The 57,671-nt window shown below is 53.9% G+C and carries 38 protein-coding genes and 1 pseudogene (2 of these 39 running past the window's edge); 29 read left to right on the forward strand and 10 right to left on the reverse strand.

Features of this window, described 5'->3' with window-relative positions; genetic code table 11:
* Nucleotides 1–1,020 carry the 5' portion of a lytic polysaccharide monooxygenase gene (locus IAE55_RS03770; RefSeq protein ID WP_200630973.1) on the reverse strand. The gene continues 333 nt to the left of window position 1, outside the view, so 1,020 of the gene's 1,353 nt are visible here — the first part of the coding sequence; the start codon lies at nt 1,018–1,020; its stop codon lies off the left edge, out of view.
* A 453-nt stretch (nt 1,021–1,473) separates the two neighbouring features.
* Here IAE55_RS03770 and IAE55_RS03775 point away from each other — a divergent pair, with 453 nt between their 5' ends.
* The 5 genes from IAE55_RS03775 (at nt 1,474) to IAE55_RS03795 (ending at nt 5,929) form a co-directional block, all read left to right on the forward strand.
* A complete protein-coding gene (locus IAE55_RS03775; RefSeq protein ID WP_145164280.1) occupies nt 1,474–2,097 on the forward strand; it encodes an FMN-dependent NADH-azoreductase in 624 nt (207 codons plus the stop codon).
* Between the two features lie 178 nt (nt 2,098–2,275).
* The gene (locus IAE55_RS03780) at nt 2,276–2,890 is read left to right on the forward strand and encodes a TetR/AcrR family transcriptional regulator (RefSeq protein ID WP_145164281.1); all 615 of its coding nucleotides are present in this window, start codon (nt 2,276–2,278) and stop codon (nt 2,888–2,890) included.
* 132 nt (nt 2,891–3,022) lie between these two features.
* Nucleotides 3,023–4,438: a DHA2 family efflux MFS transporter permease subunit gene (locus tag IAE55_RS03785; protein ID WP_145164483.1), complete on the forward strand. Its 1,416-nt coding sequence runs from the start codon at nt 3,023–3,025 to the stop codon at nt 4,436–4,438.
* 187 nt (nt 4,439–4,625) lie between these two features.
* Complete coding sequence (locus tag IAE55_RS03790; RefSeq protein ID WP_325168597.1) at nt 4,626–5,132, forward strand: helix-hairpin-helix domain-containing protein; 507 nt, start codon at nt 4,626–4,628, stop codon at nt 5,130–5,132.
* Between the two features lie 2 nt (nt 5,133–5,134).
* Nucleotides 5,135–5,929: a GNAT family N-acetyltransferase gene (locus tag IAE55_RS03795; protein ID WP_200630975.1), complete on the forward strand. Its 795-nt coding sequence runs from the start codon at nt 5,135–5,137 to the stop codon at nt 5,927–5,929.
* A gap of 30 nt (nt 5,930–5,959) precedes the next feature.
* On the opposite strand, the gene IAE55_RS03800 is transcribed toward IAE55_RS03795, so the two are convergent.
* Nucleotides 5,960–6,865 (reverse strand): helix-turn-helix transcriptional regulator, encoded by a 906-nt coding sequence (locus tag IAE55_RS03800; protein WP_200630976.1) that lies wholly within the window; start codon nt 6,863–6,865, stop codon nt 5,960–5,962.
* A 72-nt stretch (nt 6,866–6,937) separates the two neighbouring features.
* Between IAE55_RS03800 and IAE55_RS03805 the strand changes: the two are divergent.
* A pseudogene (locus IAE55_RS03805) lies at nt 6,938–7,036 on the forward strand (dihydrofolate reductase family protein); the annotation flags it as partial.
* A gap of 27 nt (nt 7,037–7,063) precedes the next feature.
* On the opposite strand, the gene IAE55_RS03810 reads toward IAE55_RS03805, so the two are convergent.
* The gene (locus IAE55_RS03810; RefSeq protein WP_145164289.1) at nt 7,064–8,308 is read right to left on the reverse strand and encodes a nitrate/nitrite transporter; all 1,245 of its coding nucleotides are present in this window, start codon (nt 8,306–8,308) and stop codon (nt 7,064–7,066) included.
* Nucleotides 8,309–8,718: 410 nt separating this feature from the next.
* Between IAE55_RS03810 and nirB the strand changes: the two genes are divergently transcribed.
* The 11 genes from nirB to IAE55_RS03865 all read left to right on the forward strand — a co-directional run bounded on the left by nirB (nt 8,719) and on the right by IAE55_RS03865 (nt 21,632).
* Nucleotides 8,719–10,845 carry a nitrite reductase large subunit NirB gene (gene nirB, locus IAE55_RS03815; protein ID WP_145164290.1) on the forward strand — a complete coding sequence of 709 codons (2,127 nt, stop codon included), beginning with the start codon at nt 8,719–8,721 and terminating at the stop codon, nt 10,843–10,845.
* Nucleotides 10,842–12,959 carry an assimilatory nitrate reductase catalytic subunit NasC gene (gene nasC, locus IAE55_RS03820; RefSeq protein ID WP_234489261.1) on the forward strand — a complete coding sequence of 706 codons (2,118 nt, stop codon included), beginning with the start codon at nt 10,842–10,844 and terminating at the stop codon, nt 12,957–12,959. The genes nirB and nasC overlap by 4 nt, the downstream gene beginning before the upstream one ends.
* A gap of 152 nt (nt 12,960–13,111) precedes the next feature.
* Nucleotides 13,112–13,966, forward strand: a complete 855-nt coding sequence (locus IAE55_RS03825) for an NAD-dependent epimerase/dehydratase family protein (RefSeq protein ID WP_200630977.1) — start codon at nt 13,112–13,114, stop codon at nt 13,964–13,966.
* A 165-nt stretch (nt 13,967–14,131) separates the two neighbouring features.
* Nucleotides 14,132–14,947: a MerR family transcriptional regulator gene (locus IAE55_RS03830; protein WP_145164294.1), complete on the forward strand. Its 816-nt coding sequence runs from the start codon at nt 14,132–14,134 to the stop codon at nt 14,945–14,947.
* Nucleotides 14,940–15,320 (forward strand): DMT family transporter, encoded by a 381-nt coding sequence (locus IAE55_RS03835; protein ID WP_145164296.1) that lies wholly within the window; start codon nt 14,940–14,942, stop codon nt 15,318–15,320. The genes IAE55_RS03830 and IAE55_RS03835 overlap by 8 nt, the downstream gene beginning before the upstream one ends.
* Nucleotides 15,320–15,634, forward strand: a complete 315-nt coding sequence (locus IAE55_RS03840; protein WP_145164298.1) for a DMT family transporter — start codon at nt 15,320–15,322, stop codon at nt 15,632–15,634. Before IAE55_RS03835 ends, IAE55_RS03840 begins: the two co-directional genes overlap by 1 nt.
* A 260-nt stretch (nt 15,635–15,894) precedes the next feature.
* Entirely contained in the window at nt 15,895–16,917 is a 1,023-nt protein-coding gene (locus tag IAE55_RS03845) for a LacI family DNA-binding transcriptional regulator (RefSeq protein WP_145164300.1), read from the forward strand.
* Between the two features lie 166 nt (nt 16,918–17,083).
* Nucleotides 17,084–18,505 (forward strand): extracellular solute-binding protein, encoded by a 1,422-nt coding sequence (locus IAE55_RS03850; RefSeq protein ID WP_145164302.1) that lies wholly within the window; start codon nt 17,084–17,086, stop codon nt 18,503–18,505.
* Nucleotides 18,506–18,550: 45 nt separating this feature from the next.
* Complete coding sequence (locus tag IAE55_RS03855; protein WP_105442891.1) at nt 18,551–19,429, forward strand: ABC transporter permease subunit; 879 nt, start codon at nt 18,551–18,553, stop codon at nt 19,427–19,429.
* On the forward strand, nt 19,430–20,305 hold the full coding sequence (locus IAE55_RS03860; RefSeq protein WP_234489262.1) for a carbohydrate ABC transporter permease: 876 nt from the start codon (nt 19,430–19,432) through the stop codon (nt 20,303–20,305).
* A 25-nt stretch (nt 20,306–20,330) separates the two neighbouring features.
* On the forward strand, nt 20,331–21,632 hold the full coding sequence (locus IAE55_RS03865; RefSeq protein ID WP_200630978.1) for a CehA/McbA family metallohydrolase: 1,302 nt from the start codon (nt 20,331–20,333) through the stop codon (nt 21,630–21,632).
* A gap of 101 nt (nt 21,633–21,733) precedes the next feature.
* Here the strand turns inward: IAE55_RS03865 and IAE55_RS03870 are convergent, their stop codons facing one another.
* Nucleotides 21,734–22,852, reverse strand: coding sequence for an Ada metal-binding domain-containing protein (locus IAE55_RS03870; RefSeq protein ID WP_234489263.1), 1,119 nt, complete (start codon nt 22,850–22,852; stop codon nt 21,734–21,736).
* A 197-nt stretch (nt 22,853–23,049) separates the two neighbouring features.
* On the opposite strand from IAE55_RS03870, the gene IAE55_RS03875 reads away from it, so the two are divergent.
* From IAE55_RS03875 to IAE55_RS03890, 4 genes are all read left to right on the forward strand, one after another.
* Nucleotides 23,050–23,661: a bifunctional transcriptional activator/DNA repair enzyme AdaA gene (locus IAE55_RS03875; RefSeq protein ID WP_145164492.1), complete on the forward strand. Its 612-nt coding sequence runs from the start codon at nt 23,050–23,052 to the stop codon at nt 23,659–23,661.
* A complete protein-coding gene (locus tag IAE55_RS03880; protein ID WP_313960399.1) occupies nt 23,627–24,199 on the forward strand; it encodes a methylated-DNA--[protein]-cysteine S-methyltransferase in 573 nt (190 codons plus the stop codon). The genes IAE55_RS03875 and IAE55_RS03880 overlap by 35 nt, the downstream gene beginning before the upstream one ends.
* Complete coding sequence (locus IAE55_RS03885) at nt 24,189–24,902, forward strand: 2OG-Fe(II) oxygenase (RefSeq protein WP_145164306.1); 714 nt, start codon at nt 24,189–24,191, stop codon at nt 24,900–24,902. Before IAE55_RS03880 ends, IAE55_RS03885 begins: the two co-directional genes overlap by 11 nt.
* A 273-nt stretch (nt 24,903–25,175) precedes the next feature.
* Nucleotides 25,176–26,006 (forward strand): sugar phosphate isomerase/epimerase family protein, encoded by an 831-nt coding sequence (locus tag IAE55_RS03890; protein ID WP_145164309.1) that lies wholly within the window; start codon nt 25,176–25,178, stop codon nt 26,004–26,006.
* 559 nt (nt 26,007–26,565) lie between these two features.
* Here IAE55_RS03890 and kduD read toward each other — a convergent pair.
* The 3 genes from kduD to kduI are packed head-to-tail and all read right to left on the reverse strand — an operon-like array spanning nt 26,566 to nt 28,979.
* Nucleotides 26,566–27,312, reverse strand: a complete 747-nt coding sequence (kduD, locus tag IAE55_RS03895) for a 2-dehydro-3-deoxy-D-gluconate 5-dehydrogenase KduD (protein ID WP_089547374.1) — start codon at nt 27,310–27,312, stop codon at nt 26,566–26,568.
* A 37-nt stretch (nt 27,313–27,349) separates the two neighbouring features.
* On the reverse strand, nt 27,350–28,114 hold the full coding sequence (locus tag IAE55_RS03900) for a DeoR/GlpR family DNA-binding transcription regulator (protein ID WP_145164311.1): 765 nt from the start codon (nt 28,112–28,114) through the stop codon (nt 27,350–27,352).
* 31 nt (nt 28,115–28,145) lie between these two features.
* Nucleotides 28,146–28,979, reverse strand: coding sequence for a 5-dehydro-4-deoxy-D-glucuronate isomerase (gene kduI, locus IAE55_RS03905; RefSeq protein WP_076165337.1), 834 nt, complete (start codon nt 28,977–28,979; stop codon nt 28,146–28,148).
* Between the two features lie 262 nt (nt 28,980–29,241).
* Between kduI and IAE55_RS03910 the strand changes: the two genes are divergently transcribed.
* Nucleotides 29,242–29,799: a GNAT family N-acetyltransferase gene (locus tag IAE55_RS03910; RefSeq protein ID WP_145164313.1), complete on the forward strand. Its 558-nt coding sequence runs from the start codon at nt 29,242–29,244 to the stop codon at nt 29,797–29,799.
* Nucleotides 29,796–30,452: a prolyl oligopeptidase family serine peptidase gene (locus IAE55_RS03915; RefSeq protein WP_200630979.1), complete on the forward strand. Its 657-nt coding sequence runs from the start codon at nt 29,796–29,798 to the stop codon at nt 30,450–30,452. The genes IAE55_RS03910 and IAE55_RS03915 overlap by 4 nt, the downstream gene beginning before the upstream one ends.
* 66 nt (nt 30,453–30,518) lie before the next feature.
* On the opposite strand, the gene IAE55_RS03920 is transcribed toward IAE55_RS03915, so the two are convergent.
* Nucleotides 30,519–32,246, reverse strand: coding sequence for a glycoside hydrolase family 2 protein (locus tag IAE55_RS03920; RefSeq protein ID WP_145164317.1), 1,728 nt, complete (start codon nt 32,244–32,246; stop codon nt 30,519–30,521).
* 346 nt (nt 32,247–32,592) lie between these two features.
* On the opposite strand from IAE55_RS03920, the gene IAE55_RS03925 reads away from it, so the two are divergent.
* Complete coding sequence (locus IAE55_RS03925) at nt 32,593–34,212, forward strand: catalase (protein ID WP_438822554.1); 1,620 nt, start codon at nt 32,593–32,595, stop codon at nt 34,210–34,212.
* 31 nt (nt 34,213–34,243) lie between these two features.
* Here the strand turns inward: IAE55_RS03925 and IAE55_RS03930 are convergent, their stop codons facing one another.
* Complete coding sequence (locus IAE55_RS03930; protein WP_200630980.1) at nt 34,244–34,651, reverse strand: winged helix-turn-helix transcriptional regulator; 408 nt, start codon at nt 34,649–34,651, stop codon at nt 34,244–34,246.
* A 161-nt stretch (nt 34,652–34,812) separates the two neighbouring features.
* Here IAE55_RS03930 and IAE55_RS03935 point away from each other — a divergent pair, with 161 nt between their 5' ends.
* The gene (locus IAE55_RS03935; RefSeq protein WP_234489264.1) at nt 34,813–35,943 is read left to right on the forward strand and encodes a Gfo/Idh/MocA family protein; all 1,131 of its coding nucleotides are present in this window, start codon (nt 34,813–34,815) and stop codon (nt 35,941–35,943) included.
* A 99-nt stretch (nt 35,944–36,042) separates the two neighbouring features.
* Here IAE55_RS03935 and loaP read toward each other — a convergent pair whose 3' ends face one another.
* A complete protein-coding gene (gene loaP / locus IAE55_RS03940; RefSeq protein ID WP_145164323.1) occupies nt 36,043–36,651 on the reverse strand; it encodes an antiterminator LoaP in 609 nt (202 codons plus the stop codon).
* Nucleotides 36,652–36,997: 346 nt separating this feature from the next.
* Between loaP and IAE55_RS03945 the strand changes: the two genes are divergently transcribed.
* The 4 genes from IAE55_RS03945 to IAE55_RS03960 all read left to right on the forward strand — a co-directional run.
* Complete coding sequence (locus tag IAE55_RS03945; protein WP_200630981.1) at nt 36,998–37,756, forward strand: 4'-phosphopantetheinyl transferase family protein; 759 nt, start codon at nt 36,998–37,000, stop codon at nt 37,754–37,756.
* Nucleotides 37,757–37,777: 21 nt separating this feature from the next.
* Nucleotides 37,778–40,177 (forward strand): ACP S-malonyltransferase, encoded by a 2,400-nt coding sequence (gene fabD, locus IAE55_RS03950; RefSeq protein ID WP_145164327.1) that lies wholly within the window; start codon nt 37,778–37,780, stop codon nt 40,175–40,177.
* Nucleotides 40,178–40,284: 107 nt separating this feature from the next.
* A complete protein-coding gene (locus IAE55_RS03955; RefSeq protein ID WP_200630982.1) occupies nt 40,285–50,118 on the forward strand; it encodes an SDR family NAD(P)-dependent oxidoreductase in 9,834 nt (3,277 codons plus the stop codon).
* Nucleotides 50,119–50,129: 11 nt separating this feature from the next.
* A protein-coding gene (locus IAE55_RS03960; RefSeq protein WP_200630983.1) for an SDR family NAD(P)-dependent oxidoreductase crosses the window boundary here: on the forward strand, nt 50,130–57,671 show its 5' portion. It continues 2,997 nt past the right edge of the window; the window shows 7,542 of its 10,539 coding nt (coding positions 1–7,542); its start codon is at nt 50,130–50,132; the stop codon falls past the right edge of the window.

The raw sequence follows: 57,671 nt of genomic DNA on the forward strand, positions 1-57,671 counted from the left end.
GCCAACGTTATCTGTCGAAGCCGCCCATTTCAATTTAACCGTTCCCGAAGTTGGTGTACCGTCAACCTGCAGACCGGTTGGAGCGGAAGGTGGCTGGGTGTCCGGTGGATTTGTGCCGGATGTGGTGAATGTTACGGCACTGCTGGCATCCGAAGTGTTACCCGCAGCGTCTACGGCCCGAACTGTAAACGTATAAGATGTATTGGGTATAAGTCCGGTGACCTGATAACTGAGGACAGAACCTCCCGTTGTTGCAACAAGCGTGCCTCCGTTGTAGACCTTGTAGCTTGTCACGCCGACATTATCGCTCGAAGCCCCCCAGGTCAGTGTTGCTCCTGTTGACGTAATGGCAGATGCCTTCAAGCTGGAAGGCGCCGAGGGTGCCGTGGTATCCGGAGTGCCGCCGCCGCCGAAGTCCACATCAATGACATTGTAGAAGGCGTTGGCGGTGTCCGCGATTTCCCAAACGGCGAGGATCACCTGATATCCGGTGCGGCTGGGGACATTACAGGTGCTGGTATAGGTTGCTCCAGGCTGCACACCGTTATAATTTTCCGAACAGAATGGCGTCAGGTCAAAAGAATCTCTTGTGAGCGGCGCATTAGGATTCCAGTTCTGCTTCGTGATGTAATATTTCCAGCTGGTCGTCGCGTGTCTCGCCGTCAGAGTCCAGCTAAAGGTATTTGTGCCTGGAGAGAGGTTAACCTTGCTCCAGCGGGCCTGAGATTGTTCATCCAGCGTTGGAAAAGCTCCGTTGGCGCTGGCGATTTTACCGTCTGCCGGGCCTGCGGCAGGAAAGCCCTTCGGAGCTTCCAAGCTTTGAGGCTCATAGACAATCGGGCCGCAATTGGTGTTGGCACCCGTTTTGCATAAGTAAGCGCGGCTGCCGGGGGACTGGACATAACCATGCGCGGAAGCACGCTCCACAATCATCAACGTGCATAGCAGCGTGATCAAAGCTAAACTGCCTGCGAACAGCCATTTAAGCACTCCATGCTGTCGTAACCGAATCGTAGTCATCCAAATTTCCTCCTCTAATCCGAATATGAAAACAACATGTGTCATTCTGGCTGAAGATACCGCTTGGCCGTCCCACCCCCTTATAAGAAAATACATTCAACTTGCTTGGCCAGGGCCGACCTTGTGATCGGTCAGCTTTCGGAATGTTGGTTATATAAACTCGGCAGGCGAGCTTATATCGGAACATGGATGTCGATTTTTAATCAAGAAAATACATAAAAAATCAATATTTAGTAATAATTAGTATCGTTTAACACAACGATAAACCAATTAAGCCTCCCCCTCAATAATAAAAAACAACGATTTAGGTAGTGTTTGAGTGAATCGTTTCCGTCCATTCATAAAAAAATGCGAAATGCGGAAACCTAATTAAGTCCGCAATGTATTCATCTCCGAACTCATGCGCTTAATTTTTTTTGAAACCTATATTGTAATGGGAGGCCGCACAACAACATGTCCAATGTGTTAATGATCAAAGCGAATGACCGTCCGTTAGAGCAATCGGTTACGGTTCAAATGTATGAAACGTTCGTCAAAGCGTACCGAGACACCCATCCGGATGACGTGGTTACCGAGCTGGATTTGTTCGCCTTGAACCTGCCGAATTATGGGAACACGGCACTTACCGCTCTCTTCAAACGCAGCCAGGGACAGGAATTGACGCCAGAGGAGACGAATATCGCCGATTTGGTTCGCGTTCATATCGATCAATTTCTCGCCTCCGATAAGGTGGTTATCGCGTTCCCGCTATGGAACTACGCTGCACCTGCTCCGCTGATTACGTATCTGTCCTATTTGGCCCAAGCCGGAACCATGTTCCGATACACGCCCGAAGGCCCCGTCGGTCTAGCCGGGGGGCGTAAAGTGGTTCTGCTGAATGCCCGGGGCGGCATTTACTCCACGGAAGACATGGCTCCTTTTGAAGGGGCGATCCGGTTCGTGAAATCCAACTTGATGCTGTGGGGAATTACGCCGGAGGAAATCATTATCGAGGGTCATAACCAGATGCCTGCCGAAGCCAAGGACATTATTCAAAAGGGACTGGATCAAACAGCAAAATACGCTGTAACGTTTTAAACGAGTATAAAGAAAGCATTTCGGCTGTACGGCAGTCGGAATGCTTTTTTGTATTTTCTTCGGCAAAGGTTAAGGCAACCCACATTTTTCATAAAAAAATGAGTTGACAGAAAGCGCATTTCATCGACTATAATATGTAGACCGTTCGTTATAATTTTGAAAGGAGGTCATAAGCGCGATGACGGAAAAGCCCAATTCCCGTGAATCCATCGTGGAAACAGCAACACGTCTTTTTGCCAAACAGGGCTATCACGGAACGGGATTAAACCAAATTATCAAGGAAAGCCATTGCCCAAAAGGCTCACTGTATTATTATTTCCCAGAGGGTAAGGAGGAGCTTGCCCAAGAATGCATTTTACGGATTAAAAGTGCGGTATCCGACAAGTGGGAAGAGGCTTTTAACCGGTTCGACGATCCGTCTCAGGCCATTCAGCATTGCATCGATGTGATTGCGGCCGATGCCAAAGCCACCAATTTCGAAGGGTTTATCCCGCTCAGCTTCTGGAATGCGGTAGAAACCTCCTGCATCAGCAACTCCCTGAGGGAGGCATGTCAAGGCGTGCTTCAGGAGTGGGAGAGAGTCCTGACCACACGGCTGCAGGATGCTGGGGTAGAGCTGTCCCGTTCACAGGAAGCAGCGACAGTCATCCTTTCATTGCTCGAAGGATCGCTGCTGATTGCCCAGACGAACAAGGATACAGGACCGATATTCCTTGCTTCCAAATACGTCGGCATATTGCTGGACCGCCTTTTGGCTAAAAATACATCGGATGAAGCGCATAAAGAAAAATAAGACCGATTTAATAGAGAGATTACAGATATTAGAGAAAATAGATAGAGACATAGAGAGAGATAAGAGAGACATTGGACATATGACAGGAGGATGGGATTTGTGGAAGCAGCCGTACAGCATACGCAAGCTCAAATGCAAACGGAGAAAAAGTTTAAAGTTTTACCGATCATGATTTCGCTGCTCATTGCCGGATTTATCGGCATGTTCAGTGAAACGGCGCTGAATATCGCGCTTAGTGATTTGATGCAGGTCATGCATATCACGCCTTCAACAGCACAATGGCTGACAACCGGATACCTGCTGACCTTGGGCATTCTTGTCCCGGTGTCTGGATTGCTGCTGCAGTGGTTTACCACAAGGCAGCTATTTATTACCGCGCTCAGCTTTTCGATTGTCGGGACCCTGATTGCGGCGCTTGCGCCATCGTTTGAGTTTCTGATGGTGGCCCGCGTCGTGCAGGCGATTGGTACCGGCATCATGCTGCCGCTGATGTTTAATACGATTTTGGTCATTTTTCCGCCGGAGAAGCGGGGAGGCGCGATGGGAATCATCGGGCTGGTCATCATGTTTGCGCCGGCGATCGGACCGACGATCGCGGGTCTGTTGATCGAAAACCTCAGCTGGCACTGGATTTTCTGGCTGTCGCTTCCGTTTTTGATTCTGGCTCTGGTGTTCGGCATTGCGTTTATGCAAAATGTATCCAGCATCACCAAGCCAAAGATTGACCTGTTGTCCATCGTGCTGTCCACGATCGGATTCGGGGGCATCGTATTCGGCTTCAGCAGCGCGGGCGAAGGCAGCGGGGGATGGACGAGCACCAAAGTGATTGTGTCGCTGGTCATCGGCGTGGTCGGCTTGCTGCTGTTCGGATGGCGCCAGTTGTCGATGAAGCAGCCGATGATTAACCTGCGCGCGTTTAAATACCCGATGTTTTCGGTTGGCGTGGTCTTGATCTTTATCAGCATGATGATCATTCTGTCGTCGATGCTCGTACTGCCACTGTTCCTTCAGGGCGGTTTTGGCAAATCGGCCTTCTATGCCGGGCTGCTCATGCTACCGGGGGGGATCATCAACGGAATCATGTCGCCAGTGATGGGACGTCTGTTCGACAAATACGGCCCGAAATGGCTCGTGTTCCCCGGATTTCTGGTGGCTGCCGCAGCGCTGTGGTTCTTCTCGGGCGTAACGGCCGTGTCAGCTGCGTTTCTCGTGATCGTGCTTCACACGTGCCTGATGATCGGCATTTCGATGATCATGATGCCGGCGCAGACGAACGGGCTGAATCAGCTGCCGCGTGAATACTACCCGGACGGCACAGCCATCATGAACACGCTGCAGCAGGTAGCCGGTGCCATCGGCACAGCGCTTGCTGTCAGCGTGATGTCGGCAGGCCAGGAGCATTTCGCCGAAGCGCACCCCGGCGGCAATCCGCTTGATGCGTTAACTGCGGGGGTTTCGAATGCGTTTATGTTCGGGGTGATTATCGCAGTCATCGGATTTGTGATTGCACTGTTCATTAAGCGTGTACCCGTAAATCATCAAAAATGACAATAGAGAACGAAGCCTGGTATCGGTTGATACCGGGCTTTGTTTATATTTGAGGTATTGCTAAGCTTTAGCGGGCTGTCGTCAGAAAAATTGTCGCCCCAAGCTTCCTGGTATATAATGGGATACCAGTGGAGGTCCAATCGACGTTCATTGACGGATCTGCCTGAATCGATAGTCCATTCATGAGGTGATACACTTGAAGCAAACACCGCCCAAGCTTCCGCTGACCCTGGAGGAACGTGCCCATTTAAGAGCCTTTAAAGTGAAACTGAACGATATTGCCACCCTCGATACCGTACAGTTATCGCAAATGCTGGAAATCACCCGCGAACGCGCCAATATGCTAAAAAGTCTGGCCATGTTTCAATCCGTGCCCTCGATTGGCCCGAAAGTGGCCGCAAGGGTGGTTGGCATGGGATACTACTCGCTGGATGAGATTAAAGACCTGGACGGAGCGGACTTCATAGACAAAATGGAGGTGCATCTCGGATACTGGGAGGATCCTTGCCTGGAGGATGCTCTTCGCTGTCTGGTGCATCATGCCAACCATCCGGGCAGTGAGCGGCAATGGCCTGATTTTACCGAAGAAAGGAAAAAGTACCGGGAGCAATTCGGTTATCCGGCAACAAGGCCTGCAGCAGCTTGGTACGAACACCGGGGGAGTGAGCAACACGGAGCAAGTAAGGGGGAATAAGTTTGATTCAGCAAAAGGTTCATCATAAAGTAAACGATATCGAGGAAATAGAGCTGGAACTGACCCGGTTTAATGCAGGACGGGCGCTTTCCTCGCAAGACAAGCGTCTGGAAGAAATTCGAATCGGCGGTGCCCTGCTGTTAATCGAAGCTACCGGTCCGGATTCGCTCTACTACAATCGGGTGAAAGGATTCGGAATCGCGGATCTGGAGCATTTGGACCAAATTGTCAGCGAATACGAGCAAAGAAATGCCCGTCCTTGTTTTGATATGGCACCAACCCGGCTGAACGAGCAGGTTGCGCTGGCATTGCACCGCAAGGGATTTCTGCCCACAGATCAGCTGACATTTTTGGAGGCCGAGCCGGTTGAGGCTGCAATAGTGCATTCGGGCATCACCATTGAGCCGGTGGACGAAGGCAATGTCGACGTTTTGCTGGAGGCCGTCAGTGAGCTAATGGGAGGCGTTCCAGCTGATATTTTGGCGAGAAAAAAACGGTACTTTACCCTCCCTGTTTTTCGGAATTACCTCGCCTATTCGGATGGCCAGTTGGCCGGGATCGGATCGATGTTCATCCATACGGGGAAAGGCTATTTGGCCAACGATTATACCTTGCCCGCGTTTAGGGGCAGGGGATGTCAGACCGCGCTGATCCGCCATCGGTTGTCAGAGGCGAAGCGGACAGGCCTGTCGATAGTGTACACGGATGTGGAGTTCGGCTCTCCAAGTCATAACCATATGCTGGTCCAAGGGTTTAGGCATGTGTATACCAATTCTTTTTGGGTCAGAGACCAATAAAAACACTCCCTGCGGGGAGTGTTTTTTTGCCTACTCCTTGTACTGGTTTATGCTGTCTTGCAGCAGCTGGAGCACCAAATCCCTCAGCCGTGGCGGCGATACAACCTGCACATCCGGGCCAAATCGGAGCAACCTCCGGGCCGTAAACGGGAACTCCTCAAGCGGAACCGGGCCGCTCCACTGTCCGTCCGCAGCCGTATGCAAAATCGGGTCGTCTTTGGCAAGCCGCATACCAAAAGGGGTAAACCGCAGCACCACCTCGGCTTTGTCCCGATCATCGGTTGACTGCATCCACTCCGCTAGGGACGGCACTTCCGGATCGATTTCACCGGTTTTCTCCACACGCTGGATCCGGTCCACGCGAAAAAGGAGCGTCTTCTCCGGATTTCGCGCGGGCATGTACCAATATCCATTCTCAAAATAAATGCCAAAGGGGTACACGTTGTGCTCCTTATCGCCTTTGGAAGACTTATACACGATCCGGATTTCCTGTTTGGCGATCGAAGCTTCTAAAATTTCCGTCGTCCAAGGTGCAGGCTCATGCAGCTGTATCATTCGGAAAGAAATATGGCTGCGCATCTGATCGATGTTCGTCTGTACGTCGGAAGGCAGGGACCCGTAATACTGCACGGCTAGGTGGGAGCGGATCGCGTCAAAAGGGAAATCGGGCACCTTCTCCAGCATTTCGAGCATCAGAAACAAACCGAGCGCCTCGGTTCGGGTCAGCTGCAGCGGCGGCAGAATTCGGTTCTCCAGCGCTCGGTATCCGCCATGAGCCCCTTGTTCGCTGTACAGCGGAAAACCGATTTGCTGCAGGTAATCCAGGTCGCGCTGGATGGTCCGGACCGAGACGTTAAAACGCTCGGCCAATTCGCGGGCCGTAAACTTCTTCCGTGAGTCGATGATCCGCATCATGGCTAATCTCCGCTCATTCATGATATCCTCCTAATCACGTCAATTTATGTCGTAGTTACATTGTAACATATGAATAGAAGGGAGCGATAAAAAATGGAAAGCTCGAAAGTAGTGCTGTATCTCGCGGTTAGTCTGGACGGATATATTGCGCGATCGGACGGATCGGTGGACTGGCTGTTTGACGTTGAAGGCGCTTGGTTATACGCCAGCGATCTTGAATTACGATTTAAATTCGGCATTCACCGGATCCGTTATTAGCTTCTTTGCGGAAGACGCAGCAAACCAGGTTTTCTTCCATTGGCCTTTTGCTGCCAACACCACCAGCACACTTGCTAAGGCCACACCGCTCAGAATCAGAAACCCGGGCGTGTACGACCCGGTAGACTCGTACAATCCGCCGAGCACAAGCGGAAGCAGATAACCGCCGAACCCGCCGGCAGCGCCGACGATGCCTGTAACAATGCCGATCTCATCACGAAAACGCTGGGGCACAAGCTGGAAGACCGAGCCGTTGCCGGCACCCAGGCACATCATGCCGGCAAAAAGAAGGATGGAGATCACGTACAGCGGCGGCAGCGAGGAGACGCAGGCGAGCATGATGGCTGCCCCGGTATACAGGATGAGCAGCATGCGGACGCCTCCGATCCGATCGGACAAATACCCGCCCACCGGACGGAAGAGGCTGCCGGCGATGACGCATATGGTCGTAAAATCGGCGGCATGCACAGCCGAAAGATTATATTGCGTATGAAAAAAGATCGTCAGGTAATTGGTCAGACCGACAAAGCCGCCGAACGTAACACAGTACAGCCAGCAAAATAGCCAGGTATCCTTTTGCTTTAACACTGAGCCGTACTCGGACAATTTTTTGGGGGCAGGCTGGTTGGGGCTGTCTTTGGCAAAAATGCTGAAGAATATAAACACGATGACGATCGGGATCAAGGCGATGCCAAATACGGCTTCCCACCCTCCAAAATGCTGTGCCAGCCGGTTCGCGAACAGCGTGCTCAGCACCGTGCCGCTGTTCCCGGCTCCGGCGATGCCCATCGCCAGGCCTTGGTACTGCGGCGGATACCACCGGCTGGCAAGCGGAAGCGCAGCCGAGAACGAAGCCCCGGCAATGCCGAGCAGCAGGGCGATGACGTGCAGTTCGCCGAGCGAGTCTACGAACCGCCAGCCCCAGATCAGCGGCACCATCGTCAGCAGCATTCCGAGCTGTCCGGTGCGCTTCGGCCCGATATAATCGGTCAGGAAACCGAGGACCAGCCTTAATACCGAACCACCCAGCACCGGCAGCGCGACCAGGTTCGCTTTTTGGGACGCGGTCATCGGATAGTCCTCCATCATAATGACGCTTAGCGGCCCGAGGAGCACCCAAATCATAAAGCTGATGTCAAAATAGAAAAATGCGCTGAATAAAGACGGTTTATGCCCACTTTTCCAAAACGTCGTGCCTTCTTTCATCTCCATCTCCTCCATATCTTATATCGAATACAAAACAAAAAGCCGCAGATTGCCCATAAACGGACAACCAGCGGCCTCATTGCCATGGGAAGTATTCTTCCCGGATGAAAGATCACGTCTTTGTGATTTCGAAATGAATTATAGTGGAATGTAAAATGCGTGTCAATAAACTATACATAATTTTTGTTATCGGGACATGATTCATCGTTATTTTGGTGAATATTAGAATGTCGTGTAATATATGTTGACATTAATTTCATTTTCGATTATGCTCAGTTCAAATCCATTATCCGGTACAACGGTGTACCTGTTGGCTAACTGGCAATGACGCCCGTTCTCTTGATCTCCAAGGGACGGGTTTTTTCATTTTTAGGCCTGGCCTACACAGTTTTTTAGCGGAGGTGACTGCAATGGGGAAGCCTAGGCTTGTCGTAGTCGGCAACGGGATGGCAGGGATGAGATGCGTGGAGCATATATGCGATTTTGCGCCCGACCGGTATGAGATCACCGTGTTCGGAAATGAGCCCCATCCCAATTACAACCGGATCATGCTGTCGAAAGTGCTCCAAGGCGGAACAAATGTAGATGATATTACGATCCACGATTGGGATTGGTATACAGAACGGGGGATTTCCTTGTATACAGGAGAAACTGTACTTCGCGCCGATCCCGACCTGCAGCGGATTTACATGGAATCCGGGCGTGTGGAGCCTTATGACCGGCTGATTATTGCGACCGGCTCCTCGGCCTTTATGCCCAAAATCCCAGGCATTCACAAGCCGGGAGTGACGGCTTTCCGGAATATCGCGGATTGTGAGCGGATGATGGAAGCTTCTCGAACGTATAAGCATGCAGCTGTAATCGGCGGAGGACTGCTCGGATTGGAAGCGGCAAGGGGACTGCTAAACCTCGGCATGGAGGTCGATGTCATCCATAACGCTTTGTATCTGATGAACCGGCAGCTGGATGCCTCCGCAGCGGAGATGCTGAAGCGGGAGCTGACCCAGCAGGGGATGCGCTTTCTGGTTGAAAAACGTACGGAGCGTATTCTCGGCAGAAAGCGTGCGGAAGGCCTGCAGTTCTCTGACGGCAGCCGGCTTGGGGCTGACTTGATCGTTCTGGCTGTGGGCATTCGTCCGAACATTTCCGTAGCGGAAGCCAGCGGTATTCGCACAAACCGGGCGATTGTCGTGGATGATTATATGCAGACGAGTGCCGACCATGTATATGCCGTTGGGGAATGTGCAGAGCACCGCGGCATTGTCTACGGTCTGGTTGCTCCGTTATATGAGCAGGCCCGCATTCTCGCCATGCATTTATGCGGCCGGCACACGGAGCCTTATCCAGGATCAGTCCCTTATGCACAGCTTAAGGTGTCGGGCGTGGAGGTATTTTCCGCCGGGCTGATCCAGGGTGGAGATTGCGAAACGGCGCTGCAGCACTACGACGGCGTGAAAGGGACCTATAAGAAGGTGACGATGAAAAACGGCAGGATTGCCGGAGCTTTGCTCTTTGGCGACACTTCGGAAGGGACGGAGCTGTTGGATTATTTAAAGCGGCGGGCGCCGGTGTCCGCCTTGAAGGCGCAGCCTGCCGGGGGGGATTCTTCATTGGCCAAAACGGCCGAAGCTATGGGGGATCAGGATACGGTTTGCAATTGCAACAGTGTCACAAAAGCTGCCATTATGGAAGCCGCCGGTCTGGATGGGGCACAAACCGTGGACCAGATCCGGGAGCGGACCAAGGCGTCCGGTTCCTGCGGAGGCTGCAAGCCGATGGTGGCCGCCATCCTGGAGCTGGCGAAGTCCTCGGGAGGGAAGAAGCCGGCTCCGGCCGCTGCTCCTGTGCCGATCTGCGGCTGCACGGACATGGACCGTGCAGCGATCCGGGCCGCGCTGAATCCGGGGAGCGATACAAGCGCTCAAGCAGCCATGCTGCGTCTGGGCTGGAAGCGCCCGGAAGGCTGCCCGGTATGCCGATCGGCCGCCGCTTATTATCTCGGCATCCATCGCTCGGACGGCAGCGGAGGGCCCATGATCCGTGTGTCGGCAAGCTCGGTCGTCTCACCGGGAGTTCCACACTCGGAGTCCGGGCGGATCGTGCTCGAACTGGAGCGAAGAAGCATGGGGTGGTTCATGCCGGCACGGATAAGCATCGCGGTGTCTGCGGGTCCGCGCGACCCGGCGGGTGTCCTTGTGCATGATCTCGGTATCGGTGTATCCCCGGCCGGATGGGAATTGTACGCCGGCGGACATATGGAGCATCCGGTCAAGTCGGCACAACTGGTCGGTGTCCTGCCCGATGCCGGGGACATCATCGACATGGCTCTCGGCTGCCTTGCGCTGTACCGGGATTCCGCCTATTATCGGGAACCGGTGTGGGAGTGGCTGGAACGATACGGGCTCCAGCGTTTACGGGAGAAGCTGCTCGATCCCGATGAGCGCGAATCGCTGCTCGAAACGATAAGCATGGCCCGATCCGCAGGAATCGACGCACAATCCGATATACACTCTGAAGAAAGGACGGTGGGCATATGACGCTGACGATGAACACGCAGTGCCCTTTTTGCAGCGTGCAGTGCAAAATGACCGTAGAGATTGCACCCGGGGAGGCCAGGCAGCGATCGGGTTTTCAGGCGACGGGAGTCCCCAATGCCGCGTCCGAGGGGCGGCTGTGCGTGAAAGGGATGAACGCACACCAGCATGCTTCAAGCCGGGATCGCCTCCTGTATCCGTTGGTGCGGAAGAACGGAGAATTGGTCCGCGCCTCCTGGGAAGAGGCGTTGGACACCGTCGCAGCGCGGTTCTCGGCCATTCAGGAGACGTACGGCCTCGATGCCGTTGGGGTGTATGGCGGCGGTTCATTGACGAATGAAACGGCGTATGCACTCGGCAAATTCGCAAGAGTGGCCCTCCGGAGCCGGTATATCGACTATAACGGGAGATTTTGCATGTCGGCGGCGGCCTCGGCCGGGGTAAAGACGTTCGGGATCGACCGGGGGCTGACCAATCAGCTGTCGGAAATCCCTCTGGCCGAATGCATTATTCTCGCCGGCACGAACATCGCGGAGTGCCAGCCAACCCTCATGCCTTATTTTATCCGGGCGAAAGAGAATGGGGCATTCATCATCGTCATTGATCCCCGGGCAACCGCGACGGCGGAGCTGGCGGATCTTCATCTCCAGGTGAAGCCGGGAACCGACAGCGCTTTGGTGAGCGGTATGCTGAAGGTCATCTTGGACGAAAATTTGATCGACTCGGCATTTATTCAGAGCCGCACAAAGGATTTTGACCAGCTCAAGGCTGATTTGCTCCGAATAGATTTGGAAGGGGTTGCCGAGTTAACAGGCGTAAGCGTTGAGCAGATAAGAACCGCTGCCATGTCTTACGCCAAAGCGGGCACCGGCATGGTGTTTACTGCGCGCGGTGTGGAGCAGCATGCCGATGGGCATATGGCGGTCCGGAATTTTCTGAATATGGTTCTGGCCACCGGGAAAATCGGCAGGGAAGGCTGCGGCTACGGTGCCGTTACGGGCCAGGGGAACGGACAGGGCGGCCGAGAGCATGGACAGAAGGCGGATCAGCTGCCCGGCTACCGTTCGATCGAAAATGAAAACGACCGTGCGTTCGTGGCAAAGGTTTGGGGAATTCCGCCCGAAGAGCTCCCTGGAAAAGGGGTATCCGCCTATGAAATGATGGAGCTCGTACACCAGGAACAAATCAAAGCGTTATTCGTCATGGGCTCGAATCCGGTAGTTTCCAATCCCCATGCTTCTCTGGTGGAGGAGGGCATCCGGAAGCTCGATTTTCTCGTCGTCGCCGATATGTTTCTGTCCGAAACGGCAAAATACGCGGACGTTGTCCTGCCGGTCACTTCCTATATGGAAAACGAAGGGACACTGACGAATCTGGAAGGGCGCGTGCTGCTGAGGGAAGCAGCCAGACCGGCGCCGGGCGAGACGCGCCATGATTGGCAGATCTTGTGCTCGGTTGCGGAAAAGCTCGGCAGAGGGGCTTATTTTCCGTTTAAGGATGCAGAAGAAATTTTTAATGAGCTGAGAAAAGCCAGTCAGGGCGGGATTGCCGACTACTTCGGGATCACTTACGAACGCCTGCGGCGGGAAGAAGGCATTTACTGGCCGTGCCCGTCAACCGACCACCCGGGGACAGGGCGGCTGTTTGAATACTCCTTCGCTCACGCAGACGGACTTGCACGGTTTCAGACGGTACCTGTTGCTTCACAGGGCGAGGAAACGGACGGCGAATATCCGCTCATCATGACTAACGGCAGGGTGCTTCCGCATTATTTGACGGGCGTTCAAACCCGGCGCAGCCCGGTGCTCGCCGCAAAGTTCGTGGAGAGCTTCATGGAAATTCACCCGCTGACCGCGCGCAAGCACCGGATTGAAGACGGAGCGCTCGTACGCGTCAGTTCCAAACGGGGGACGGTTACCGTACGCAGCCGGTATTCTGACAAAATTCGTGAGGATACCGTATTTATTCCGATGCATTGGGGAGACGCACAGAACGTGAATTTGGCCACCAATCCGGAGCTTGATCCATACTGCAAGATGCCTGATTTCAAAGTCAGTGCCGTCCGGGTTCGGCCGCTTGCCGAAGAATGGCCAGAAGATGAGGGAGAGATCATCTAGAAAAAATACACCGCATATCTGAGTCCAACATTAGGTTTATCAACAAATTGGTCTGCTCCAAATCGCTGTGGATTGGCCCTTATTCCCGCCAATGACTCATGCTACAATAGCCGTGTCATGGAATTTACGATGCATGAAAGGGGAGAGGGCGCATGAATATTTTGATCGCAGGCGCTTCCGGAGCTGTCGGCCGTTTGCTGGTGCCGCGGCTGGTCCAGGCCGGCCATACGGTGACAGGTACGACTCATCGGCCGGAAAACATACAAGTCATTGAATCATTGGGAGCTAAAGCCCTCGTCGCGGATGCATTTGACCGGGATGCTACTGTTGCAGCAGTCCGCGAAGCAAGGCCGGAAGTCGTCATCCACCAGCTGACATCCCTCGGCAGCCGGGTTTTCGCGGAAAACTCCCGCATTCGGGTGGAAGGAACCCGTCATTTGGTCGATGCCGCCCGCGAAGCCGGCGTGAAACGAATCATTGTCCAGAGCATTGCGTGGGCTTATCAGCCGGGGGATGGTCCGGCGACAGAAAATGTACCTCTGGATGTCGAATCTGCGGATCCTTCCCGCAAACGTACCGTGGATGCCGTTGCTGCACTTGAGGAGACCGCAGCGGAAATTCCGGAGCATGTCATTCTTCGCTACGGGTTGTTTTATGGTCCCGGTACATGGTATACGAGCGGCGGGTATATGGCGGAAGAGGTGCGTGAGGGAAGAATGTCTGCCAATGAAGGAGTTTCCTCATTTGTACATGTGGAGGACGCCGGCCATGCCGCTTGCCAAGCGCTGGATTGGCCGTCCGGTGCTTATAATATTGTGGATGACGAGCCGGCAAGGGGTACCGATTGGCTCCCGATTTTTGCGGAGTCGGTCGGTGTTTCCCTGCTGCACACCGCTGCAGGTGAGGGGCAGCCTTGGGAACGTGGTGCGGCAAATGCCAAAGCACGCGGGCTGGGATGGAAACCGTTGTACCCCTCTTGGCGAACCGGTTTTCGAGGGAGTCATTAAAGCTTACGAAGTGCACGAATGCACCGCTTATCAGACATTGGACAGCCTGGGCTGTTCCGATGCTCTATAAGGGGTGCTTTTTTTGTCGGGGAAACCAGCGGTATTTGTGCTTGACTCTCACCTATACGTGAGGGTTTAGTATGGATATGGGAGGTGCTTAAGTTGATGTATAAAATTGGACAGTTGGCCAAGGAGGCCGGTATCTCCATCCGCACGCTGCGCTATTACGATGAAATGGGTATCCTGACCCCCTCTTTCGTATCTGATGCCGGATATCGGTACTACAACGAAGACGACATCATGAAGCTGCATCACATTACGACTTTGAAGCAGCTTGGTTTTACACTGGGACAAATCCGAAACGTCTTAGAGGCGGAAGCCGGGGGGGCTCACGCTGAAAAATGGACACACGCAATTCGGATGCAGCTTGATTTGCTCCAGGATGAAAAGCATCGCCTCGAGCTGCTCGAGCGCCGGCTGCTGACGACGCTGCGCACAATCGAGCTCCGGGGTGACGTCCCGGTGGAAGAACTGGTCCTGTTCATCCAGATGCTCCATTCAAGAGAAGCCGACTCGGCAGCAAAATCCGTCCAGCGGAACAACAGGGTTCGGCAGTTTGCTCCCGATGAGCTCCCGATTATCGAGAAGCTGCCGAAGATTGATGAGGATGATCCGCGGTCGGATGAATGGATCGGCCTGCTGCGGGACATTCATCGCCACATCGAAGAGCCGCCGGATTCACCGGCATCCAGACAGTTGGCACAGAGGCTGCTGACCATTGGCGAAGGGTGGTTTGATGGCAGGGAGGACGTGCTGGAGAAGTATTGGGAGTGGATTCGCCCCGAAGCCGGTGGAAGCGAAAAGGTCCTCGGACTGGATGAAGATACGGTGAACTACATCGACCGCATCGTCGACGAGTATCTGCGGCACGAGCAAGAGCAGCAAACGGATAAGACGAAAGGAAGGGATCGAAATGAATGAGCAAGCAAAAACCGCGACGCCAGCGAAACCCGTGAAACCGCGCAAACCGTTAAGCAAAAACCAGGCGTGGGCTTATGTGGCGATCGGGGGAATCCTCGAAATCGTCTGGGCTTCAGGCTTCAAATATGTGGAGATTCCCTCCGTTATCGTGCTGATTGCCCTGCTGACGAGCTTTGAGCTGGTCATCCGTGCAGCGAAGGTTCTGCCGGTCGGGACAACCTACGCCGTTTTTGCCGGGATCGGCACGATCGGAACCGTGGTTGTGGAAGCTGTTTATTCCGGTGGTATTGGCCTGCTGAAAGTCGGCATTATTTTGCTCTTATTGCTGTTTATCATCGGATTAAAACTTACCAGCGGGGAGGAACACAGCTAATGGCTTGGGTGCTGCTTATTGCTGCCGGATTGCTTGAAATTGTCGGCGTGATCGGAATCAAAAGGGTATCGGAACAAAATAACTGGACCAATAACCTCATTCTTATCGGCGGTTTCATCGCGAGCTTTTCATTGCTGGTCAGAGCGATCGAGTCGATCCCTCTGTCGACGGCTTATGCGATCTGGACCGGGATCGGTTCGGTTGGAGCGGCCGTTGTGGGCATGATGTTTTTCAAGGAATCAAAAACGCCGGTACGCCTGTTTTGTATCATGGGCGTCATCGGTTGTGTCATCGGGCTTCGGCTTGTTGAGTAAACCGCAGCATATCTGAATAAGGCATCAATGCAAAACCTCGCTTTGCGGGGTTTTTTGTGCTGAAATCCAGCGTGCGGGGCGGGATGTGCCAAACCGCTGGACAAGAAAAAACGGTTTAATGCCGGAATTGATCATCGAATGTTCAGGTTTTACATACATATTTCATGAACATGGAACGTTTTTAACAAAACCGGTTTAATGTAGGACTTGTACTTGAGACAAATTCCAAGCCAAGACATGAAGGAGAGGATTAGGCGAACGTGGTTACGATTGCTGATGTAGCAAAAGCTGCGGGGGTTTCGAAAGGTACGGTATCCAGCGTGTTCAGCAAGAAACGTCCCATCAGCAAAGAGGTCACGCAGCGTGTGCTTAAGGCGGCGGAGGAATTGAACTACAGGCCGAATTACTGGGCAAGGAGCCTCGTAAACCGGAAAACCAACATTATCGGGCTGAACATGCGCAGCGAGAAAATGCCGCTGGACGCGTTCCAGCACGAATTGCTCGACGGCATGATGGAGGTTTGTTATGAACTTGGCTACCGGATATTGATTAACATTTTGCAGCCTTCCCTGCTCAAGCAGGTGGAGCTTATCGCTTCAGATCCGGTGGACGGAGAAATTTTGCTCGACCCGATTCATGACGATCCCCGAATTGAAGACCGGCTGAAGCGACACGTCCCTATCGTTGTGGTGGGGCGCCCGTCGGGCGAGCTGGCCGGACAGGTATGCTCCGTCGATAACGACAATATCGCGGCGGCCGCCAAAGCGGTCAGGCTTCTTCTATCGCAAGGGCACCGGCGGATTTTGTTTCTCAACTCGGCGAAGGACCGAACCGTCGCGGAGGATCGGGAGCTGGGTTATTATTTAGCCCACCGCGAAGCCGGTGTGGATTCGCTGGCTGGACTGATCCTGAACAAGCCGGATGACGATGGAACCTCGATCCGCTTCGGATACGAGACGACCCTGCAGATGCTTCGCGAACACGCTGGCATTTCCGCCATCCTGGCGGACAACGAATCTATGGCTATGGGCATTTATCAAGCGGCGGAAGAGCTTGGACTTGTCATTCCCGGAGATCTTTCGGTCATCGCTTTCAGCGGAGGCGAGCATTTCCCGCCCGCAATGCATCCGCCGTTAACCGGGATGAGGCTGGATGCAAGAACAATCGGCATGGAAGCCGCCCGCCTGCTGATCGAGCAGGTGACTGCCGGCGCAGCCGGGGTTAAGCGGATACTCCTTCCGTCCGAACTGGTGGAGCGCGGCTCCTGCGCGTGCACCCATTAAACCGTTTACACATTGCTATCTATAAGAAAAACGTCTATCGACGTACCTTCAAAGAAGACAGACCGCGTCCAGTGGAAGTTTTTCTTGCGATTATAGAATCGTTCAGCTCCGCTGAAAATTTATCATTCTATAATCTAAAAAAAAATCATTGTTGGAGGTGTTTTGAATGAAAAGAAAGTCAGGCATTTTGATGGCAACCCTGCTGGCAGGTTCACTCCTGGTCTCGGCATGCAGCAGCGGCGGAGGCGACACAGGTAAGGCGGCGGAAGGGGGAGCGGATACCGGCAAACAGCCGGAAATGAAGCTTCGCATTCTCTCCGCTAACGTCGGCGGGAAAACCCCGGATGAGATGAAACAGTTCGAGGCTGAGATTAAGCGGTTAACCGGCATTGATGTGACGATCGAAAAGCCGGCGAGCGACTACGACCAGAAAGTGCTGACCGTGCTGGGTTCGGGTGAGAAATACGATCTTATCGAGCTCAGCGACCTTGGCAAGCTGGATCAATTTGTCGGGCAGGGTGCGGTGACGGATCTAAGCGATTTTGTTAAGGGGTCGAGCACGCTCTCTGAGCCGAAGGTGATTCCCACCGCTGAATGGGACCAGCTGAAAGACAAGGATGGCAAAATCCATGCCGTCTTCACGAAATTCCAGGGCGGCACGATGCCGATCGTCCGTAAGGACTGGCTGGATAAGCTGCATCTGCAGGAGCCGAAAACGCTGGACGAATATTATCAGGTGCTGAAAGCTTTTAAAGAGCAGGATCCGGATGGCAACGGCAAAAACGACACCTACGGCTTGAGCACGTCCGGCTTATATGACATTCAAGGGTTCATGAGCGCGGCCGGTTTGAAGTACCGCTACGTGATGAAGGACGGCAAGCGGACGATCCCGTATGCTTCCGACGAAGCGATTCCGATGTATGAATGGTTTGCCAAGCTGGTCAAGGAAGGCATCATGGATCCAAACTTCGTAACGAACGATACAGGCAAAATGCGCAACCTGTTCCTGACCGACCGGGTCGGCATGGTGACGTACTGGGATGCCTGGGTCGGCATGTTCAACAACCTGCGTAAAGAGCAGGATCCGAATACAACGTTCCAGGCGGAAGCGATCGCCAGCGCGGCCGGTCCGGACGGCAACATCCTGATGCGCCGGGGCGACCCCGACTTCTGGATCGTGCCGCAAAATGCGCCGCATGTAGAAGCGGCAGAGAAATTCCTGGAGTTCTGGAACTCCAAGGACGGCATCACCCTCGGCAGCCTTGGTATTAAAGACGTCGATTATACCGAGAGCGGCGGCCAATATACGCTCACGGCAGAGGGCAAGGAGCACAACATGGACCATGGCGTGCCGTTCTGGTACAACGAAAACGTCAAGTCCCCGTTTGACAAACTGCCGGGCGTCGAGGCCGCCCAAGAACTGGTCAAACAGCATGCGACGCTGGAACTTGCCCTTCCGGGCTGGCCGGACGCGGAAAAAATCGTACAAAATTACGCGCTGAAAGCCATGTCCGGAGAAATGCCCGCCGCCGATGCCGTCAAGAAAATGCGGGAGGAACTGAAGAGCGCGAATTTGATCGACGAATAGCTCCCGCGGTTTGATTTTACCCGATAGGATGTGAAGTTAGACAAGATGAGAGCGATTCGTAAATACGGCGTACTCTATGCCATGATGCTTCCCGTCGTCATTTACTTTATCATTTACGGTTATTATCCGCTTGCGAGGGGCCTGCAGATCAGTTTTCAGGACTACAAGCTGATGGGCGAACGTCCCTATATCGGATTTGCGAATTATGCGGCAGTGTGGCATGATCCGTTTTTCTGGAAAGCGCTGGGCAATACGGTGGTGATCGGGGGAGGCATTCTGGTCTTCGGATTTGTCGCCCCCCTGGTCATCGCTTTATCCCTGAATGAAGTCATGACGGCATGGTTTAAAAAAACGGCGCAGATGCTGCTCTACATCCCGCATTTGCTCTCCTGGGTTGTGATCGGGGGAATGTGGATTTTCCTCCTTTCACCCGACACAGGGATCGTCAATTTGGTGCTGCACAAGGTGGCCGGCATCGAGCCTATCCATTTTCTGGCCGAGTCCACCTGGGCGAGATGGGTCATGATCCTGGTCTCCACATGGAAGGACATGGGCTACAGCTGTATCCTGTTTCTTGCCGCGATTGTCTCGATCAATCCGTCCTTGTACGAAGCAGCCCGCATGGACGGGGCTACCAGGTGGCAGCTTGTGCGATTCGTGACCCTTCCCCAGCTGAAAGGAACGATGAAAGTCATTATCCTACTGAATACGCTCGGGGTGCTGAGGATCTTTGATCAGGTCTTTGTCCTCCGCAATCCGTCGACCTCTTCCCATGTCGATGTGCTGATGATGTACACGTTTCAGAAGGGCATTATGGAAATGCAGGTCGGCGTGGGTGCGGCCGCGAGCTTTTTCGTTCTGGTCTTTACGCTGATCTTGACGCTTGCCGTGCGGACACTAACCCGATTTGACGAGGTGGAATAGATGATGAGACACGCGAATTACGGTTTGAACGCCAAGCGGATGACGGTGTTCGATTGGCTCAACGCCTTGTTCATTATCTGCCTGATGCTGACGATGATCATTCCCTTCCTGAACGTCATATCACTCTCGCTGTCCTCCGGGGTTGCGTCCATGAGGCCGGATATCATCCTGTTTCCCAAAGAATTCAGCCTGGATGGATACCGCACGATCTGGAACAGTCTGGATCTGTGGAGACCTTTCCTGAACAGCACGATCGTAACGGTCTTCGGAACGCTGCTGCATGTGCTGCTGTCGTCGCTGGCGGGCTATGTGCTGATCCATCCCCGGGTACCGGGAAAACGGCTGATGATCACCTTCATCCTGATTACGATGATGATTCCGCAGGAGGCGGTGCTGATCCCGCTGTATGTGGTCAACAAGGACTTCCACCTGATCAACACGCTGACGGTGCTCGTTCTGTCCGGACTTGTCTCGGGGTTCTCGATCCTGCTGATGCGGAACTTCTTCATGAGCATCCCTTACGAAATTTCGGAATCCGCCAAAATCGACGGTGCGGGCGACTTCTGGGTCTTCGCGGCCATTTATATGAGGCTGGCGACCGCCGGATTGGCTACGGTGACGCTGTTTGAGTTCGTGGGACGCTGGAACATGTTCACGGCACCGCTGATTTTCATCAATGACAGCTCGAAATATACGCTGCAGGTAGCTCTGAAAGCCATGATTATCGATTCAAGCACGTCTTCCAGTAACTACCTCATCACCACGAATGTAAAAATGGCCGGAATCATGATCGCCATTCTGCCGCTGATCGTCATCTATCCGTTTGTGCAGCGGTTCTTTATGAAAGGGATCATGCTGGGTGCCACGAAAGAATAATGGGATGAAAGAGGGGGAACACGCCATGCAGGCACATGTGAATGAGACGGAATCTTTGCCGGTCATAACGATCGGACGGCAAGTGAACATATCTCCCGATGAGGAGAAAACGTACCTGGAAGTGCGCTTTCACGTTCCGGCTGATGCCGGACGGATCCATGTCGCTTACCAGTATGACCGCGCTGACGGGAAGACGGTGATCGACCTCGGCCTGCGTTCCCCGGAGCGGATCGTCGGCTGGAGCGGCGGTGCCAGAACCGAAATGTTCGTCGGATTGGAAACCGCGACCCCCGGATATGCCTCGGGCGATATCGCCTCAGGAGAGTGGGCCGTGCTGCTGGGAGCCTACAAAGTGCCGGATGAAGGAACGGAGGTTTCGGTCTCCATCGAGATCCAGCTCAAGCATAAACGGTGGATTCCAGGCGATTTGCATGCCCACACCTTTTACAGCGACGGCAAACACAGCGTCGGCGAGGTTTCCCGCTCGTGTCTGGATAAAGGGCTTGCCTTTCTCGCCATGACCGACCATAATACGTTCTCCCAAAACCGGAACACCTTGGCGAAGACGGAAGAGCTGCTGCTTATCCCAGGCGTCGAGATGACCAATTATAAGGGGCATGCGAATTTGCTCGGACAGCTGGATCCGCTGGAGGACTTCAGGGTGTATACGGTGGAACAAGCTTCAGAACAGCTGGCCAAAGGAAGGGAAAAGGGAGCGCTTGCGGTGCTGAATCATCCTTTCTGCCCGGACTGCCCGTGGGAATTCGGCTTTGACGTTCCGTTCGATGCGATCGAGGTGTGGAACGGCCCGTGGCGGGAGCTGAACGAAACGGCAGTACGCTGGTGGCAGGAGCGCCTGGCCGAAGGCCGGCGGATCGTTGCTGTGGGAGGGAGCGACTTCCACGGTCCCCATCCATGGGTTCAGCATGGACGGCCGACCGCGCACGTGCGGTCGGAGTCACTGACCGCAGCCGGAATTCTGGAAGGGATTCGCCGGGGAAATGTGGTGCTGACCCTTGACCCGGACTCTACGTTTATCGATTTTCAGATCCATGGCGCTTGCGCCGGGGATCAGGTACTGCGGAACTCTGAGCATGGGACTGTTGTGCTTGAAGCCGTGATCCGCCGGGCCCAAGGAGATCAAATCAGCCTGTGGTCCGACCGGGGATTGGAGCGTCAGTGGACGGCAGCGAATGACGAGCTAACCTTGACCTGTGAGCTGCCTCAGGACCGGCTCTTTTACCGGATGGAGGCCAGACGCGATATGGGGGAACTGGGGGCACAGGTGATGACCTGCCTGACCAATCCCGTCTATTTTATTGAATAATACTTGAAACACATTAAGCGATTGTTCCATACAGGTTAAGCAAAAAGGGTCATTCCGCGTTGGTCGTGAATGGCCCTTTTCGATGTGTTCATAGGAAACAACTAGTACAAGACTCTCCACAGGTAAAAGGTGGCGTATGACTCCCAGCCCGACCACCCTGCGGACAACTGCCGGATTTCCGCCTTGGACGGCTTGCTGTCCCTTCCCAAAATATACTTCATGGCGTTGTGCAGCCCGACATCGTCGATCGGAAACGCCGATGGAAAGCGCAGGCACCGCATGGATACGTAGTTGGCTGTCCATGGCCCGATCCCCCGGATGCTCGTCAGCATCTTTTCTGCCGCCTGATGGCTTCCGGTTTGCAGCAACCCCAGCTTGCTGAGCTCTCCGGAGGCGATTCGCTTTGCGGTATCGATGAGGTATTCGCATTTTTTGACGGTCATCCGCAGCACGGCAAGATCTTCCGCCGAACATGCCGCGATTTTATCCGGTGTCGGATAAATCCAGTACGTTTCTCCCTCGCAATCCACACTTCTTCCGAAATTCTCCACCAGGCGTCTTTTGAGCGTATAGGCATAGGTCAGGTTGATTTGCTGCCCAAGGATTCCCCAGGTGACGGCCTCGAACAAGTCGGGGATGCCGACGGTCCGCAAGCCTCGGAAGGACTGCACGGGACCTTTCAAAAGGGGATCGGATTCGGCCAAACGATAGAAGGGGACGATATCCCGGTCCAGATCGAACCACTCCCGCACATAACGGGCCACCTCGGCGCGTACCCATTTGCGGGAAGGGGCCGTATCACCAAGAAAACGGACTACCAGCTCCCGGCAGTCTCCGGCACGGATTTCGACCACTGGTGTCTCGTCTGCGACGGACAGCGCTTTGTAAATCCGGTTGTTGTCGATCCGGTGCAGACATTCATTGGAGGAGCGCAGCAAATATTTTACGTTTTCCTCGTAATTGAATTCGGCAGGGATGAAGAGCTTGATCTCGTGCTTATGGTCCTCCCAGGAGCCGCGGGGAAGGGTGGAGCAGCAATTTCTGCATGGCCGGTACCCCGCAAGCTCGGCTTCTTCCCGGGTATGGAATCGAATTGTATTTTCAGGTTTAGGATGACCGCTGCACCACGGGGTGCAATAAATGTTCATTGTGGTGACGCCCGTAAAATAAGGAGCATCCCAGACCGAATGCATCGTCTCTTGTCGGCATGTTGTGGACATATGTGGTCCTCCTTTTGCATCTTACTTACCTTACCAGTGTATACCGAAACCAGGACGCTTTCATTTCGTTATCTTGCTTTTACATTCCCGAGTTCATCCCAAGCGATCCAAAGAAGGGTATACTGGGGATGGAGGTGAGGCAGATGAAGGATCAAAGGAATGACCGGGATATAGACCAAACCGAGATGAAACGCCGGATGAAAGAGGATATTCCGGAGGAAAAGTGGCGGGCGATTGTCTCCAACGATGCGGATTATGATTTCCGTTTCTTTTACGGGGTCAGCACGACGGGGATTTTTTGCCGGCCTTCCTGCAAATCCAGACCGCCTAACAAAGAGAACGTACGGATCTTTCAACATGCAGAAGAGGCGCTGGCGGCCCGCTTCCGGCCGTGCAAACGGTGCAAGCCGACCGGCGAGAAGCTGCCCGATCAGGAATGGGTGAACCAAATCACCGATTATATCGACCGGCATTTTCGGGATAAGCTGTCTTTGGAACATTTGGCTGATGTCTGTCACGGAAGTCCTTTTCATCTGCAGCGGACCTTTAAGCGGGTGCAGGGTATCAGCCCGGTTGAATATATCCAGCGCAAAAGGATACAGGAAGCGAAACACCTGCTGGCCCATACGGACCAATCCATCACGGAGATTGCCGCGGGGGTTGGGAATTCGAATGTCCCGTATTTTATTACGCTGTTCAAAAAAATGACGGGCCAAACGCCGCTGGAATTCCGGCAAATATGGCAGCACGGCGCTGCCCTGGAGGTGCAAACATATGAATATGAACATGATCACGGCAAGCAAAACTGACTTGGTAACCCTGTATTGGGACAGGCTCGACGGAGACGGCTGGAGCCTTTATGCAGCCGTTACGGCCCAAGGGCTCGGTTATGTCGGTTCCCACGACGGTTCGTTTGATGAACTTGAGGCCTGGGCGACACAGCGTTATCCGAACCATGAATGGGTTCGTGATGAAGTGACAATGCTTCCTTACATTACGGAAATCGCTGAATATCTTCAGGGAACAAGAGAAGAATTTACGATTCCAATGGACGACCGGGGAACTCCGTTCCAGCGGGAGGTATGGCAGGCTCTCTGCTCCATTCCGTATGGGCAGACCACAACCTATTCCGAGATCGCACACCAGATCGGACGCCCGGCTGCGGTGCGGGCCGTTGGCACGGCGATCGGAGCCAATCCGGTATTGATTTTGGTGCCCTGCCACCGAGTCATCGGAAAGAATGGGGCACTTACGGGATACCGCGGCGGCCTCGATATGAAGCAGAGACTGCTTGCACTCGAAGCTGGGCAGTCCATCCCGGCTAGGGGACCGCGTCATGCCAACTAGTATCCGGGAACGGGTTCAAAGGGTAGACTGGGGCGCGCTTCGGAAGACGTTAGACGATCAAGGGTATGCCAAGCTGCCTGTCATTCTAACTCCGGAAGAATGCGAAGAGCTGATTGGAACCTACGCAAGCGAAGAACTGTTCCGCAGCACGATTTCGATGGCCCGGTATCGCTTCGGCAGCGGAGAATATAAATACTATGACCGCCCGCTGCCTGCGGCGATCCAGCAGCTCAGGGAAAATCTGTACCCGGAGCTATCCCGGACCGCCAACCGTTGGCATGAGCAGCTCGGCATGGATGCGGGGTATCCAGCATCGCTTGACGAATTTTTGGAAGAGTGCCATCGGCAAGGCCAGCTGCGGCCTACGCCGCTGATCCTGAAGTACGAAGCCGGGGGCTACAACTGCCTACATCAGGATTTGTACGGCGAAGCGTATTTTCCTTTTCAGGTCGTGTTCGCCCTGAATCAAAGGCAGCAGGATTACACCGGCGGCGAGTTTCTACTGGTAGAGCAGCGTCCGCGGGCGCAGAGCCGGGGGCATGTGATCACGCTCGAGCAGGGTGAAGGGCTGATTTTCCCCACGAACTACCGGCCGGTTCAAGGGACTAAAGGCTATTACCGAACCACGCTTCGTCATGGGGTAAGCACAGTACAGACTGGTATTCGGTATACGCTCGGCGTTATTTTTCATGATGCCACCTGAGCGTATCCCCTCATTTTTTGAAATGTCGCGAGCCTGTATTGACAACGCTAATCGGAAGTTACAGTATTAGGGGAGATGCAATCGCTTTCAGGGTGAGGTGGGTTTTGGGGCGGCAGGGCATCGTCCACAAACGTGTCTTATCGTCAGACCCTATGCTAACACCGCATTAGGAACGCGATTGAACTGCCCGATTCCTTATGGATTAAGGGGTAAGTATGGATCTTACCATATTTCACAATACGGGCAGCAACTACAGGAAAGTGTGGGGATTGGATGCCAAATTTATCGCTGACGACGTGGAGTCTGCACCGCAATCTGGGACCGCTGCGCTGGACGCAATGGGATGATAAGCGGAAGGAACACGTCACCCGGGTAGAGGAGCAGCCGGAGAAGCTCTCGCTGCTTGAACTGCCGGCTGTGCTGAGAGACAAGGGCTTCACCACGATGGAAATTTGCCACTTTCATTTCAAGGACACGAGCAGCAGCTATCTTCAAGAGCTTCGCGAGGCGATTCAGCAGGCAGGGATGCGCTTTTATACGCTGCTTGCAGATTACGGCGACATTACGAATCCGGATGAAACGCGCCGTGAGGCAGATATGGAGTGGCTGCAGCGCTGGATCGATATTGCATCCGCTGCTGGTGCAGAACGGATCCGGATTATCGGCGGCGATGCCGATCCCGGCGATGCCGAAGCACTCAAGCTCGCCGCCAGCCAGCTCCAGCGGCTGATCGATTACGCGGCGGATAAACAGGTCCGCATCGTCACCGAGAATTTTCATGCAATGACCTCCACGGCGGACAACTGCCTGGCTTTGCTGGATGCCTGCGGCAACCAGCTAGGATTGACGTCGGATTTCGGCAATTTTAAGGGGCCGACCAAGCTGCAGGAATTGTCCAGAACGATTGCCAGAAGCGAATCCATTCACGCCAAAGCGCAGCAGGATGAACAGGGCAACCTCGACGATGCGGAATTTATTTCGTGTATGGAGCTGGTGAAGGAGCATCGGTATGAAGGACCGATTACGATCGTTTATGATGGTCCCGGCGACATGTGGGACGGCATTGATCGGGTAAGGAAGTTAGTCACTCCGTACTTAGGCTGACAGTGACGTCTCCTATGGCTGGAGGATGAACATGAACGTAAGATGAAAGTTCAAAAGGCGATTTGCTTCGGGGAATTTCCCTGCGGCAGGTCGCTTTTTTATAGATGGTTGTTAATTACAACGTAACATTGTTATGTTTTGTTTAGTGGGCCATTACGGGCTAATAGGTATTTTCAGCACGGTTTGTCGTTTTGTCGATAAAAAGCGTCTTCATTGCGCAACGTGTCGAAGGGAAGGAGGAGGGGAATTCAATCGATAAACTATCATTTTTATAAAAAACGTTTGTTTGGCCCCATCGTTTCATCTTTTCGAAACAATGTTACGTCTGATAAGCGGACAAATTCGGATGATTCAACCTGCTTGGCGATGTCATGCCCGAAAATTTGATGAAAATGAAGGGTGGAGGAGCTTCTTTGATCGGAATCTCAAAAATGGCTCCATTCCGAAACGATTCGAGCATGCTGTTAAAGTGGGAGACTTCAGCATATAAAAAGCTGCGCATTTCAGAAGAAGGGAACGGTTCCCTTTCTGTAATGCGCAGCTTTTATTGAATATGGCGTTATCTAGCCAACCATCCTCCGTCGACGCAGAGAACGTGGCCGTTGACATAATCGGATGCCTGGGAAGCGAGGAAAACAACCGGACCCTTCAAATCTTCCGGCGTGCCCCAGCGGCCTGCCGGAATCCGGTCCGTAATCGATTGCAGACGCTGTTCGTCCGAGCGGATCGGCGCCGTATTGTTCGTCTCCATGTACCCGGGGGCAATGGCATTGATCTGGACGCCTTTACCAGCCCACTCGTTGGCAAGCGCTTTGGTGATTCCGGCAACCGCATGCTTCGCCGCCGTATATCCCGGCACATTAATGCCTCCTTGAAAAGTAAGCATGGACGCAATATTGATGATTTTGCCGCTGCCGCGCTCCAGCATGTGGCGTCCGGCGAGCTGACTTAGGAAGAACACGGTGTTCAAATTCAAATTGATCACGTCGTTCCAATCCTGGCGCGCATGATCCGCTGCCGGTGTACGGCGGATGATACCGGCATTGTTCACCAAAATATCGATGCCGCCATAGAAGGAAAGCGCCTGCGCAAACACTTGATCCAAGGCGTCCGTGTCGCTTAAGTCGGCGGAAATTTGCTCCGCCTTCCCGCCAAGCTTGCGGATCTCCTCGACCGTCCGGTCACTGTTCGTCGAGGAGATGCATACGACCGAAGCGCCGGCTTCCGCCAGGCCAACGGCCATGCCTTGTCCCAGGCCGCCGGAGGTGCCGGTGACTAGGGCGATTTTACCCGTCAAATCAAACATCGTATATCAGTCCTTTGCATGGGATAGGTTGGATGCTTCACAGCGCATTCGCCACTTCGAGACGGGCGCCCGCTTGGCGAACGGCATCAGCGAATTCAGGACTGCACCCTGAGTCGGTAAGGATTGCTTCGACTTCGTTCAGCTTCGCAAACGTCAGCAGGGCGCTTTGTCCGAATTTGTGATGGTCCACCACAGCGTAACAGGTACGCGCGGTCTCGAGGAGCGCCCGTTTTATGTCCAGAAGCTCTCCGGTGTAGATCGTCAGCCCATCATCAGGATGCAGGCCCGTTGCCGACAAAAACGCCTTGTGGATATTCAGCCGCCGAACATAGGTGACCGCTTCCGGCCCCGCCAGCATGTTCCGCACGCGATAGCCTCCGGGGACGACAAGCCGGATGGCGTCCTTGCGGGCAAGTTCCGAAATGATGTGGACATCGTTGGTGACGACGGTCAGGGGCTGGTTATCCAGCGCCTTGGCGATTTCAAGCGTCGTACTGCCGCCGTCCAGCGCGATGACGTCATTCGGTTCGATGCGCGATAGGGCCAGGCGGGCGATATCCGCCTTCTCCGCAGCGTGGCGTGCCAGCGGTTCCTTGGTGGACAAAATGCCGAGCTGGTCGCTTTGCGCCAGAATCGCTCCGCCATGCACCCGCTGAAGCAGACCTTTGTCCTCCAGCTTGGCCAGATCCTCGCGGATCGTCTTGCCGGTGACGTTCAGCCGTTCGCTCAGTTCGGCAACCGTCACCTCCTGTTTGGCCAGGAGCAGTTCCATGATGTTTTCGTAGCGGCGTAAAGGGTTCATTGATTATTCATCCATTCGTTCGAGTTTTATCTTATTTTAATTCATCCATGCCGACAGGGTCCATATCCTCAAAGATTTGGTTCTCGCCGGCCATGCCCCAAATGAAGGTATAGCTGTTTGTTCCAACGCCGCTGTGGATGGACCAGCTTGGGGAAATAACACCCTGTTCGTTGCGGACAACGAGGTGGCGGGTTTCCTGCGGCTCACCCATGAAGTGGAAGACGTTGCCGTCTTCCGGCATGTCGAAATAGAAGTAAACCTCGGAACGGCGGTTATGCGTATGACACGGCATCGTGTTCCACATGCTGCCCGGCTTCAAGAGCGTCATGCCCATGACGAGCTGGCAGCTTTGGATTCCGCCGGTATGGATATAACGGTAGATGGTGCGCTCATTGGAATTGCTCAAGCTGCCCAGGTTGTTCGGAGAAGCTTCGCTGATGGCCGCCTTAACCGTCGGATAAGCTTTGTGGGCAGGCGTGGAGTTCAGGTAGTATTTAGCCGGATTGGCTTTGTCGCTGCTGCTGAACACCACTTCCTTGGCACCGAGCCCCACGTAGAGGCAGTCCTTCGAATCGATGGAATAGTCCGTGCCGTCGACGCTGATTGTACCGGGTCCTCCGACATTGATGATACCGATCTCGCGGCGCTCCAGGAACGTATCGGCACCCATCGTTTTCGGGTCGGCTTCGAGCTTGACGCTCTGATTTACCGGAACCGCGCCGCCGACGATGAAACGATCGACATGCGTGTAATAGAGCGTGAGCTGATCCGCTACAAACATCGACTCGATCAAAAATTCCTGACGCAGGCGAGCCGTATCAAACGCTTTCACTTCTTGGGGATGGGATGCGTATCTAATTTCCATGTTCGTACCTCCATAGGTTCATAATGGTTTATATCAGTTCTATAATGTTCATTATAGTTCATCCACTTCGAATTTCAAGCATAATTTAAAGCGGATACATTTCCACAATTGACCAGCAATTCAGCGATCTGTTATGTTGAACTTGGAATGCAGATCTCTTAAATCGAGCGTTATATAAGTTGGATAAAAGAATACGGAGTGTACCAATAAACCATTTCGATGTTTCAACTTATATAACTCGTACAACGATGGAGGTGAAGATATGCCTGAAACGATCAACATCCGGCCGGCGGAGGCTGCGGATCTCCCGTTTCTGTGGGAAATGCTGTTCGCTTCCATGTATACGCCGGAAGGGGAGCCACCATTATCCCGCGATATCCTTGCACGCCCTGAAATATCGAAGTACCTGGACGATTGGGGAAAGGAAGGCGACATGGCCTTCATTGCCGTCTCCAGCGAAGGAGAGCGGCTGGGATCCATCACGCTCCGGTTGTTTGATCCGGAACATCCCGGATACGGGTATGTGGACGAGAATACGCCGGAGCTGGGCATGGCCATCCTGCCGGAACACCGCGGCAAGGGGATTGGAACCCTGCTTATGCAGCGGGCGTTCGAGGAGCTGCACGCTGCAGGGATACCGTCCGTATCCTTAAGCGTGGATCCCAGAAACCGTGCGATGAAGCTGTACGAACGATTCGGGTTCACGGAAGTCGGCATGTCGGGAACTTCGGTCACGATGAAAGCGCAGGTTCACCGTTCGGGTATACAGGGAGCCGAGGAACCAAAATACATAAATCGAAAGCGGGGAACAAGAACATGAGCCAAAGTGTCAAGAGGCTTGACAAAGAAATTACGAAGCGGGTCAAACTGGACTATTTGCTGCATCTGCCTGAAGCTTATGAAAGTGAGCCTGAGAAAAAATGGCCGCTGATCCTCTTCCTTCACGGTTCGGGGGAGCGCGGAAGCGATGTGGAGCTGGTCAAAGTGCATGGCATTCCGAAGGTCGCGGATCAGGATCCGCAGTTTCCGTTCATTGCCATCTCACCTCAATGCCCGGAAGACTCGTTCTGGGCGATGGAGGAAGACGCTTTAATGGCTCTCCTGGAGGAAGTGGAAGATCACTATCGCGTGGATCCAAAGCGCATTTATTTAACGGGATTAAGTATGGGCGGTTACGGTGCATGGCAGCTGGCTGCGATGTATCCAGATAAATGGGCGGCGGTCGTCCCGATTTGCGGAGGAATGGAACCGAAATATGCCGAGCAGATCAAGGATATCCCGATTTGGGCCTTCCATGGGGCTAAGGATGATGTCGTTCCGCTGTCGGAATCCGAACAAATCGTGGAGGCGCTGAAAGAGATCGGCGGGAACGTGAAATTTACGGTGTACCCGGACGCGAATCACAACTCATGGACCGAGACCTACGCCAACAAGGAATTGTATACCTGGCTGCTCAGCCACTCACTATCTTAAAATAGCAAAGGATGGATATGCCCGGTGCAGTGCCGGACGTACCCATCCTTTTTTAGTGTGCAAACATCATGATTCATTCGATATAATAACGTTCTGCGACCCCTTGAAATATCGTTTAACCACGTCGTACGCCAGCTTCGGCCTACGATACCGGTCGACGATGCCTTTGCTGTTTTGGGCACCTGCCCGGGACAACAGCCAGCCGGTCGCATCGGTAACCCGGCAGTCGCAAAACTGCCAAATATACATGCCGGACAGGAAGGGGCTTGATGTGTATGCAGCCAAGTTGGCTTCGATGATATCCGCCTGCCGCTCCTCCGTGCCGCGCATCCGGGCTTTGTCGTGCAAACCGTAATATCCATCCCCGCCGAATTCGCTCATGATCATCGGCTTGCCGGCGCCGCCGGCCCGGTCGGCCCATGCCCGCGCCTGTTCACAGAGAGCCTTTGGATCCTCGTCCGTATACCATCCGGGATACAGATTAAAGGAAACGATATCCGCCAAATCAAAGCAGAGCTCCCGCTCCCTGTGATGTGAAGCGAACGTCAGCGGGCGGCTTGCATCCAACGCTCTAAGCTGCCCTAGCTGCCGGCTGTAGTGCTCACGTCCTTCCTCGGTATCGCTGGCACATTCGTTCAGGATCGCCCACAGGATAATCGAAGGATGGTTGTAATGCTGTTCCACCATTTCGCGGTTGACTTGTTCGCACTGCCAGACGAAATTCGGATTGCGCATTTGCTCCAGGGACAAGCCTCTCGCATGATTTTCCTCCCACACCAAGAAACCTAGTTCGTCGCATAAATCCAGAAAACGTTCGTCGTTCGGATAGTGGCTCGTCCGGACAGAGTTGGCACCCATATCACGCATCAGGTCGAGATCATGCAGCATCAAAGATACGGGAAGAGCCGCTCCGGCCATCGGATGATCTTCATGCCGGTTGAAGCCTTGGAGTACCACATCTTTGCCGTTCACCTGAAGTTTGCCGTCTCGGGTGGTCACCGTCCGGAATCCGACCCGTTCGATCAGATCATCAAGAGGCGAGCTGTCCGTATCCTTGTCTTCGTGCAGCCGGACATGAAGCTGATACAGCGATGGCTCTTCCGGCGACCAGGAAGAAACGTCCGGAAAGGCAAACGACTTTTGCAGCTTATTTTCGGCCCCTGGCGCCAAGGTGACGGTTCCAAGCGAAAAGTCGATTCCTGCGAGAGTACCGATTACCTGGACCGTTCGCTCCAAGTCATTCGGATTGCTGACGACTGCGCAGACCTCGGCACTCCATACGCCACTTTTATGTTCAGGTGTGAAATACAGCTGCCGCACGTAAGGGCTATACAGCTCCTCAAGGACCACTGGGCGGATGATACCGCCGTAGGTGTAATAGTCGTTTGGAATATGCAAGGCGGATGCTTCGCTGAAACGGTTGTCGGCTGCGACGATCAGCGTATGCTCACCCGGCCGTACATCCGGAATGACCACATCAAACGCGGTGTAGGCGTTATAATGCTGCGCAACTTTCACCCCGTCCCAGTAGATGTGTGCCGTGTGGCTTACCCCTTTAAAAATAAGCCGGACAAATGCTTCCCTCCGGATATTTACGATCGTTCGATAGGCGCCAACGCCTTGGTATGTACTGAAATCGGGATGCGTCTCCCAGCAGGATGGCACCGCCATCCGGTAGGGGAAGGACTGACTGGCTTGGACGGACAAATCTGGTTCGTCGACGACGGTAAAATCCCAGGTGCCTTCTATAGTGCGGCTGACGCGGACTTCGTGGTTTTGAAACATCCTCTCCATTTCGATAACTCCTCCTTGATCAACTTATGTACATATTTCTAATCCCTTTTTCTAATCCCTTTTACATCACTTGATTTGTGTCGAGTATGGGCGTGGGCTGTTCGAGACTCACACTATTGGACGTGCTCAGAATCATGCTAAGCGATTTCAGTCGGGGGATCAATCGGAATAAATTGATGTAAAATGGATTTTTTTGATGTCCGGACATTAGAAGCGCGGAAGGCACAAGGCATAAAAACGGAATCGGATGGAAACGCTACTTCATATCTTTGCCATCTAAAATTAACCAGCCTTTGTACATAAAGACGTAAAGGAGAATAGCAGCATGGACCAACAACAAAAGCCTATGGAGCAAGGCACTTCGGTGACCGGTTCCGGCGATGCTCTTGACCGCCGCATGGCTCCGGGCGAAGACGAAATGTCTCTCACCACGCGCCAGGGCCATCCGGTGAAGAACAACCAGAACATGCGGACGGTGGGAAGCCGCGGACCGGCAACGCTGGAAAACTATCAATTTATCGAGAAAATTACGCATTTTGACCGCGAGCGCATCCCAGAGCGCGTCGTGCATGCAAGAGGGGCCGGAGCGCACGGTTACTTCGAGGCCTACGGCAAGGTGGGAGATGAGCCTGTAACCAAGTATACGCGGGCGAAATTGTTCCAGGAAGCAGGCAAACGAACGCCCGTCTTCGTCCGTTTCTCCTCGGTCATCCACGGCGGCCATTCTCCGGAAACGCTGCGTGACCCACGCGGCTTTGCCGTGAAATTTTACACCGAAGACGGAAACTGGGACCTGGTCGGGAACAACCTGAAAATTTTCTTTATCCGCGACGCCATCAAGTTTCCCGATATGATCCACGCTTTCAAGCCGGATCCGGTCACGAACATCCAGGACAACGAGCGGTTCTTCGATTTTTGCTGCAACTCGCCGGAAACGATGCATATGATAACGTTCGTTCAATCTCCATGGGGCATCCCGGCCAACTACCGGCAGATGCAGGGGTCCGGAGTCAATACCTACAAATGGGTAAATGCTGAGGGAGAAGCGGTATTGATCAAGTACCACTGGGAACCGAAGCAGGGCATCAAAAACTTGACCCAAGCCGAGGCGGAAGCCATACAGGGTAAAAACTTCAACCATGCGACCCAGGACTTGTACGAAGCGATCGAGCGCGGCGATTATCCGGAGTGGGAGCTGTTCGTGCAAATTTTGAGCGACGACGACCATCCCGAGCTGGACTTCGACCCGCTGGACGATACCAAGCTGTGGCCGAAGGAACAGATTCCTTGGCGTCCGGTCGGCCGGATGGTGCTGAACAAAAATCCGGAGAACTATTTTGCCGAGGTGGAGCAGGCTGCGTTCGGGACCGGCGTTCTTGTCGACGGGATGGATTTTTCCGATGATAAAATGCTTCAGGGACGTACACTTTCGTATTCGGATACCCAGCGCTACCGTGTTGGACCGAATTACCTCCAGCTGCCGATCAACGCGCCGAAGAAGCGGGTGGCCACCAATCAGCGTGACGGCCAGATGACGTACCATGTAGATATGGCGCCTGGACAGAATCCTCACATCAATTACGAACCGTCCTCGCTGAACGGTTTGAAGGAAGCCCCCCGGGAGGAAATCGACTACATGCCGCATGTGGAAGGCAAACTGATGCGGGCCAGCATTGAACGAACCAACGATTATAAGCAGGCCGGGGAGACGTACCGTGCGTTTGACGATTTTGAAAAAAACGAGCTGATCAGCAATCTGGTTAATGCGCTGTCTTCCTGCAGCCCGGTCATACAGGAGAAGATGATCCATCATCTGACCCAGTGCGATGAGGAATACGGCCGGCGCGTCGCCGAGGGGATCAAGCAGCATGGCTCAAGCAGCCATCATGGCCCGCTGGGCGCCACTCACACTCATGAAGCGGTGGAGGATGCCGAACGGAAGGGCCACAGCACCGACTCGTATTGACACCATCCATGCATCAAAAAAGCACGCATACCTAAACGGTCTGCGTGCTTTTTTCTGCCTTAAACTTTTCTCTCGCATCGTAATCTTTCCGAGCTTGTTCGATCTGAGGATAATGCTCGTTCAGCCAATGGTTTAGCTGGCGCATATAGGGGATCAAGCTTTCTCCCAACGGAGTCAAGGTATATTCCACCACAGGCGGAACCTCCGGAAGGACGCTGCGCTCAATTAGTCCGTCCCGCTCCAGTTGGCGGAGCGTCTGGGTCAGCATTTTTTGGGAAATGTCGGCGATGCTTCGCTGAAGCTGACCGTACCGTTTGGTGCCTTTTTCCAATACGAAAATGATGAGGACCGCCCATTTATTCGAAACGATTTCCAGTACACGCCGAGCCGTGCAGGACGTTACCGAAAATGCAGGTTCCGCTGCTCTTATGTTTTCCATCATCCACCTCCTAACGCACCTGCGGGTTCGTAACGAACCGAAAAGTGCCTTCTTTTCACATTGTACTCACTGTATTAATCTATGTCTACCAACCCGAAAACCCCTCCACAATTTTCCAGGAGGCGGGTGGATCCCTTATCCATTTATTAGGAGGCTTACTTATGAAAATAAATCATCAACCTCTTCGTGTCGGAATCATCGGTGCCGGTTTGAACGGTGCGTGGGGAGGCCGGGCACACATTCCGGCGCTGAAGGCGCTGCCCGAGTTTATGGTGACCGCCGTCGGTACGTCGCGGCAGGAAAGCGCCGAAGCGAGCGCCGATCACTTTGGCATTCAGCATGCCTTTTCCGATCCGCTTGAGCTGGCCCTGCATCCAGAGGTCGATTTGGTGACCGTATCCGTCCGGGTTCCGGAGCATGACCGGCTGATTCGCGCGGCACTTGAGGCCGGCAAGCATGTGTACAGCGAGTTCCCGCTCGGACGGACGACCGCGGAATCGTCAGCATTGCTGCAGGCGGCCAGGGACCGAGGAGTTCGCCATTTCGCCGGGCTGCAGTCGCGTGCCAATCCCGTCATCCGCTACGTCCGGGAACTTCTGGCAGAGGGTTACGTTGGGGATGTGCTTGCCGTTCACGTTAATTACGCCATACCGACGTATCCGACCCGTTCCAAGCAGATCGACCAGAGCCACGTTTATTTGCTGGACGATGCGAACGGGGCCAATCAGCTGACGATCGCCGGCGGCCATCTTCTGGATGGGATCATGTATCTCTTTGGTCCATTTTCTGCAATTTCGGCCATATTGAAGACGCAAGCGCGGCAGGTCCCTGTGGAAGAGACGGGTGAAATCATCCGTGCATCGGCACCGGATCATGTCGTGGTTAGCGGGATTCTGCCGGGCCAGGCCGTTTTCAGCTCCCAAATCCGCAACGCGCACGTGGGAAGCTTCGCGATCGAGATCAACGGCACGAAAGGGGACTTACACATCCGCTCACGTCAAAACTTTATGTTCCAAATCGATGATCTGATCGTACTTGGCACGCAGGGGAGGGGAGAGCTGAAGGAACTGACGCTGCCCGGGCATATCCACCTGCCTCCGGCCGAGCTGATGGGAACACCCGCTTACAATGTGGCGGGCATTTACCAGCAGATCCACCGGGATCTGGCGAAAGACACACACGAGGCGCCGGATTTTCAAACCGCACTTTCGGTTCACGAGCTGTTGGACCAAGTGCGGAAGGCGGGGGAGTCAGGGGCCGCATTGACATTAAAGAAGACCGAAACCGTTTAAGGTTTCGGTCAGTGGAAGCGGAACAACGAGAAAAGTCGGTAAACCGTCGCCTATTTCTGTCAGACGGCCGATTTTTATATTCGCATGGGAGACTTTGTGTCAAGCCAAAGTGCTTTCCAATGGGCTTTGGACGATCTCGATCCCGAAATCGATCAGTTGCTCCGCGCCCATTAGGGTTAACAGCACCTTAGCTCTTTTTTTATGCTTGTCAATTTTTTTAATCAGCTTCTCCATTCCTTTTAATGGACCCGCCTGCACGACGATGTGGGATTCCTGGAAATAAACCTTGGAATACTCGATCACTTCACTTTCGTTGATAAGGTTCAGTACCACCAACATTTCATCGCAGGGGATTTCTTTGAAAAATTGGGACTCGTCGACCAGATAATGTGGTGCTTGATCATCGTGATCCAAGCCATGCGAATAAAGCCTGATGCATTTGTCTTTTTCATTTCTGTAATTCAGCGTTTGATATATGTAGGGATTTTCTTTCAATTGATAATAAATGGAGTAATTCATGTCAGCCTGAATGAACACATAACCCGGAAACAGCGTTTTAACCGTGTGAACGATTTCGCTGCGTCTTTTTTCCGGGACCTTTCTTTTGGGAATGAGGCTGTACAGCAGGTCTTGGTCGAACTTGCGATCCAGCCACTTTTTGATGTTGGATTCATATCCTGTTTTGACAAACAGCGCATACCATGACATGTTGAAATCCTCCTTTATATGATCATGAAAATCATAGCAAAGATGGATTAAATTAATTGTCGAAATATGAATAAAAAGTCATTAAATATATCATCATAGCAAAAAAATAATAGTTTACATAAACTCCAAAATATACTATTATAATTGGTAATTAATGACTTGTTTACATAAACTTATGTTCCACTTAATCGACGTTGCGGCGCGTTAAGAAGGCATAAGGGCCATATACACATCACTACGTTAAAGTGTTGGATGCTTGCGGATTCCCTTAGTTATAAAGGGTTCCCGCAGGCATTTTTGCGTTTTCCGGCAGAAGACCAGGGAGAGAAAGACAGGAGGAACGTTCATGGAGAATGCAGAGATAGACCAAAGCCGGGAGGTGTGGTTGAAACACCTATTCAACAACAGGGATGGTCCTGAACAAGCCGCCCTGTATATGGTGCAAATGCGGGAGTGCGTGTACCGCGAGCATGCTGCAGCTTTTCTTCATCCGGGTGAATGGGAATTTTTCGGCACGCTGAAGTTCGAACGAAGGATTCACAGCTATTTGGCTGGACGATACGCCGCGAAGAAAGCCGTCTCGCTGCTTACGGGTGAATGCGATTTGCGCTCAATCCGGATCGAGCGGGGATGCTTCAATCAACCGGTGGTGATCGGATGGGCGAACGTTCAGGTCAGCATCACGCATGCCGGCAATGCCGCCGGAGCCATTGCGTTTCATGAGGCTGTGCCGATGGGGATCGACATCGAAAGGGTATCCGTCTTGGCCATGGAGGTTCTGATGAACCTGGCTTCTCCCAGGGAGTTGGAGCTGATGCAGTCCATTCCGCATTCCCTGGAACGTATGCTGACGCTCTCGTGGTCAGTTAAGGAAGCATTGTCCAAAGTGCTGAGAACGGGGCTGACGCTTCCAACCGAGCTGCTTGAGCTCAATCGGCTGGAAGCGTGTGACGGTTATGTCATCTCCCAATTCGCCAATTTCATGCAGTATGAAGCGGTTTCAACGTTTATGGGAAGGGATGTTTGTTCGATCGTTTATCCCAAAAAGCGGCCGCCCGACTTAGGTGTACTGCGGCATGCAGTGGAGCAGGCGTATCAATATTGATAGAGAGGATGTGGAGAGCTTATGTTAGCTTATGTGTTTCCGGGACAAGGAGCCCAGAAGAAAGGGATGGGGGGCGCCCTTTTTGACGAATTTCCGGAAATCGTTGCCGAAGCCGATCAGGTGCTAGGGTATTCCATTCGGGAATTATGCCTGGACGATCCCGATTCCAAGCTGAACCAAACCGAGTATACCCAGCCCGCACTGTACACGGTCAACGCCCTGCATTATTACAAAAAAATAAAAGATACCGGCATAAAGCCCGATTATGTCGCCGGACACAGTTTAGGGGAATACAATGCGCTCCTGGCCGCAGGTGCCTTTGAATTTGCCGCCGGACTCCGGCTGGTGCAAATGCGAGGTGCATTGATGAGCCGTGCCGCAGGCGGGGCAATGGCTGCCGTTATCGGATTGAGCGAGGAGCAAATCCGCGAAGCACTGTTGGCGAATCAGCTGGAGAGAATTGATGTTGCGAACCTCAACAGCCCGAAGCAAATCGTCATTTCCGGCTCGAAAGCGGACGTAGAGCATGCCAGGCCAATGTTTGAGGGCATGAAGGATGTCATGATGTTCGTCCCGCTGCGGACGAGCGGCGCATTCCATTCGCGATATATGCAGGAGTCCTCGGAGGAATTCGAGGCTTTTTTGAGCGGCTATTCATTTGGCCGCCTGACCATACCGGTCGTTTCCAACGTATACGCCAGACCCTACAGGGACGCGGATATCCGCGCCAATCTCGTCAAGCAAATCACGCATTCCGTGAAATGGACCGAGAGCATCAGGTATTTGTGGGGACGAGGGGTTGAACAATTTGAGGAAATGGGACCCGGCAGGGTCTTGACCGATCTGATCACCCGGATCCGGACGGAAGCTGAGCCGCTCATCGTGGATGACAATGAACTACAGAATGGCAAGGAAGCCTTGGATGATAAAAGCTCTATTGATTCTTTGCCCACCATGCCCGCCATAGAGTCGGCCCAGGATCATACCATGGATCAAGTGACCGAACGTTTGGCCTGCATATCAGCTGCCTCCTTGGGGAGCAGTCAGTTCAAAAAGGATTACGGGTTGAAATACGCATATTGTACGGGCGCTATGTACCGCGGAATCGCTTCCAAAGAGATGGTCGTCCGCATGGGTAAAGCAGGCATGATGGGTTTTTTCGGAGCAGGCGGGTTGAAAATGCCCCAAATCGAAGATGCCATCCACTATATCAAGGAACGTCTGGATCCGGATCAAGCCGCATACGGACTTAACCTTGTCCACAATCCTTCGGAGCCTTGGGTTGAAGAACAGACTGTCGATTTGTTCCTGAAGCACGGCATTACCGTCGTTGAAGCCGCTGCGTTCATGAGCATTACGCCGGCACTCGTGAAATACCGGGCGAAGGGACTCAGGAGGGATGCTGAAGGACAGGTGACGGCTTCCCATAGAATGATCGCTAAAGTGTCGCGGCCGGAGGTGGCCGAGCTGTTTTTGAGTCCGGCACCGGAGCGGATTGTCGGCAAGCTGTTGGAAGAGAGAAAAATTTCTCCGCAGGAGGCGGAGATGCTCCGAAAAATTCCAGTGGCGGACGATATTTGCGCCGAAGCGGATTCCGGCGGGCATACCGACGGGGCGGTCGCGTACGCACTGATGCCGGCTATGATCAAGCTGCGGGACGAAATGATGGACAAGTTTGGTTACCGGAAGCAGGTGCGAATCGGAGCGGCCGGAGGGATCGGAACGCCCGAGGCGGCGGCAGCTGCTTTTATGCTGGGCGCGGACTTTATCGTAACGGGTTCGATCAATCAATGCACCGTGGAAGCCGGTACGAGCGACGCCGTCAAAGACCTGCTGCAGCAGGCCAATGTCCAGGATACGGAATATGCACCCGCCGGGGACATGTTTGAAATGGGGGCCAGGGTGCAGGTGCTGAAGAAAGGGCTCTTTTTTCCCGCACGCGCCAATAAACTGTATGACCTGTACCGGCAATACAATTCGATCGATGAAATCGACAGCAAAACCAAGGCTCAAATTCAGGATAAGTATTTTAAGCAATCTTTTGCGAGTATTTATGAAAAGCTGTGCGTGTCCTATCCGCAAGTGGTGGAAAAGGCAGACCAAAATCCAAAATACAAGATGGCGCTTATTTTCCGCTGGTACTTCTCCTACACCACCCGCCTGGCAATCCAAGGAGACGAGGAGAATCGGGTGGACTACCAGATCCACTGCGGTCCGGCGCTCGGCGCTTTCAACCAGTGGGTCAAGGGGACTTCGCTGGAGCGCTGGCAGAACAGGCATGTGGACCAAATCGCGGAGAAGCTGATGCTGGAGACGGCAGAGCTGCTGAACCGGAGACTTGCGCTGTTTGCCGGGACTCCTGCTGCAAACGAAGTTCAACCCTCAGGATTGGACCATGTACCCGCAGGTGCAGCACGTTAGCGTAAGAGGGTGTGAGAGGCTACCACGGGATAAAGCCTGAAATCATCGTAAGGCGGTAGTAACAAGGAAGTAGTTCAATCACAAGATCGAGCGAGGTGTACCTTGACATGGATAAAGATATCGCCATTATCGGTATGGCATGCCGGTTTCCGGGCGCGCAAAACTACGATGAATTTTGGGACAATTTGAAGGAAGGGCGTTCCAGCATTCAGGAAATTCCGAAGGAACGCTGGGACTGGCGGGATTATTGGGGCGACCCCCAGTCCGGCAAAAACAAAAGCAACAGCAAGTGGGGCGGGTTTATTCGTGATGCAGATGCCTTTGACCCAGCGTTTTTCGGCCTTTCCGCTCGCGAGGTCGAAGTTACGGATCCCCAGCAGCGAATCATGCTTGAGTTGTCGTGGGCGTGCCTGGAGGATGCCGGGGTGCGGCCGTCGGAAATTTCCGGCGAAAAAATCGGCGTTTACATGGGTGTCTTCAACTTCGATTACAAAGGGCTCCAGGAGAGCTCCAACCAGACGATTGAAACCTATCATTCAATCGGGACGGCCTCGGCGGTCATTGCCAACCGGATCTCTCATTACTTCAATCTGAAAGGTCCCAGCTTTCCGATCGACACTGCTTGTTCCAGCTCCTTCAACGCCATTCATGCCGCAGCGCAGTCGCTCCAGCTGGGTGAATGCCAAATGGCGCTCGCGGGCGGCGTCAGTCTGATCCTGACTCCGTCGCGCCATATTTCCTTCTCCAAGGCAGGCATGCTGTCGCCAACCGGTTCGTGTAAAACGTTCGATGACAGCGCGGACGGCTACGTACGCAGCGAAGGGGCGGGGGTTGTCCTGCTGAAGCCGCTGAACCAGGCGGTCGCGGACGGCGATCCGATTTACGGCGTCCTGAAAGGAAGCGCGGTGAACCATAGCGGCAAAACCCACACGCTGACTTATCCAAATCCGGACGCGCAGGCGGAGGTCATCGTCGAAGCTCACCAAAAAGCGGGAATTCCCGTTGATAGCATCAGCTATATCGAAGCCCATGGCACGGGTACACCGAAGGGGGATCCGATGGAATTCCACGGACTGGTCCAAGCTTTCGAGAAGCTGCGGCTTGACCAGGATCCCGCACTGGAGACCCCTGGGAACTCCTGTGGCCTTGGCTCTGTGAAAGCAAACATCGGACACCTGGAATCGGCTGCAGGCATCGCAGGTGTGATCAAAGTGCTGATGTCCATGAAGCATAAACAGCTCCCCGGTCTGCACAATTTCAAAAAGCTCAATCACCGCATTTCGATGAAGGGCACCCCTTTTTATATCGTAGATGGGCTTAGGCCCTGGGAGGCTCTAACCAGTGATACAGGCGAAGCTTATCCGAGGCGGGCGGGGATCAGCTCCTTCGGTTTCGGCGGAACCAACTCGCATGTGGTGCTGGAGGAAGCTCCGCCAAAGAAGCGGACGGTCAGCAGAAAACTGCCGTACTGCATGGTCTGTCTGTCGGGAAAAACCGAGGAAGCCCTGGGCCGGAGACTTCGGGATCTTCTGCAGTGGCTGGAACGCCAAGATGAGAGATATACGCTAACCGACATCAGTGCCACACTCCTGCTTCGGCGGGAGCATTTTGGGATTCGGGGTGCCTTTATCGTTCGGGATATCCGTGAACTGCGGAATAAAATCACCCAGGTGTTGGCCGGGAATGATGCCGAAGGCTGGTTGACGGCAAAAGTACCTCCGAACAGACCCGAGGATACGCTGGCGTTCGAATCGCGGGGTAACGCATTAATAAAGGATCTTCGCGCTTTGAAAAAGAGCGATGCGGAAGAGTATGAACGGAAGCTGAAGGAGATCGCTGATTTATATGTCCATGGATACGAAGCGGACTGGAAATCGATCTTTCCCGCTTCCGGATGGAAGCATGCCCATCTTCCGACGTATCCTTTCGCAAGAGAACGGTACTGGCTTCCCGAAGTGAACGACGCAGCCGCTGGCGGAATGGCTGCGGGTGAGGGCGTTCAGGCCCAAGCCATTCATCCGCTGCTTCATACCAATACTTCGGATTTAAGGGAACAGCGCTACAGTGCCGCCTTTACCGGACAGGAATTTTTTCTGGCGGATCACCAAGTGAACGGGGAACGGATTTTTCCCGGGGTGGCTTACTTGGAAATGGCGCGAGCGGCCGTGATCTGTGCTTCCAGAAGGGAACGTAATCGCGAGGCGGCGGTGTCGCTTCGGAACTTGGTTTGGTCCGTGCCCGTCAAAGCCGGTGCAGATCCGGTTCGGATTCATATCGGACTTCATCCGGAAGGACATGATCAGGTGGCGTTCGAAATCTACAGCGAAAACGAAGCAGACGCCGATGAACTTACGATACATAGCCAAGGTACGGCTTATTTTGTTCAAACCGATCCAGGGCCGGCTGCTCCCGTTCGGGAGATCGCGGAACAAGCGCAACTCTCCCGTTTCACCGCGGAACGCTGCTATGCTTACCTTCGTTCCATAGGGCTTGATTACGGTCCTGCTCTTCGCGGAATTGCTGCGGTGTATCCAGGCAAGGAGGATACGGAGCTGTTTGCGAAGCTGTCGATCCCGGAGTCCATTCGGGAACGGAACAGTCCGTGGGTCCTGCATCCGGCCATGATGGATTCCGCGCTGCAGGTGGGCGTTCTTCTCCTGAATGGTTTTTTTCAGTCCCAAGAGGAGGAACCGCAAACTCCAGGCCAAATGTGGCTCCCTTTTGCCTTGGACGAGCTCCTGATTTTGCAGCCGTGCCAAGATGAAATGTGGGCCCGGATTCGGTACAGCAAGGACCATCACCCGCTTCATCAGGTGCGTAAGGTCGATCTGGATTGGATGGATGGCGAGGGAAACGTCTGTGTAAGCATAAATGGGCTATCTTGGAGGCATTCGGCCGGGCAGCAGGCAGCAAGGTCTAAAGACACGAACGGAACGTTCCCCGATTCCGGATTGCTTCTCATGGAACCGTTTTGGAAAGAGGAATCCCCGGCACTGCAGTTCGGGACAAACAGCTATCGGGAGCACTTGATCGTATTATGCGGTTGTCCGGAGGATTGGGCGGGGCGATTTGCCAAAGGCATGGATACGGCGAGAATTCTGGATTGGCAAAATAGTGGCGAAAGATGTGATGAACATATCCGCGATTACGCCGAACGTTTGCTGAGAGAGCTGCAGCTTCAGATCGAAGATAAAACGCCGGGACGCGTGCTTATTCAACTGATGTTCATGCGGAGAGGAGCGGACTCGCTCTTGCAGGGCTTGGGCGGCATGCTGAAAACCGCTATCCTGGAAAATCCAAAGTTAACCGGGCAAATGATTGAAGTGGACACAGATGCAACGCCGGATAAGGCGATGGAATATATCAGAGCGAGTATGCAGGATACCGGCCGGTTCCACATCCGATACTTACACGGATCCCGTTCTGTAATGGACTGGAAGTCGGTGGAAGCTAAAGCGGAGCCCATGCCGAATCCGCAGCCCTGGAAAAATGGTGGCGTTTATGTCATTACCGGCGGCTTGGGAGGGCTCGGCTTCCGCTTTGCCAAGGAAATCGGCGCGCGTGTAAAGAATGCCACGATCATCCTGTCTGGCCGGTCATCAATAATCGATCACAACAACATGATGCTGGAAGAACTGCGTTCGCAAGGGACGCTCGTGGAATATGTTCAGTCGGACATAACGGATAAGGACGAAGCCCATCGGCTCGTGCAAAAGATTGTCCAGTCACACGGAACGATCAACGGCATCATCCACGCTGCGGGTCTGATTCGGGATAGCTATCTCATCCATAAAACCGTTGGCGAGCTGCAAGACGTACTGGCTCCGAAGGTGACAGGTCTGATCAATCTGGATGAATCGAGCCGCCATGTGGACCTCGATTTTTTTGTGATGTTTTCTTCCGTATTCGGTCCGATCGGGAATTCGGGCCAAGCCGATTACTGCACGGCCAACGCCTTTATGGATGCTTATGCCGCATATCGGGACGCGCTTGTGAGCTCAGGCGAACGGAGCGGACATACCTTGTCGGTCAATTGGCCTTTATGGAAGGACGGTGGCATGCAGGTCACCGAGTCCATTGAACGCAGCATGCTTGCGGAGCTTGGCATGGCAGCCATGCAAAGCGGAACGGGATTAGAGGCATTTTACCAGGCTTATGCCTCCGGCGCGAACCAAGTCCTGATCGTAGAGGGCAACCCAGGCTTATTCTACTCCCGGCTCACGCGCTCCGCCGATCTTTCGGATGAAGCGGTTCCGGATCGGAGTCTGATTCAACCGGACAGCGAAATCCGGCCAGCCGGTTATTCTTCGCCGCAGCTTTTGCAGGAACAATCGGAGAGCTTGCTGAAGCAGCTCATTTCCGGCGTCTTGAAAACGCCGGCATCCCGGATCGATGCCGAAGCACCGATGGAGCAGTACGGGATTGATTCGATCATGACGACCCAATTGACCCGCGAACTGGAAAAGACGTTTGGTTCCTTGTCTAAAACGCTCTTTTTTGAGTATCAAAATATCCGTGAGCTGACAGGCTACTTCTTACGGGAGCATCGGGATTCGATGCTGAAAGCCCTTGGAGGAGAGGAGCGGGCTTCGGCTTTACAAGTCCAAACCACGGAATCCAAGGTTCCGGTTGACATGGACGATGACGGTCAAGGACTTCTCCTTGCCAACCGGCGCCGTCCAAGGTTTGTTGCACAGGAGACCGCCAGAACGGCGGGCGCGGGCAGTGTCTCAGGCCGTTTTGATGTCGCCGTCGTCGGGGTGGCTGGCCGTTATCCCGGAGCGGGCAATGTCAATGAATTTTGGGAAGTGCTTAAGAAAGGAAGGGACTGCATTACGGAGATCCCGGACGAACGCTGGGATTACCGCATGTATTTTGACGAGGACCGGACGAAACCCGGGAAGGCTTACAGCAAATGGGGAGGCTTTATCGATGGGGTGGACTTGTTTGATCCGCTCTTTTTTCATATCTCTCCGCGCGAAGCCGAATTGATGGATCCTCAAGAACGTCTATTCTTACAATGTGTCTATGAAACGATGGAGGATGCCGGATACACCCGGGACGCATTAGCGGATTCGGGAACGGTCGGTGTCTACGTGGGATCCATGTATCAGGAATACCAACTGTACGGAGCACAGGAGCAGGCGCATGGGCGTCAGATCGCGCTGCCTGGATTGCCGGCGTCGATCGCCAACCGCGTGTCGTATTTTTGCAACTTCCATGGCCCAAGCCTGACGATAGATACGATGTGCTCATCCTCGCTGACGGCCATTCATCTGGCCTGCCAGAGCCTGCAATCGGGTGAAAGCGATGTCTGCTTCGCGGGTGGAGTCAATGTATCCATCCATCCCAATAAGTATTTGTACCTTTCCCAGGGCCAATTCATTTCCAGCAGGGGACGGTGCGAAAGCTTCGGACAGGGCGGAGAAGGTTACGTTCCGGGCGAAGGAGTCGGCGCCGTTCTGCTGAAACCCTTGGCCAAAGCCGTCGAAGACGGTGATCAAATTTATGGGGTCATCAAGGCAACGGCTATCAATCATGGGGGGAAAACGAACGGTTATACCGTCCCGAATCCGAATGCACAAGCAGAGGTCATAGGGAAGGCGATCCGAAAAGCGGGCATACATCCCCGCGCGGTCAGCTACGTGGAAGCACACGGAACCGGTACGGTGCTGGGCGATCCCATCGAAATAGCCGGGCTCCAGCAAGTATTTAAGCAGGCGACGGAGGATGCTCAATTCTGTGCCATCGGATCGGCCAAGTCGAATATCGGGCATTGTGAAAGCGCTGCAGGAATCGCCGGGTTGACCAAGGTTTTGCTTCAACTCAAGCATAAGCAAATTGTGCCTTCCCTGCACTCCTCCGTCCTGAATCCCAATATTGACTTTGAACGATCGGCGTTTTTCGTTCAACAGGAATTGGCCGAATGGATTAGGCCGCTCCTGAATTTGGACGGGCGCTTGACCGAATACCCCAGAATCGCCGGGATCTCCTCTTTCGGGGCTGGGGGTTCGAATGCCCATTTGGTTGTCGAGGAGTACATTCCTGCGTTTTCCGAAATCGAACGGAAATCGGCACAAAGCGCAGATCCGTTTATGATCGTGCTGTCCGCCAGGACGGAAGAGCAGCTGAAAGAACAGGCCCAAAGACTGCTTCTGGATGCGGAAAGCCGGCATTATGGCGATGAACGGCTGCCGGATTTGGCTTACACGCTGCAAACCGGACGCGAAGCGATGGAGGAACGGCTTGGCCTGATCGTGAAAACCGTGGACGAGCTAACGCTTAAACTGCGCGTTTTTCTGGATGGCGATCACGAGTCTGAGGGGATCTATTGCGGGCAAGTTAAACGGAATAAGGATACGATGCAGATTTTTTTCCGGGACGAAGAACTTCAGGAAGCCATATGGAAATGGATGGAGCGCAAAAAGTACGGCAAACTGATGAACCTTTGGGTCAAAGGCCTTCAGGTGGATTGGAACAAGCTGTACACGGAGTTTCGGCCAAGGAAAATGAGTCTGCCGACGTACCCGTTCGCACGGGAACGTTATTGGGTTCCAGGATGGAAGCCTGCAGGTGAACTTCATCCAATTGCTGCGAATTTCGGTCAAAACGAGATCCGTCCCGTCGAATCCCAGCGCAAGGCGGGGTTCTGGACCAAGCAATGGACGCCGGCTCCCCGGGAGAATGGTGTCTATAAAGGGAAAGGAAGAGGCGTGGCCGTCGTAGCGACATCCGAAACGATGTCTTTGGCCCGGCAAGTATCGGACCGCATCGAGGGGGCGGTGATTTTGGAAGTGGACACCGGAGAGCTGTCCCATCCGTCGGTTGAGCGTGAGACATTCGAAGGGGTTATTGATCTGGCAGGCTGTGGTCCATCCCCACTTCGGCCGGTGGACTGGATGGAGTGGATTCAGCAGCAGATCGAATCCCGGGACCAGGATGGGCTTCGAATGTTATGCGTTACCCGCAGCCTGGAGTCCTTTCAAAATCCAACCGTCAATCTTGCCGGCGCTGACCGTGCCGCACTTTACCGCATGCTGCAGTATGAGTACAGCCGGCTCGTATCCTGGCATATGGACGGAGAAACCGTCGCTTCCGACGAAGAGCTGGCTGAACAAATCGCTGCAGAATATAAATCAGGAAGCCTGGATACCGAGGTCTGCTACCGGAACGGAATCAGGTATCGGACCTATCTCGGGGAATCCCTCGGCAGGAAGCGGGAAGAATCCGGCTCTAGCCGTGGTTCTTTTGCGTTCCCTAAAGAGCATGTGCTGTGGATTACCGGAGGTACCCGAGGGCTTGGTTACGCTTGCGCCCGCCACTTTGTGCAGGAATACGGCGTAAGGAAGCTGGTGCTGACCGGTAGGGAAACGCTCCCTCCCCGGGAGGAGTGGCACCGGTATCTCGCCCAAGATACGAGCATCGGGCATAAAATCCGCGATTTGCTTGAACTTGAGTCACTGCAAGCGGAGGTGCATGTCCTGTCGGTGTCTTTAACCGATGAAGCCGCATTGCAACACGCCGTGGATGACACGAAGCTCCGGATCGGTCCCATTGGTGGCGTGATCCATTGCGCCGGGATTGTCGACGTTCACAACCCAGCGTTTATCCGAAAATCGATTCAAGGGATCAAGACGGTATTATCGCCTAAAATGGATGGTCTTCAATCCTTATATAACGTGATGAAAGGAGAGGAGCTTAGCTTTTTCGTCCTGTATTCATCGGTTTCCGCGGCGATTCCATCGCTGGCGGCTGGACAAAGCGATTACGCAGCGGCCAACGCTTATATGGATTACTTTGCCGAATCCAAGCGGCACGAATGCCCGTTGGTCAGCATTCAATGGCCAAGTTGGAAGGAGACCGGCATGGGTGAGGTCAGAAACAAGGCTTACGATGAGTCCGGACTGTGGAGCCTGACCAATGAAGAAGGAATGCAGATGCTCGATTCGATATTGACCACAGATTTCGGAGCGGTAGTGCTTCCAGCATCGGTGCGTCCGTCCGCATGGAAACCTGATGCGCTGCTTCGGCTTTCTTCCCGGATGGAGCGGAAAGCGGAGCGCCACAATCCAGGCATGATGCGCAGCGGAGATCCGATAACGTCCGCGCGTGCAGGTAACCTGGATAACCCGCATCTGATGATAGCGTCATGGTTGAAGGAACTTCTTGCGGAAGAGCTCAAGATCGATTCCGTCAAGCTGGACACGGAAACTTCGTTCCAGGATTACGGAGTAGATTCCGTCATGCTGGCCCAGCTTCTGCGGAGATTGAACGATCTGTTGAACGCAAACCTGGAGCCGACGCTGCTGTTTGAGCATCCGCACATCGAAGCTCTTGCTGCCTGGCTCGTCAAGCATCATCCGGACCAAGCCATGTTAGCCGCTAGTCATTCGTTGACTGCGGATGCTGTGCCCTTGGCGATGCTTCCTGATGGGGATCACGGCGTATTGACAGCATCGGCTCCGGCCAAGCAGGGATATGCAGATCTCGGGGAGGATACACGCGCTTCGGGCTGGGATGATTATCCGGTTGAAACAGGCTCTCATCGAGCGGAGCCTGCTGCCTCGTCAGATATCGCCGTGGTCGGCATGTCATGCCGATTTCCCGGGGGCGAGTCGCTGGAAGAGTATTGGGACCTGCTGAACGATGGAAGATCAGCCATCCGCCGGATGCCAAGCGAACGATGGGGCTATTCAAGCGGATACGATGCAGGATGGCTGAACGATATTGAAGGCTTTGACGCTTCGTATTTTCTGATCCCGGAAGCCGATGCCAGAGCCATGGATCCTCAGGCACGGATGCTTCTCGAGGAGAGCGTCAAGCTGATTTGCCATGCGGGATATACTCTGCAGGAAGTGAAGGGAAAACGGTACGGGGTTTATCTCGGGGCCAGAACACAGCATTCCCCCGAGGCGTCAGCGCTGATGCAAGCCCGCAACCCAATTGTTGCCGTCGGGCAAAATTATTTGGCGGCGAACATTTCGCAATTCCTTGATTTCAGGGGACCGAGTCTGGTGGTGGATACTGCCTGTTCGTCCTCCCTCGTCGGTTTGCACATGGCCGTTCAGGCGCTTAAAAGCGGGGACATTCAAGGAGCGGTAGTTGGAGGCATTCATCTGTTAACGAGCGATCAAGCCCATCGAATTTTTGATCAGCGCGGCATTTTGAATGCATCCGGGCAGTTCCATCTGTTTGACGGGCGATCCGCCGGCATCATTCCAGGGGAAGGGGCAGGCATGGTGCTGCTGAAAACGGTAGAGCAGGCTCTCGCGGATGGCGACCGGATCTATGCGGTCATCCAAGGCATCGCCGTCAACAATGACGGACGGACCGCCGGACCGGCGGCTCCCAATCTCCAGGCCCAGCGGGAAGTTCTTCGGGAAGCCTTGGTCAAAAGCGGCAAAAAAGCGGAAGACATCACTTACATTGAAGTCAACGGGTCAGGTACCGAAGTGACCGATCTGCTCGAGCTGAAGACGATTCAATCGATTTACAGGAACGACTCGGAGGTACCGCTGGCGCTGGGATCGATCAAGCCTAATATCGGCCACCCGCTGTGCGCGGAAGGCATTGCCGGCCTGATCAAAGTAGTCCTCATGCTTCATCACGGGAGCATCGTTCCGTTCCTATCCGGTCAACAACCGATGGCCCATTTCGACCTGCAGGCATCCCCGTTTTATTTCGAGAGGGAAGCCACCGCTTGGGAGCGGAAATCGAAGTTGGCGGCCCTGAACTGCTTCGCCGACGGAGGAACGAATGTCCATGTCATTTTAGAGGATGCCGCAGTTTGGTCTGGAGCTCGTAAGGAGCGCGATCCGCTCCCGGTTCCGGAATGGGAAAGACGGCCAAAAAAACAAGATGTAGAGCGGGAGCTGACAAGTCCCGACGAGAATCCGCCATCCGCCGAACCGCAGCTTATCTTTTGGGAAAGATTCGACTAGGGGGGAGCCAAGTGATATACGAATATTTTAATCTGTCTGCCCGAAATCCTATCATCGCGGGCCATCAAGCATTCGGGCAGCCTTTATTGCCGGGTTTGGCATATATTGACCTAATCTATCAGGCGTTTAACAAGCACGGCTTCTCCTTTCGGCAACTGGAGTTGCGCAACCTGGCCATCCACAGGCCAGTGCTGATCAGCGGTTCCGAAAGTGTGAGGCTGGAATTGGCTGCCGATCGCCAGATGACCGGCATATGGGGGATTCGGCTCCAAGGGCACCAAGGGCATTCTTCCGGGGACGATCGGCCGTTCGGCGAAAGCCAATTATATGCCGAAGCCGAAATGCATCTGACGGAGGCGTCCTCTTTTATCAATGATCATTTGGATTTTAAACCGGGTCGTCACGCCGCACCTGCTGTAGTACCGCTGGAGCGAATGTACAGCGAGTACCGCGAGCAGCAGTTGGTCCACACCGGATGGATCAAAGTGGAGGGGATGCTTTACGAGCGGCCGGACTCCGTGATCATGGACGTTCGCGTCGCACCCGATGCCAAGCCGAGCGCGCAACAGTTTTTGTTTCATCCTGCGCTCATCGACGGCAGCGGGGTAGGGGCAACGAGATTTCTGGCACCTCCGGTTTCCGATGAACCGCGTTTGTATCTGCCTTTGTATTATGAATCTTTTCGCGCCGTGGAGCCTCTACAGCTGCAATGTCATACCCTTGTCCGGAAAGACTCGGTCGTCCGGCGGAACGAGCTCATCTCCTGGACGATGGAGTTTTTCAACTCCCAGGGAAGCAAGGTTGCGGAGCTGCGGAATTTTACGGTCAAGCGGGTTCGCGAAGCCGGCCGGATCAGTGTTGATTCAAGACTGGATTGGAACGGAATCGGGACTATCGGAGAAGCCGAATCCGGAACGGACTACCCCTTGGCTTCGCGGGAGAGCGGCGGAACGCTTGAGTCGATCGAACAGTTTCTGGTCGATATCCTGGCGGACAGACTCGGTATTGCCCGAGGTCAGATCGATCGGCGTGCCGGGTACTACGAGCTTGGTCTGGACTCTTCAGGATTACTGGGGATGGTGAAAACCATGGAGTCCAGAATCGGTACGACTTTGTCGCCGACGTTGTTATTCGAATACACAACGATCCAGGAACTTGCCTCCTATTTGGACAAACATTACCATGACAGATTCATGCCGCCAGCACCGTCTGACGAGCAGGAACGGCAGTATGATAGGAAGCCATCTGGCAAGGCAAGGATACAGCTGCCTTCTTCTGCCCCATCGAAGGGCTCGGGATCGGAGGGTGACATTGCCATCATCGGCATGGCCGGCCGGTATCCGATGGCAGGGAACATTCATGAGTTCTGGATAAACCTGCTGGACGGAAAAAACTGCGTGACGGAGATCCCACCTTCGCGTTGGGATCGGGTGAGCATGGGGCATATCAAATCCCCATCGGGAAAAGACATTTCCAAATGGGGCGGGTTCATCGACGACCCGGATGCGTTTGATCCGAAGTTTTTTCGGATTTCCCCAAGGGAAGCAGAGACGATGGATCCCCAGGAACGCCTGTTTCTTGAGGTCTGCTGGGAGACGATGGAAGATGCCGGCTATACGCCCGATACAATCGTACCGCCGCACGGCAATGCCCGGCGCAGAGTCGGTGTATTCGCCGGTGTCATGCATAAGGATTATTCGCTCATCGGGGCGGAAGCGATGTCGCGTGGGGCGACTTTCCCGCTGTCGCTGCAGACCGGTCCGATTGCAAACCGCGTTTCGTACTATTGCGATTTTCATGGACCGAGCATGACGGTCGATACGCTGTGCTCATCTTCCTTAACCGCCGTCCATTTGGCAGTGGAAAGCCTGCGGCGTGGAGAAAGCGAGGTTGCGCTGGCCGGAGGGATCAATTTGTCGCTCCATCCAGCCAAGTACGTGACCTACGGACTGTGGGGAATGCATTCCAGCGATGGCCGGTGCAGGACGTTCGGCAAGGATGGGGACGGTTATGTCTCATCCGAAGGGGCGGCCGCAGTGCTGCTGAAGCCGTTAGGCAAGGCCATTGAAGACCGTGACCGCATTTATGCCGTTATCAAAGCCAGTTCTGTAAATCATGTCGGAGCGGTAAGCGGGTTCACGGTTCCCGGGCCGGTCGCACAGGCGGAAGTTATTGCCGACTGCTTGTCGCAGGCCGGAATCGATCCACGGACGATCGGGTACGTTGAAGCCCACGGCACAGGTACGTCGCTTGGGGATCCGATTGAGATGGAAGGCTTGATCCGCGCTTTCGGCGGCGATTCCCAGGATCGCCAATACTGCGCGATCGGATCGGTCAAGTCCAACATCGGGCATGCGGAATCCGCGGCAGGTGTCATCGGTTTACAGAAAGCCGCCCTGCAAATCTACCACAAAACGCTCGTTCCTTCCCTGCATGCGGAGGAGCTGAATCCTTATATTGATTTCGACCGCTCTCCGTTTTATGTCCAGAACAAGACGGAGGCGTGGATGCATCCTGTGGTAGAGCAAAACGGGTTACAGGTAACCTTGCCTAGGCGTGCCGGCCTAAGCTCTTTTGGGGCAACAGGCTCCAACGCCCACCTTTTGCTGGAGGAATATGTAGGACCGCCCAGAAACATTGAGCAGCAGGACAGAAATGAAAACCAGCGGGTAACGAGAACGGCCGTGCCATTATCCGCCAAAAATGCTGAACGGCTCAGGGCATATGCCGAGCGTCTTCTGGATTACCTGCTGCAGGGCAAGAAAACCGGAAAGATTGAAGAACGAATTACCGCTCAACAACCGCTTGTAAATCATGTCAAGGAACGGCTTGAAACAGCATTGTGCGGGTACCTGGCCCGAATCCTGTTTGTTCGTGATGAATTGATCGAAACCGGCGTTCCGTGGGGAGACTACGGCGTTGAGCCGGTTCACTTCGGGCTGCTGAAAGAAACGCTCCGCAATGAGCTTCATATCGAAATGGACGAATCCGAATGGGGCCAGCGAAGCACGGTTTCTTCCGTCACAGACTACCTGATAAACGAGTATGCTGAGCAAATTCAGGATATATATGGGGATGCCGGACTTGTTGGTGATGCGATGTTGGAGGTCCATACGGATCAGGACAAAGTTTACCTGAAGGATCTCGCCTATACGCTGCAGGTCGGACGGGTCTCCTTAGAGGAGCGGATTCTGTTCGTCGTTGACACGGTGGATGAACTTATTCAAAGTCTTCGGGCGTTTCTGGATGGGGACGAAGCGTGGCCGGGCATATTCAGGGGGCAAGCGAAATCAATTTCATCAGGTCCGGAAGCGTTCCGAAAGGAGGATGTCCGTTTATGGGAGCAAACCGGGGATATCGAACGCCTGGCAAACGCTTGGGTTCTCGGAACAGCTGTCGATTGGGCTGCGGTCCATGGGAACGACAAGCCTAACCGAATCAGCCTGCCTACGTACCCTTTTGCCAAGGAAAGATACTGGATCCCGGCGGACATGACGGTTACGTTGGGTCCTCCGCAGACGATCCCGGTCACCAATACGATCACCCCTATTCATCCGCTGCTGCATATGAACGTGTCCGTTTTCGGAGAGCAGCGGTTTGAGACACGCCTGTCGGGCGCGGAATTTTTTCTGACAGACCACAGGGTACAAGGCAGCAAAGTTCTTCCCGGCGTCGCCTATCTGGAGATGGCACGGGCAGCCACGCTGCATTCCCTCGGGCGCTCAGCCCAAAAGGAAGCTTCTCAAGGGATACGGCTGAAAAACATCGTTTGGATTCGGCCGTTTGTTGCGGACGATTCGGAAAACAAGCTGACCATCCGGTTGTTCGAGGATCACGGCGGCCGCATTTCTTTTGAAATCTATAGTAACAGCGAGGGAGAGGGACGAGTCATCCATAGTTCCGGGCAAGCGGAAACGGATGAATCTGTGGCGAGTCCGCCTGCGCTGGACTTGGATCGGATCTTACAGGTTTGCAGAGACCAATCTCTTTCTTCTTCCAACCTTTACGCGAACTTTAGGCTCATGGGCATGGAATACGGTCAGGATCACCAGGGGATCGACGTCATCCATGTCGGAGAGGGCCAAGTCATTGCCAAGTTAATGCTGACGAATGCTGCTGCATCCGAAGCCAACGATTACGTTCTGCATCCAGGAATGATGGACTCGGCGCTGCAAGCCACAATCGGGCTGCACAAGCTCTCCCGAGCATCAAGCGGCCATCCTTCCAGCACTTCCAAACCGTTAATGCCGTTTGCACTCCAGGAAATGGAGTTATACGCACCATGCGAAGCTGAAATGTGGGCATGGATCCGGCAGAGAGACGATTCTACGGCAACCACGCAAAAACTGGATATCGATTTATGCGATGCCAGCGGCCGGGTGTGTGTACGGATGAAAGGATTTTCGACCCGGGTGTTGGAAGGAGCACTTGCCTCAAGGATATCCGATTCAAATGCAAAGGAAACGCAATTCCACCGGAACATGAAGGAAATGACGCAGTATCATCCCGATGAGGCGAGGCAAACCAACAGCGCATCCGACCCGCATGAAGAAGATGCCGGTCATGATCCGGTGAGTCTTGCAGGAAACGTCCATCTGCTTCCTGTTTGGGATGAAGTCCCGGCAGCAACCATATCCGCTCTCGCCCCATCGTCCCTTAAAGGTGAAATGCTAATTGTGGGGGGAAGCCGACAAGCGGATCTCATCCGGCGTTATTTTCCAGATGCCCACGTGCTGGTGCCCGCTGAGGAAGATTCGGTTTCCGCGATCAGCGCGAGACTCGGGGACTTATGCCGCATTGACCACGTCGTGTGGATCGCTCCAGAGTCCAAGTCCGGTTGGGCCGATTCTGAGGGTTGGATTCAAGCCCAGGAACAAGGGATCCTTCCTTTATTCCGATGGATTCAGGCATTCCTGGATCGGCGTTATAACGAACAGCCTTTGCAGTGGACCATCATTACGACGGAAACCCTGCCGGTATCGGGCAAGGAGCAGGTTCAGCCCGCCCATGCGGGAGTTCACGGTCTGGCAGGATCCTTGGTGAAAGAATATGCGAACTGGTCCGTCCGGATTGCCGACCTCGAGAGTGAAAGCGACTGGCCGCTGGACACCCTGTTCTCGCTTCCTGCCGACCGTCGTGGCCACCCGTGGGCATACCGAAACGGGAAGTGGCATAAGCATTCGCTGATCCGGGTACATGCGCCGGTACGACCGGAAAGATCCCTGCTGCAAACCGGCGGGGTATATGTCGTCATCGGCGGAGCCGGAGGCATCGGAAGAGCTTTCAGTGAATATATGGTGCGCACTTATCAGGCCCGAATCGTATGGATCGGGCGAAGACCGCTGGACGAAGAAATCCGTAGCCGAGCTGGCCGGATCGCTGCGTTTGGACCAAAGCCCGAGTACTTGTCGGTTGACGCGTCCAGCGAGGTTTCGCTGCGTGAAGCCTACATGCATATTAAGGGGAAGTATGCACGCATAAACGGCGTCATCCATTCCGCCATGGTTTTGAACGATCAGGATCTTGCCGGTATGAGCGAGGATTCGTTTCGGGCCGCGCTCCGCGCCAAAGTGGATGTCAGCGTAAGGCTGGCAAAAGTATTTGAAGAAGAACCGCTGGATTTCGTGCTGTTTTTCTCCTCCTTGATCAGCTTCATTAAAAATGCGAAACAAAGCCATTATGCATCGGGCAGCGCGTTCAAAGACGCATTCGCCCACCGGATGTCGCAGGAGTGGTCATGCCCGGTCAAAATCATGAACTGGGGTTACTGGAGCAGCCCGGAAGCTGATGCTTCAGAAGAGGTCAAGCAGCTAGAGCGCATCGGCATGGGGCTAATCGAGCCTGCGGACGGTATGGAGGCGGTGGAGCTTCTACTATCCGCTCCGTTCCGTCAAATGGCCATGATTCGAACGACTCGGGAACTTGTGGTGGAAGGCATGAGCACCGAAGATCGAGTCGAAATGCTGCCGGATACGGACAGCGGTTCCTTTTCGTGGCTGCAGCAGCTTCCGGACCGAAACCAAACCGCCCTGGATTTGGAGAAAGGTTTGGTTCTGGCACACGAAGCGGATGATGTGCTCGGAACCATGCTTCTGTCACGACTCGCATCCATGGGGATGTTCCATGGCATAAGCGGAACTCGTGATAATTTGTGCAAGCAGGCCCATATTTCTCCACGATATACCCGCTGGCTGGAGGAGAGCCTGGAAGCATTGACCAGGAAAGGGCGGCTGATACGAGCCGGCGAGTCATATCGCTTAGCGGAAGATGTTACACAGAATCCGGATTTTGCGCGATCCGCTTGGGATGAGCATAAGAAACACTGGAGTACCGATTCCAGCCTGAAGCCTTGGATGAGCCTGGCCGATACGATGCTGGAGGTGCTGCCTGATATTTTAAGCGGTAAAATCCGTGCTACCGATATGATGTTCCCGAATTCCTCCATGCGCCGGGTGGAAGGAATCTATAAGAACAACCCTGTGGCGGACTACTTCAACGAGGTGCTGGCGGATTCGGCCGTGGCCATCATCCAGGAGATATGGCGCCGGAATCCGTCGTACAAAGTCAGGCTGATTGAAATTGGAGCGGGAACCGGAGGGACGAGCAGCCTGCTTTTCCGCAGGCTTCAGCCTTATCAGGACCGGATCGAGGAGTACTGCTACACGGATATATCCAAAGCCTTTCTGCATCACGCGGAAAATGAGTATGGCCCTCATGTCTCCTATCTGACTTACGATTTATTTAATGTCGATGATCCCGGTACGGAATGGATGGACAAAAAAGGAAAGTTCGACATTGCCATCGCGGCCAACGTGCTGCACGCGACGAGAAACACACGCCGGACGCTGCGACACGCCAAGGCGCTGCTGAAGAAAAATGGTCATCTTCTGATCAACGAACTTAGCAGCAGTCGTCTTCTAACCCATCTGACCTTTGGACTCCTTGAAGGCTGGTGGTTGTATGACGATCCGGAAATCCGGATACCGGGATGTCCAGGACTGTATCCTGAGTCGTGGAAGTCAACGCTCGAAAGCGAAGGGTATGGGCAGGTTGAGTTCCCGGCCGCGCATGCCCATTCCTTGGGACAGCAAATTATTGCCGCAGCAAGCGACGGCACGATTCGCGTCAAGGCCTCTGTGCATGGCGTTGACCGTGGGCGAACCGTAAGAAGAAAACCTTCCTTGAGCGGATCGAGAAACGGTCCGCTGGCTGATTCCGGAAGTTTTGAGCTGATTCACAGACAAGTGACGAAGCGTATTAAACCAGTATCCGTCCAGGTCAACGATGTAGAACGGACGATCCACACCGCCCCGCAGCCGGCTCAAGCTCATGACGAAGAGCTGATTTCCCAAAGGCTGGAGCATCATGTCAGAGAGGTGATCGTAGACAAGCTATCCGAGGCGCTGAAGGTGCATCCGCAGGATATTGATCTGGATGAATCATTTGCCGATTACGGACTTGATTCGATTATCGGAGTTCACCTCGTGCAAATTTTGAATCAGGCGTTAAACATCGAACTGGATACGACCACTTTGTTTGATTACAGTTCGGTC

This window comes from Paenibacillus sp. S28 (assembly GCF_016624415.1).
Classification (GTDB): Bacteria; Bacillota; Bacilli; order Paenibacillales; family Paenibacillaceae; genus Paenibacillus_AQ; species Paenibacillus_AQ favisporus.

Excerpts from the sequence above, each read along its gene's own strand:
- IAE55_RS03915 (WP_200630979.1), top strand. The coding sequence starts at position 29,796 with ATGAGCCAAAGTGTCAAGAGGCTTGACAAAGAAATTACGAAGCGGGTC.
- IAE55_RS03810 (WP_145164289.1), bottom strand. The coding sequence starts at position 8,308 with ATGAAAGAAGGCACGACGTTTTGGAAAAGTGGGCATAAACCGTCTTTA.
- IAE55_RS03855 (WP_105442891.1), top strand. The coding sequence starts at position 18,551 with ATGAGAGCGATTCGTAAATACGGCGTACTCTATGCCATGATGCTTCCC.
- fabD (WP_145164327.1), top strand. The coding sequence starts at position 37,778 with ATGTTAGCTTATGTGTTTCCGGGACAAGGAGCCCAGAAGAAAGGGATG.
- IAE55_RS03925 (WP_438822554.1), top strand. The coding sequence starts at position 32,593 with ATGGAGCAAGGCACTTCGGTGACCGGTTCCGGCGATGCTCTTGACCGC.
- IAE55_RS03945 (WP_200630981.1), top strand. The coding sequence starts at position 36,998 with ATGGAGAATGCAGAGATAGACCAAAGCCGGGAGGTGTGGTTGAAACAC.
- nasC (WP_234489261.1), top strand. The coding sequence starts at position 10,842 with ATGACGCTGACGATGAACACGCAGTGCCCTTTTTGCAGCGTGCAGTGC.
- IAE55_RS03830 (WP_145164294.1), top strand. The coding sequence starts at position 14,132 with ATGTATAAAATTGGACAGTTGGCCAAGGAGGCCGGTATCTCCATCCGC.
- IAE55_RS03785 (WP_145164483.1), top strand. The coding sequence starts at position 3,023 with ATGCAAACGGAGAAAAAGTTTAAAGTTTTACCGATCATGATTTCGCTG.
- IAE55_RS03900 (WP_145164311.1), bottom strand. The coding sequence starts at position 28,114 with ATGAACCCTTTACGCCGCTACGAAAACATCATGGAACTGCTCCTGGCC.
- kduI (WP_076165337.1), bottom strand. The coding sequence starts at position 28,979 with ATGGAAATTAGATACGCATCCCATCCCCAAGAAGTGAAAGCGTTTGAT.
- IAE55_RS03865 (WP_200630978.1), top strand. The coding sequence starts at position 20,331 with ATGCAGGCACATGTGAATGAGACGGAATCTTTGCCGGTCATAACGATC.
- IAE55_RS03825 (WP_200630977.1), top strand. The coding sequence starts at position 13,112 with ATGAATATTTTGATCGCAGGCGCTTCCGGAGCTGTCGGCCGTTTGCTG.
- IAE55_RS03885 (WP_145164306.1), top strand. The coding sequence starts at position 24,189 with ATGCCAACTAGTATCCGGGAACGGGTTCAAAGGGTAGACTGGGGCGCG.
- IAE55_RS03800 (WP_200630976.1), bottom strand. The coding sequence starts at position 6,865 with ATGAATGAGCGGAGATTAGCCATGATGCGGATCATCGACTCACGGAAG.
- IAE55_RS03860 (WP_234489262.1), top strand. The coding sequence starts at position 19,430 with ATGATGAGACACGCGAATTACGGTTTGAACGCCAAGCGGATGACGGTG.
- loaP (WP_145164323.1), bottom strand. The coding sequence starts at position 36,651 with ATGTCATGGTATGCGCTGTTTGTCAAAACAGGATATGAATCCAACATC.
- IAE55_RS03840 (WP_145164298.1), top strand. The coding sequence starts at position 15,320 with ATGGCTTGGGTGCTGCTTATTGCTGCCGGATTGCTTGAAATTGTCGGC.
- IAE55_RS03920 (WP_145164317.1), bottom strand. The coding sequence starts at position 32,246 with ATGGAGAGGATGTTTCAAAACCACGAAGTCCGCGTCAGCCGCACTATA.
- IAE55_RS03870 (WP_234489263.1), bottom strand. The coding sequence starts at position 22,852 with ATGTCCACAACATGCCGACAAGAGACGATGCATTCGGTCTGGGATGCT.
- IAE55_RS03850 (WP_145164302.1), top strand. The coding sequence starts at position 17,084 with ATGAAAAGAAAGTCAGGCATTTTGATGGCAACCCTGCTGGCAGGTTCA.
- IAE55_RS03880 (WP_313960399.1), top strand. The coding sequence starts at position 23,627 with ATGAATATGAACATGATCACGGCAAGCAAAACTGACTTGGTAACCCTG.
- IAE55_RS03890 (WP_145164309.1), top strand. The coding sequence starts at position 25,176 with ATGCCAAATTTATCGCTGACGACGTGGAGTCTGCACCGCAATCTGGGA.
- IAE55_RS03835 (WP_145164296.1), top strand. The coding sequence starts at position 14,940 with ATGAATGAGCAAGCAAAAACCGCGACGCCAGCGAAACCCGTGAAACCG.
- IAE55_RS03780 (WP_145164281.1), top strand. The coding sequence starts at position 2,276 with ATGACGGAAAAGCCCAATTCCCGTGAATCCATCGTGGAAACAGCAACA.
- IAE55_RS03910 (WP_145164313.1), top strand. The coding sequence starts at position 29,242 with ATGCCTGAAACGATCAACATCCGGCCGGCGGAGGCTGCGGATCTCCCG.
- IAE55_RS03875 (WP_145164492.1), top strand. The coding sequence starts at position 23,050 with ATGAAAGAGGATATTCCGGAGGAAAAGTGGCGGGCGATTGTCTCCAAC.
- nirB (WP_145164290.1), top strand. The coding sequence starts at position 8,719 with ATGGGGAAGCCTAGGCTTGTCGTAGTCGGCAACGGGATGGCAGGGATG.
- IAE55_RS03775 (WP_145164280.1), top strand. The coding sequence starts at position 1,474 with ATGTCCAATGTGTTAATGATCAAAGCGAATGACCGTCCGTTAGAGCAA.
- IAE55_RS03935 (WP_234489264.1), top strand. The coding sequence starts at position 34,813 with ATGAAAATAAATCATCAACCTCTTCGTGTCGGAATCATCGGTGCCGGT.
- IAE55_RS03955 (WP_200630982.1), top strand. The coding sequence starts at position 40,285 with ATGGATAAAGATATCGCCATTATCGGTATGGCATGCCGGTTTCCGGGC.
- kduD (WP_089547374.1), bottom strand. The coding sequence starts at position 27,312 with ATGTTTGATTTGACGGGTAAAATCGCCCTAGTCACCGGCACCTCCGGC.
- IAE55_RS03930 (WP_200630980.1), bottom strand. The coding sequence starts at position 34,651 with ATGGAAAACATAAGAGCAGCGGAACCTGCATTTTCGGTAACGTCCTGC.